General features: G+C 33.2%; 47 protein-coding genes (2 of these 47 running past the window's edge). 29 read left to right on the forward strand and 18 right to left on the reverse strand.

All coding sequences use genetic code 11. The features are described from left to right. Nucleotides 1-2,171: the 3' portion of a SusC/RagA family TonB-linked outer membrane protein gene (locus tag KMW28_RS09690; RefSeq protein ID WP_169665330.1), read on the forward strand. The gene continues 901 nt to the left of window position 1, outside the view; the window shows 2,171 of its 3,072 coding nt (coding positions 902-3,072); the start codon falls outside the window, past its left edge; its stop codon occupies nucleotides 2,169-2,171. A gap of 30 nt (nucleotides 2,172-2,201) precedes the next feature. Continuing rightward, nucleotides 2,202-3,938: a SusD/RagB family nutrient-binding outer membrane lipoprotein gene (locus KMW28_RS09695; protein ID WP_169665329.1), complete on the forward strand. Its 1,737-nt coding sequence runs from the start codon at nucleotides 2,202-2,204 to the stop codon at nucleotides 3,936-3,938. A gap of 157 nt (nucleotides 3,939-4,095) precedes the next feature. On the opposite strand, the gene KMW28_RS09700 is transcribed toward KMW28_RS09695, so the two are convergent. Then, nucleotides 4,096-6,123: an alpha-amylase family glycosyl hydrolase gene (locus tag KMW28_RS09700; RefSeq protein WP_169665328.1), complete on the reverse strand. Its 2,028-nt coding sequence runs from the start codon at nucleotides 6,121-6,123 to the stop codon at nucleotides 4,096-4,098. 293 nt (nucleotides 6,124-6,416) lie between these two features. Between KMW28_RS09700 and rpe the strand changes: the two genes are divergently transcribed. The 3 genes from rpe to KMW28_RS09715 all read left to right on the forward strand — a co-directional run bounded on the left by rpe (nucleotide 6,417) and on the right by KMW28_RS09715 (nucleotide 9,091). After that, a complete protein-coding gene (gene rpe / locus KMW28_RS09705) occupies nucleotides 6,417-7,064 on the forward strand; it encodes a ribulose-phosphate 3-epimerase (RefSeq protein ID WP_066207848.1) in 648 nt (215 codons plus the stop codon). Nucleotides 7,065-7,274: 210 nt separating this feature from the next. Further along, nucleotides 7,275-8,543, forward strand: a complete 1,269-nt coding sequence (locus KMW28_RS09710; protein ID WP_169665327.1) for an aspartate kinase — start codon at nucleotides 7,275-7,277, stop codon at nucleotides 8,541-8,543. A 128-nt stretch (nucleotides 8,544-8,671) separates the two neighbouring features. Continuing rightward, nucleotides 8,672-9,091 (forward strand): hypothetical protein, encoded by a 420-nt coding sequence (locus KMW28_RS09715; protein WP_169665326.1) that lies wholly within the window; start codon nucleotides 8,672-8,674, stop codon nucleotides 9,089-9,091. 176 nt (nucleotides 9,092-9,267) lie between these two features. Here KMW28_RS09715 and KMW28_RS09720 read toward each other — a convergent pair whose 3' ends face one another. Then, on the reverse strand, nucleotides 9,268-10,884 hold the full coding sequence (locus KMW28_RS09720; RefSeq protein WP_169665325.1) for an alpha/beta hydrolase family protein: 1,617 nt from the start codon (nucleotides 10,882-10,884) through the stop codon (nucleotides 9,268-9,270). Nucleotides 10,885-11,174: 290 nt separating this feature from the next. On the opposite strand from KMW28_RS09720, the gene KMW28_RS09725 reads away from it, so the two are divergent. Both KMW28_RS09725 and KMW28_RS09730 read left to right on the forward strand, forming a co-directional pair. Continuing rightward, nucleotides 11,175-13,364 carry a caspase family protein gene (locus KMW28_RS09725; protein WP_169665324.1) on the forward strand — a complete coding sequence of 730 codons (2,190 nt, stop codon included), beginning with the start codon at nucleotides 11,175-11,177 and terminating at the stop codon, nucleotides 13,362-13,364. Nucleotides 13,365-13,412: 48 nt separating this feature from the next. Beyond that, nucleotides 13,413-13,823: a hypothetical protein gene (locus KMW28_RS09730; protein WP_169665323.1), complete on the forward strand. Its 411-nt coding sequence runs from the start codon at nucleotides 13,413-13,415 to the stop codon at nucleotides 13,821-13,823. Between the two features lie 72 nt (nucleotides 13,824-13,895). On the opposite strand, the gene KMW28_RS09735 is transcribed toward KMW28_RS09730, so the two are convergent. Together KMW28_RS09735 and KMW28_RS09740 are read right to left on the reverse strand one after the other, a co-directional pair. Further along, complete coding sequence (locus tag KMW28_RS09735; RefSeq protein ID WP_205958213.1) at nucleotides 13,896-14,600, reverse strand: LrgB family protein; 705 nt, start codon at nucleotides 14,598-14,600, stop codon at nucleotides 13,896-13,898. Further along, complete coding sequence (locus KMW28_RS09740) at nucleotides 14,600-14,944, reverse strand: CidA/LrgA family protein (protein WP_066207836.1); 345 nt, start codon at nucleotides 14,942-14,944, stop codon at nucleotides 14,600-14,602. The genes KMW28_RS09735 and KMW28_RS09740 overlap by 1 nt, the downstream gene beginning before the upstream one ends. Before the next feature lie 251 nt (nucleotides 14,945-15,195). On the opposite strand from KMW28_RS09740, the gene KMW28_RS09745 reads away from it, so the two are divergent. Continuing rightward, nucleotides 15,196-15,783, forward strand: a complete 588-nt coding sequence (locus tag KMW28_RS09745; protein WP_169665322.1) for a hypothetical protein — start codon at nucleotides 15,196-15,198, stop codon at nucleotides 15,781-15,783. Nucleotides 15,784-15,786: 3 nt separating this feature from the next. Here the strand turns inward: KMW28_RS09745 and KMW28_RS09750 are convergent, their stop codons facing one another. Then, nucleotides 15,787-17,763, reverse strand: a complete 1,977-nt coding sequence (locus tag KMW28_RS09750; RefSeq protein WP_169665321.1) for an OmpA family protein — start codon at nucleotides 17,761-17,763, stop codon at nucleotides 15,787-15,789. 219 nt (nucleotides 17,764-17,982) lie between these two features. Between KMW28_RS09750 and KMW28_RS28660 the strand changes: the two genes are divergently transcribed. Both KMW28_RS28660 and KMW28_RS09760 read left to right on the forward strand, forming a co-directional pair. After that, nucleotides 17,983-20,049: a DEAD/DEAH box helicase gene (locus KMW28_RS28660; protein WP_317171280.1), complete on the forward strand. Its 2,067-nt coding sequence runs from the start codon at nucleotides 17,983-17,985 to the stop codon at nucleotides 20,047-20,049. A 257-nt stretch (nucleotides 20,050-20,306) separates the two neighbouring features. After that, nucleotides 20,307-22,643 carry a TonB-dependent receptor gene (locus KMW28_RS09760; RefSeq protein WP_169665320.1) on the forward strand — a complete coding sequence of 779 codons (2,337 nt, stop codon included), beginning with the start codon at nucleotides 20,307-20,309 and terminating at the stop codon, nucleotides 22,641-22,643. On the opposite strand, the gene KMW28_RS09765 is transcribed toward KMW28_RS09760, so the two are convergent. The 9 genes from KMW28_RS09765 to KMW28_RS09805 form a co-directional block, all read right to left on the reverse strand. Then, entirely contained in the window at nucleotides 22,640-24,145 is a 1,506-nt protein-coding gene (locus KMW28_RS09765) for a cryptochrome/photolyase family protein (protein ID WP_169665319.1), read from the reverse strand. The genes KMW28_RS09760 and KMW28_RS09765 overlap by 4 nt on opposite strands. Continuing rightward, nucleotides 24,146-25,618, reverse strand: coding sequence for a cryptochrome/deoxyribodipyrimidine photo-lyase family protein (locus KMW28_RS09770; RefSeq protein WP_169665318.1), 1,473 nt, complete (start codon nucleotides 25,616-25,618; stop codon nucleotides 24,146-24,148). A gap of 13 nt (nucleotides 25,619-25,631) precedes the next feature. Next, nucleotides 25,632-25,913 (reverse strand): TIGR03643 family protein, encoded by a 282-nt coding sequence (locus KMW28_RS09775; protein WP_169665317.1) that lies wholly within the window; start codon nucleotides 25,911-25,913, stop codon nucleotides 25,632-25,634. A 139-nt stretch (nucleotides 25,914-26,052) separates the two neighbouring features. Next, nucleotides 26,053-27,261, reverse strand: coding sequence for an acetate/propionate family kinase (locus tag KMW28_RS09780; protein WP_169665316.1), 1,209 nt, complete (start codon nucleotides 27,259-27,261; stop codon nucleotides 26,053-26,055). A 120-nt stretch (nucleotides 27,262-27,381) separates the two neighbouring features. After that, on the reverse strand, nucleotides 27,382-29,475 hold the full coding sequence (gene pta, locus KMW28_RS09785; RefSeq protein WP_169665315.1) for a phosphate acetyltransferase: 2,094 nt from the start codon (nucleotides 29,473-29,475) through the stop codon (nucleotides 27,382-27,384). Nucleotides 29,476-29,526: 51 nt separating this feature from the next. After that, nucleotides 29,527-29,907 (reverse strand): RidA family protein, encoded by a 381-nt coding sequence (locus KMW28_RS09790; protein ID WP_066207820.1) that lies wholly within the window; start codon nucleotides 29,905-29,907, stop codon nucleotides 29,527-29,529. An 86-nt stretch (nucleotides 29,908-29,993) separates the two neighbouring features. Continuing rightward, complete coding sequence (locus KMW28_RS09795; protein WP_169665314.1) at nucleotides 29,994-30,356, reverse strand: Hpt domain-containing protein; 363 nt, start codon at nucleotides 30,354-30,356, stop codon at nucleotides 29,994-29,996. Between the two features lie 21 nt (nucleotides 30,357-30,377). Continuing rightward, nucleotides 30,378-31,655 carry a sigma-54 interaction domain-containing protein gene (locus KMW28_RS09800; protein ID WP_215585827.1) on the reverse strand — a complete coding sequence of 426 codons (1,278 nt, stop codon included), beginning with the start codon at nucleotides 31,653-31,655 and terminating at the stop codon, nucleotides 30,378-30,380. A 59-nt stretch (nucleotides 31,656-31,714) separates the two neighbouring features. Next, nucleotides 31,715-32,503 (reverse strand): carbonic anhydrase family protein, encoded by a 789-nt coding sequence (locus KMW28_RS09805; RefSeq protein ID WP_169665312.1) that lies wholly within the window; start codon nucleotides 32,501-32,503, stop codon nucleotides 31,715-31,717. A gap of 269 nt (nucleotides 32,504-32,772) precedes the next feature. On the opposite strand from KMW28_RS09805, the gene KMW28_RS09810 reads away from it, so the two are divergent. From KMW28_RS09810 to KMW28_RS09825, 4 genes are all read left to right on the forward strand, one after another. Then, nucleotides 32,773-34,098 (forward strand): aspartate kinase, encoded by a 1,326-nt coding sequence (locus KMW28_RS09810; protein ID WP_169665311.1) that lies wholly within the window; start codon nucleotides 32,773-32,775, stop codon nucleotides 34,096-34,098. 276 nt (nucleotides 34,099-34,374) lie between these two features. Next, on the forward strand, nucleotides 34,375-35,673 hold the full coding sequence (locus KMW28_RS09815) for an N-acetylmuramoyl-L-alanine amidase (RefSeq protein WP_066207810.1): 1,299 nt from the start codon (nucleotides 34,375-34,377) through the stop codon (nucleotides 35,671-35,673). A gap of 159 nt (nucleotides 35,674-35,832) precedes the next feature. Beyond that, nucleotides 35,833-36,309 (forward strand): Lrp/AsnC family transcriptional regulator, encoded by a 477-nt coding sequence (locus KMW28_RS09820; protein ID WP_066207808.1) that lies wholly within the window; start codon nucleotides 35,833-35,835, stop codon nucleotides 36,307-36,309. Nucleotides 36,310-36,373: 64 nt separating this feature from the next. Then, nucleotides 36,374-37,954, forward strand: a complete 1,581-nt coding sequence (locus KMW28_RS09825; protein ID WP_066207806.1) for a M28 family peptidase — start codon at nucleotides 36,374-36,376, stop codon at nucleotides 37,952-37,954. Between the two features lie 90 nt (nucleotides 37,955-38,044). Here KMW28_RS09825 and KMW28_RS09830 read toward each other — a convergent pair whose 3' ends face one another. Beyond that, nucleotides 38,045-39,772 (reverse strand): OstA-like protein, encoded by a 1,728-nt coding sequence (locus KMW28_RS09830; RefSeq protein ID WP_169665310.1) that lies wholly within the window; start codon nucleotides 39,770-39,772, stop codon nucleotides 38,045-38,047. A gap of 166 nt (nucleotides 39,773-39,938) precedes the next feature. On the opposite strand from KMW28_RS09830, the gene tilS reads away from it, so the two are divergent. The 11 genes from tilS to KMW28_RS09885 all read left to right on the forward strand — a co-directional run bounded on the left by tilS (nucleotide 39,939) and on the right by KMW28_RS09885 (nucleotide 51,209). Further along, nucleotides 39,939-41,285 carry a tRNA lysidine(34) synthetase TilS gene (gene tilS, locus KMW28_RS09835; RefSeq protein ID WP_169665309.1) on the forward strand — a complete coding sequence of 449 codons (1,347 nt, stop codon included), beginning with the start codon at nucleotides 39,939-39,941 and terminating at the stop codon, nucleotides 41,283-41,285. Nucleotides 41,286-41,299: 14 nt separating this feature from the next. After that, nucleotides 41,300-41,821, forward strand: a complete 522-nt coding sequence (locus KMW28_RS09840; RefSeq protein WP_066207801.1) for a Crp/Fnr family transcriptional regulator — start codon at nucleotides 41,300-41,302, stop codon at nucleotides 41,819-41,821. 134 nt (nucleotides 41,822-41,955) lie between these two features. Continuing rightward, the gene (locus KMW28_RS09845; RefSeq protein WP_066207799.1) at nucleotides 41,956-42,978 is read left to right on the forward strand and encodes a COX15/CtaA family protein; all 1,023 of its coding nucleotides are present in this window, start codon (nucleotides 41,956-41,958) and stop codon (nucleotides 42,976-42,978) included. A gap of 1 nt (nucleotide 42,979) precedes the next feature. Beyond that, nucleotides 42,980-43,879: a heme o synthase gene (cyoE, locus tag KMW28_RS09850; RefSeq protein WP_169665308.1), complete on the forward strand. Its 900-nt coding sequence runs from the start codon at nucleotides 42,980-42,982 to the stop codon at nucleotides 43,877-43,879. Then, nucleotides 43,879-44,469: a cytochrome c oxidase subunit 3 gene (locus KMW28_RS09855; RefSeq protein WP_169665307.1), complete on the forward strand. Its 591-nt coding sequence runs from the start codon at nucleotides 43,879-43,881 to the stop codon at nucleotides 44,467-44,469. The genes cyoE and KMW28_RS09855 overlap by 1 nt, the downstream gene beginning before the upstream one ends. 125 nt (nucleotides 44,470-44,594) lie before the next feature. Next, nucleotides 44,595-45,350, forward strand: coding sequence for a cytochrome c oxidase subunit 3 (locus KMW28_RS09860; protein ID WP_066207792.1), 756 nt, complete (start codon nucleotides 44,595-44,597; stop codon nucleotides 45,348-45,350). A 37-nt stretch (nucleotides 45,351-45,387) separates the two neighbouring features. After that, nucleotides 45,388-45,726 (forward strand): cytochrome C oxidase subunit IV family protein, encoded by a 339-nt coding sequence (locus tag KMW28_RS09865; protein WP_169665306.1) that lies wholly within the window; start codon nucleotides 45,388-45,390, stop codon nucleotides 45,724-45,726. An 86-nt stretch (nucleotides 45,727-45,812) separates the two neighbouring features. After that, on the forward strand, nucleotides 45,813-46,514 hold the full coding sequence (locus tag KMW28_RS09870) for an SCO family protein (RefSeq protein WP_066207790.1): 702 nt from the start codon (nucleotides 45,813-45,815) through the stop codon (nucleotides 46,512-46,514). After that, nucleotides 46,486-47,070 carry a DUF420 domain-containing protein gene (locus KMW28_RS09875; RefSeq protein WP_169665305.1) on the forward strand — a complete coding sequence of 195 codons (585 nt, stop codon included), beginning with the start codon at nucleotides 46,486-46,488 and terminating at the stop codon, nucleotides 47,068-47,070. Before KMW28_RS09870 ends, KMW28_RS09875 begins: the two co-directional genes overlap by 29 nt. 3 nt (nucleotides 47,071-47,073) lie before the next feature. Further along, nucleotides 47,074-47,319 (forward strand): hypothetical protein, encoded by a 246-nt coding sequence (locus KMW28_RS09880; RefSeq protein WP_066207787.1) that lies wholly within the window; start codon nucleotides 47,074-47,076, stop codon nucleotides 47,317-47,319. Nucleotides 47,320-47,462: 143 nt separating this feature from the next. Next, nucleotides 47,463-51,209, forward strand: coding sequence for a sensor histidine kinase (locus KMW28_RS09885; protein ID WP_169665304.1), 3,747 nt, complete (start codon nucleotides 47,463-47,465; stop codon nucleotides 51,207-51,209). Nucleotides 51,210-51,330: 121 nt separating this feature from the next. On the opposite strand, the gene purB is transcribed toward KMW28_RS09885, so the two are convergent. Beyond that, nucleotides 51,331-52,674 carry an adenylosuccinate lyase gene (purB, locus tag KMW28_RS09890; protein WP_169665303.1) on the reverse strand — a complete coding sequence of 448 codons (1,344 nt, stop codon included), beginning with the start codon at nucleotides 52,672-52,674 and terminating at the stop codon, nucleotides 51,331-51,333. A 210-nt stretch (nucleotides 52,675-52,884) separates the two neighbouring features. Here purB and KMW28_RS09895 point away from each other — a divergent pair, with 210 nt between their 5' ends. The 4 genes from KMW28_RS09895 (at nucleotide 52,885) to KMW28_RS09910 (ending at nucleotide 56,511) form a co-directional block, all read left to right on the forward strand. Further along, nucleotides 52,885-53,916 (forward strand): hypothetical protein, encoded by a 1,032-nt coding sequence (locus tag KMW28_RS09895; RefSeq protein WP_169665302.1) that lies wholly within the window; start codon nucleotides 52,885-52,887, stop codon nucleotides 53,914-53,916. A gap of 61 nt (nucleotides 53,917-53,977) precedes the next feature. Next, the gene (locus KMW28_RS09900) at nucleotides 53,978-54,337 is read left to right on the forward strand and encodes a hypothetical protein (protein WP_169665301.1); all 360 of its coding nucleotides are present in this window, start codon (nucleotides 53,978-53,980) and stop codon (nucleotides 54,335-54,337) included. A gap of 82 nt (nucleotides 54,338-54,419) precedes the next feature. Then, complete coding sequence (locus KMW28_RS09905) at nucleotides 54,420-55,610, forward strand: TlpA family protein disulfide reductase (protein WP_169665300.1); 1,191 nt, start codon at nucleotides 54,420-54,422, stop codon at nucleotides 55,608-55,610. 175 nt (nucleotides 55,611-55,785) lie between these two features. Continuing rightward, nucleotides 55,786-56,511, forward strand: coding sequence for an SDR family oxidoreductase (locus KMW28_RS09910; RefSeq protein WP_169665299.1), 726 nt, complete (start codon nucleotides 55,786-55,788; stop codon nucleotides 56,509-56,511). A 25-nt stretch (nucleotides 56,512-56,536) separates the two neighbouring features. On the opposite strand, the gene KMW28_RS09915 is transcribed toward KMW28_RS09910, so the two are convergent. Beyond that, complete coding sequence (locus KMW28_RS09915) at nucleotides 56,537-56,953, reverse strand: hypothetical protein (RefSeq protein WP_066207769.1); 417 nt, start codon at nucleotides 56,951-56,953, stop codon at nucleotides 56,537-56,539. Further along, nucleotides 56,953-57,671, reverse strand: partial view of a penicillin acylase family protein gene (locus tag KMW28_RS09920; RefSeq protein ID WP_169665298.1) — the end only. The gene runs 1,720 nt beyond the window's last position; only the last 719 of its 2,439 coding nucleotides appear in the window; its start codon lies off the right edge, out of view; the stop codon is at nucleotides 56,953-56,955. Before KMW28_RS09920 ends, KMW28_RS09915 begins: the two co-directional genes overlap by 1 nt.

The following is a 57,671-nucleotide window of genomic DNA, read 5'->3' on the forward strand; positions in this document are numbered from 1 at the left end:
GGGGTCCTAAATTGGATGCTGGATTAATGATTCCACAATTCTTCTCGAATGGAGAAGCAGTGCCGTGGGTTTCTAATCCTAACAACGTAGAAGATTTCTTTGAAACAGGTCATGTTTCTACGACGAACTTATCGATTCAAAATGCGACAGAATTATCTCATGTGCGTTTCTCGATGATGTATTCTGATCAGAAAGGTATGGTACCAAATACTGGTTTGGAGAACTATTCTGCTTCTTTGAACTTTGGTCATAAAATCCATGAAAACCTACAATTTGATTCAAAAGTGACTTATTCAAGACGTTCATCAGACAACCTTCCATCTCAAGGATATGGCGAGAATAACGTGATGCAACAGTTCGTTTGGTTTGGACGTCAGGTAGATACTAACATGTTGAAGGATTATAAAAATCCTGATGGAACTCCTTACAATTGGAACTACAGTTACCACGATAACCCGTATTGGATTCTGCACGAAAACACCAACTCTCAGCTGAGAGATAGAATAAATGGTTACGCGTCATTGAAATGGAACATTACTGATTACCTGAACTTTAAAGTTAAAGGTGGTACTGATTTATACAATGAAAATCGTTTGTCTAAATCGGCGATGTATTCCATCAACGATCCTGATGGTGGGTTTACGGAATCAAATTACTTTGTGAACGAAACCAACTTCGATTTCTTGTTCTCATTCTCTAAAGATTTTGGTGCGGATTGGAATGTGAATGCCAACTTTGGTGGTAATAACATGTACAAAGTATATTCTTCAAACTCGATGACAGCCTTTGGTTTAGCATCACCAGGTGTGTATACTCCAGCCAATGCAACTGGACAAGTAGAGTCTACCACTTACTTTGAAGAGCAAATTATCAACTCTTTATATGGAACAGCATCAGTAGGTTATAAAGATTTCTTGTTTGCCGATATTTCAGTAAGAAATGACTGGTCATCGACATTACCTAAGGCAAATAATTCGTTTTTATATCCATCGGTTAACCTTTCATATGTATTCTCTGAACATTTAGAATTACCAAATTGGATATCAAATGGTAAGTTGAGAGGTGGATGGGCCGAAGTAGGCAATGGAGCTACTCCATACTCAACATCGAACGTTTATGTATCGGGATTACCGTATAATGGTTATCCAATGTTTAAATACGAGACAACTCAAGCTAACCCTGATTTAAAACCAGAAACTACTCAATCTTGGGAGGTTGGTTTAGATATGGGATTCTTCAATAACCGTTTAGGATTTGAAGCAGCATATTATGAGAAATCGACGTATGATCAAATTGTTCCTGCCGATGTTTCTGCTGCATCAGGTTATAGATATTCGTATATCAATGCCGGTCAAATTGATAACAGAGGTGTAGAATTAATGGTGTTTGCTACTCCTGTTCAAACCAAAGATGTGACTTGGGATGTGTCATTCAACTTTTCAAAAAACAAAAACGAAGTAGTTTCTTTAGCAGAAGGAGTTGATTCATTTGTGCTAGGTTCTTATTGGGGATTAACTACTGAAGCTAGACCAGGAGAGGAGTTAGGTACTTTCTATGGATATGCTTACCAAAGAGACGATCAAGGAAATGTGATGGTTGATGAAAATGGTTATGCCATGAAAACAGATGAAAAAGTGAAGTTAGGTTCGATTAACCCAGATTGGAGAGGTGGTATCCGTAACTCGATAACTTACAAAAACTTCACATTATCAGCTTTAATTGATATTTCTGTAGGTGGTGACATTTTCTCTGTAACGAATATGTTTGGTGAATATGCCGGTGTTCTTGATGTAACTGCAATGAATCGTGAAGCAGGTAGAGTAACGCCTGGTGTTTCTCCTGACGGATCTACAAACGACAAAGTAGTACCTACTCAAGATTACTATCAATCGCTTTATGGTATTCATGAAGAGTACATTTATGATGCTACTTACATCAAGTTAGCTGAATTATCGATAGCCTATAATATTCCATCAACGTTTACGAAGAAGTACGGAATTAAAGGAATGAGTGTAGCATTTGTAGGAAATAACTTATTTATGATCCACAAAAATGCACCAAATATTGATCCTCAAGCAGCCTTTGGTGCTGGTTTAGACGGTCAAGGTTTCGAATTTGGTCAGTTACCATCTCCTCAAAGTTTTGGTTTCAATATCAAAATGAACTTCTAAAGAAAACACTAACGATAGATTTAAATAGTGATGAAAAAATCAATAATATATATCGCAAGTATCATCTTTACTTTAAGCATGAGTTCATGTTTTAAAGATTTCGATGAGATGCAAACCAATCCCAACTATCCAACTGATGTGAACCCAGGGAATCTTTTTGCCAATGCTACATTTTCAAGAATTGGAGGTATTTATGGTTTCCAAGCGGAAGATTTTAACTTAACGGCATCAGGGTTATGGTCGCAGCATTTTGCTAAGATTCAATATATCGATGAGGATTGGTACGAGTACCGTTCAAATGCTATTGATGGATATTGGAAATATGCTATGTCGGGATCAAGTGCTAACGGTTCAGCATCTATGTACGATTTGGAATTGGCTTTACATAAAGTGAGAGAGACAAAGAATGCATTATTGGAAAGTCCTGCCGGTAACGAAAAGCAGATTGCTAATTACGAAGCAATGGAAGGAGCTATTCTAGTAATGAGGACTTATTTCTTCTCGATTATGACCGATGTTTGGGGTGATGTACCATACAGTGAAGCTTTCAAAACAGTGGCATTAGGGTACGAACGTACCATTACTCAACCTAAATATGATGCTCAAAAAGATATCTATACAGATTTCTTTAAGCAGTTAGAATTGGCAAACGATCTATTATCAAATGGTGGGGTGGTTGAACCACAATCTGATATGATTTATGGTGGAGATGCTTCAAAGTGGAGAAAGTTAGCCAACTCATTATCTGCTAGATTATATATCCATATTTCTAAAATTGATCAAGCGATTGCACAGGAAGGATTAACCAGAATCTTTAGTGATCCAGGAACCTATCCAGTATTTTCATCTATCGAAGATGATGCAATGTTGACTTATGCAGGTACTCAACCCTATGAACACCCGTTTTTCGAGAATTATGTACGTGATGGTCGTGATGATTTCTCATCTTCAAAGACTATGATTGATATGTTGAAAGAGAGGAAAGATACACGTATGTATATTTTCGCCACTCCAACACCTAATTCAATCGCATTATTTGATTCTACAAAGAATTACGAAGATATTGAATACACTGGTCAAGAAAACGGTGTGCCTAAGGGTGAAGCTTTTGCCATCGCAGACAGATCAAGAATTGGTGTTTTATACCGTTCAACACCTAATGGTGTATCTCATGTGATGTCGTATTCTGAATTGGAGTTCATCAAAGCTGAAGCAGCGGCTGTATTGGGAGTAGGAGCTGCAGGAACACCTCAAACAGCTTATGAAAATGGTATCAAAGCTTCTTTTGAAAGACAGTACAAATTGGCTGATCAATACGGTATTAAAACGGCTTCTTTCGGTGATATTAAAGGTCAGATTACGTTTGCAGAAGATACTGTGATTGAAGCGGATGGTTACGAGGTAGTCATTTCTATGTCGAACCTTTCAGACCATATTGATAGAACATTGGCTCAAGCATCTGTGGCTTGGGATATGTCTAAAGCAGAACAATTAATTGCTGAGCAAAAGTTTATATCTATCTACACAAATGGTCCTGAGTCATTTGTAGAAGTAAGAAGAACAAATTATCCTCAACTTACTTTTGTAAGAGGAGGTACCCAATATAAAGGACTTGGTTTACCATATCGTTTCCCTTATGCTATTTCTGAACAGACTACTAATGCTGCAAACTGGGCTGCAGCAGCGGAAAGCATCACAAATACGATGTATGGTAAAACAGTATGGTGGAACCACAAAGCATTTGATAACTATAGAATTGTTGAGTAACATCTAGTATCAAATATTAATCGCCAAAGTAAAGCCTGAATCATTAAGTTGGTTCGGGCTTTATTGTAACTCAATTAATAAAAAAGTTGATATTAAAAAAGAGGCTGCTTCATACAAATGAAACAGCCTCTTGATTTATCAAATAATATTATATCAATTAATCTACTATTTTAAACACCATCGCAGAACGGTTAGTGTTATAAATAGAGATACTCTTATCGTCGTCTGTGAAATATTCTCCACCTCTTTCGTTACGACCAAATCCACCGAATTGTTTTTCATCTGTAGATAGGATCATTTCGTATTTCCCTTCTTGACCAACAAAGAATTTGTAATCAGGAAGTGAGTTAGTAGGAGAGAAGTTGAAAACAAATACAAGATCTCCTTTACGGAAACAGATAGTTTTGTTTTCAGTATCCATGTTTAATAAGTCTACAGGAGTATTAGGCTCTAATGTGTGATGTTCACGTACAAGGTGAACCATAGCCCCATCAAAATTATTCATTTTTTGATAACGCAAGAAACCATTTTCTACCAATGACCATTGTCTTCTAGCATATTGATGTGACCAACCGTTACCTTCTCTTGGGAAATCAATCCATTCTGGGTGACCAAATTCGTTACCCATAAAGTTCAAGTAACCTTCACCACCTAATACACAAGTTAGGAAACGGATCATTTTATGAAGAGCAACACCACGATCTACCACCATGCTACCACTTTCATTGTCCATGCCTGTGTACATTTCAGCATCCATTAGCCACATAGCGATCGTTTTATCGCCTACTAATGCTTGGTCATGTGATTCTGAATAAGCAATTGCTTTCTCGTTTGCTCTTTTGTTTAGCATTACCGACCAGAAGTCCCATAGGTTCCATTGCTCATCCGATTGTTCTTCAAGAACTTTGATCCAGAAATCAGGAATACCCATCGATAAACGGTAATCGAAACCAACACCACCTTCTTGGATACCACGGCTAAGTCCTGGCATACCAGAAACGTCTTCAGCAATACTGATAACATCAGGTTTTACTTCATGTGCAATTTCATTAGCCAATTGAAGATATCGAACAGCATCTACATCAACGCCCATATTGAAATAGTCGTCATAGCTACCAAAACCAGCGTGACCATGGTGATGATACATCATTGAAGTAACACCATCAAAACGGAATCCATCAAAATGATACTCGTCCAACCAATACTTCACGTTTGATCCTAGGAATTGAATTACTTCCCATTTGCTGTAATCAAACAATTTAGAATCCCAATCAGGGTGATTACCTCTATCTCCAGAGTGGAAATATTGATAAACTGTACCATCGAATTCGTTAATTCCCTCATTATGGTTTTTAACGGCATGCGAATGTACAATATCCATAATCACAGCAATTCCCATGCTGTGAGCAGTTTTAATCAGATGTTTTAATTCTTCTGGCGTACCAAATTTAGAAGTAGCTGCATAAAAGTTACTTACGTGGTAACCAAAAGAACCATAATAAGGGTGTTCTTGCACGGCCATCAACTGAATACAGTTGTAACCTAAAGCTTTAACTCTTGGAAGAATGTTCTCAGTGAACTCGTTGTAAGTTCCCATTTTCTCTTCTTCTTGAGACATACCTACGTGTGCTTCGTAGATAATTGGAGCCTTGATTGATGAAGTTTTAAAGTCATCTCCTGACCAATCAAAATTAGTCTCTTCAGAGAACCAAAGTTGACCAACAAAGTTTGGAGTTCCTTCTTCTTGTACTACTCTTTCGATGTAGGCAGGGATTCTTTCGTGATCACCAGCTTGAGAAACAACTCTTACTTTAATAAAACTTCCGTGTACAAAAGTGTCTTTGTAGTCTGCTTTTGAAAGAAAAATCTCCCATACACCATTCCATTCATTAGATCCTTCAATTCTTCTTAAAGGATGCGAATCTCTGTTCCAATTATTAAAATCACCCTCTAAATATAAAGCATGAGCAGCAGGCGCCCATTCTCTATACCACCAACCTTCATTGACGGGATCATAGTTTACCCCTAAGAACTTATAAGCACTCGCAAAATTCTGTAATGAACCATACTTGTTTTGCAAGTTAGTTTTTAGATCATTATATGAATTTATACGAGCATTAATTTGTTCCGTTTGTGGCTCTAACCACATGTCATCTTTAACTAATTGAGGTAATTGTTTACTCATATTGTATTACTTAAAACAGGATAGTTATATAGTTTCATTAGGCAAACTAACTAATTCTTTTCTATTTACAATTTAAGTGTATACTGTACACATAGATAATATTTGTTTTTTTTCAAAGAAAATGTCCTAGAAACCGATTTAAATGATTGAATAATTGATAATTATATTTTGTGAAAATGTTCACAAATGTTAGTTAGACCTTTATTATCATTTCATATTTTGAGAGTAGAATTAATTAAATTACATTTGCAACGAATTTTTAACACTATACACTTACACTGTAAAATAGTACAATGAAGACAATTATCGCACCTAGCGTTTTAGCAGCAGATTTTGCTAATCTTCAAAGAGATTGTGAACTAATCAATGAGAGTAAAGCAGATTGGTTCCACATTGATATCATGGACGGTATGTTTGTACCGAACATTTCTTTTGGTTTGCCAGTGTGTGCAGCTATTAAAAAGCATGCAAAGAAACCAATGGATGTTCATTTGATGATTGAGCAACCTGACCGTTATTTAGAGGCTTTCAAGAAAGCTGGTGCGGATATGATTTCTGTTCATGCAGAAGCTTGTCCTCATTTGCATAGGTCTATCCAGAACATCAAGGAGTTGGGTTTAAAAGCAGGTGTTGCTTTAAATCCTCATACATCTTTAGACTGTTTAGAATTCTTGTTACATGATATCGATTACGTTTGTATCATGTCTGTAAATCCAGGTTTTGGCGGACAAAAGTTTATCCCATCAACTTACGATAAAGTAAGAAAGTTGAAAGCAATGATCGATGCAGCAGGAGCTGATGTGTTGATTCAAATTGATGGTGGAGTGGATAGCTCAAATGCTGAGAAACTAGCTGAAGCAGGAGCGACAGTTTTAGTAGCAGGTAGCTATGTATTTGGTGCTGAAGATCCAAAATCGGCAATCGAAAAAATCAAATTTTAATTATTTGATATCAAAATAACATCACCTATTATATAGGAATGGAAAAATCTAGTCTGATAATCATTGGACTAGATTTTTTTATGTTTAATAGGAGTGAGATCATATGTTTTCTATCTTCATTTTTATATTTTTATACTACAAAACCTAAATTATTCCAATAGTAAATTTTGGGATAGACTATTTGATAACCATAAACAATAAACCATACCTATGAAAGTTTTTAAATTCGGAGGAGCTTCCGTAAAAGATGCTGAATCGGTTCAGAATGTAAAAAATATCATCAAGGAGTTTAGTGATCAAAAACAGTTGGTTGTGGTGGTTTCCGCAATGGGCAAGACCACTAATCTAATTGAAAACATAGTGGTGAAGTTTATCAAAGGAGATGATTATCAGCAAGAGTTAGATAAGCTAAAATCTTTTCATTTAGATATTGCTCACGAGTTATTTAAAAATCAGGAAGCAAGCATATTTAATCAAATAGAGAAGATTATCTATGATCTTGAAGTGCATTTAAAACTAAGATATTTCTCAAATGATGAACTGTATGATCAGGTAGTATGCTATGGGGAGTTATTATCGACACACATTATTTCTGCTTATCTAAATCAAGAAGAAGTAGAAACCAAATTTCTTGATGCTAGAATTTATATTCAAACAGATGAATACTGGAGAGAGGCCTCAGTCGACTGGAATTGGACCACTAAAATGATAAAAGCTGATTTGCCTGATTATTTGCAAAATGGTATTGTGGTAACACAGGGTTTTATTGGTGGAACAGTCAATAATAAAACGACCACTTTAGGTAGGGAAGGATCTGATTATACAGCTGCTATTTTTGCCTACTGTTTGGATGCAGAAACAGTTTGTGTCTGGAAAGATGTTCCAGGTATTATGAGTTCCGATCCAAGAAGGATCAAAGAGGTAGAAAAGTTTGATGAATTGCCTTATAAATATGCAGCAGAGTTAACGTATTTTGGAGCATCGGTAATACATCCTAAAACCATTCGACCATTAGCACTTAAAAATATACCTCTATTTGTCAACTCATTTGTTGATCCTGCAGCAAAGGGAACTGCTATCGGTAACTTTACCGATTTTCCTAGTACAGCTTCAGTTATCTTTAAAGGAAAACAATCTTTAATTCGTTTCGAAGAAAAAGATTATCTGAATGTATCAAAAGGTGATTTAGGTGTGATATTTACTGAGTGTGCTCGATTGAATCTGAAAGTCAATATGATCAAAAACTCAGCATTATCCCTTTCTATTTGTGTTAACCACCGTCAAGATAAAATAGATAAACTGATGAACCTTTTTGAAGATCGTTTCAAGATAGAAATGATCAAAGATTTAGAATTAGTCACCATCAAAAATTATAAGGAAGATACTATTAATCAGCTCGATTTGTCTTTAAACGATGTGTATATGCGTCAATATTCTAAAGACACATTACAAATTGTTGTGAATGAAGGGAGCTTATAAGTAGTTGTATTAAACTAAACTTCTTTATATTTAAACCTAAATTTATTTTGTTTGCTCAAAACGAATTTAGATATTCAATATTTGAAAATTATATATAACCAAAGCATTTAGTTGCTAATAAAATAATTATGGATACTACTGCAATTGACAAAGCACTTATTGCTATCGTAGAAAAGCGTCAACAATTAAACGCACTAACTTATGAAGACGAATCATATGATGATATCGAAGATGAGTTACACGATTTAGAAGATGACTTTATCGATGAGCATGGGGAGACTTTAGAGGATATCATTGGTGATGTTCACGAAGAGTACAAAGTAGATACGGAAGTGCTTTCTCCTTTAAGTTATATCGCTCAAGAATACGTTGAAACTGGCGCCAACGATTTGGGAAAACAATTCGACTGTAACCACGCTCAAGGCGTACCGGTAGAAGTTGACGAGTTAGAAAACAAACCAACAAGATTGGTTATCATTCCAAATCCACTAAGAATTATCTTAAATGTGGATGCTAAGAATAGAAAGATCGTTTGGCAAAACGCATAAAAACCAAAAAGAGGTGATTCATTCGGATCACCTCTTTTTGGTTTAAAATTTAAAGTTAAAAATGAAAAATTAAAAACGTGAAATGTTGCTCTAACGCTCCTCATTTATTTGAGATATACGTTTTGAACTTGCGTTAGTTTTACTAACTACGTTTTTCATTTTTAACTTTTCATTTTTCATTTCAACATCCCCATTTTCTCCCCAATCCACTCATTCAACGTCTTGAACAAGAATGGGTGATATCCTTCAATTTCAGTTAACTGAACATCTCCACGTTTACCACCAATGAGGAGTAAGTGGTTTGACTTTTCTAATACTTTAGTAGTAAATAGTGAATGATTATTGAAAGTTTCGATTCTGTCTAAGTTTGATTGTGGATCTAATAGATTGTCTTTTTCACCATAAATAGAGAGTACAGGACAATTGATTTTTTCCCAAGAAGCTTTAGCATCGAATTTATAATACCTTTTCCACCAATCAATATATTCTTGTTGATCTAATGTAGTGATATATTCTATCATTGGTGTTAAGATGATCTTGTTGTAGACTTCCATCAGTTCAGGTGTCTTTTGATCATCTTCTAAGAATTTCATGAATAGTTTTTGATATTTTAGAGTCAGTTCAATGTCCTCATCAGTGAACTGATCTGCAGTTAACCTTTTCTGTAATGCTTGTAGTTCTTGATCTGCAAAAGGAGTTACTGCTCCAGAAAGGTTAACGATGAATTGAATGTCGTCTCTTTCTTGAAGTGCTAGCGGCATCACATAGCCTGCCTGATCAAAACCGACAATGCCAATTCTATTTTCATCAATATGTTTTGCTTTCTTTAATTTCTTGATAACAGCTTCCAAATCACTTGCAAAATCATCGAAATTGGCAGACTTTCGATCTCCTGTCGATAAACCACAACCTCTTTTGTCGTACACATAAGTGGCTACACCATAATATGGAAGTGTTCTGATGTATTCATCAAATAAATTTCCTCTGAATTGAGGTCCTGCACCTGGAACAAAAATCACTAATGGGTGTTTGTTGGTATCAATATTAGGGTAGGTTAAAGTACCTTCAATCTGGACATCATCATTTTTTACAATGATTTCTTTTGTATTCGCCAACTCTTGTAATCTTTTACCTTCTTTTAAGGAAGTGCCCTCTACAAAAGAATCATATTGTAAACGAAGAGCTTCACCGGCATCATTCCTAAATAAAGTGATGGTGAAGTCAGTTGGATAGGAGGTAGCCATTTTTGGTCCTGCCGCAAAAGTCACCTTGTTTTTATCTTTGTAAGTGGGATATAAAATACGTTGTTTACCGTTGTAATAATCGAGTATTCTTAATGGGTGAGTAGTACCATCAATGTAGAATGGTTCGATTTGAATCACCCGACCATCTTCAAAACTAAAGTAACCTAACAAACTGCCCATGTCATCAATATTGATCGCAGCAATTCTAATTAAATTACAATCAATGGTTTTAAAACCAACTTCTAATTTACCCATGATTGTACTATCATTAATGATTTCTCCTTTATAGGTAGCCGCCATAGATGGGGTGTCAATCTGGAAAGTTAAAGAATCGGAAGTTTCTTTATAGTTTTCTACTTTTTCAGTTTCTTCTTGATGATAGAACAACTTTACTTTAATGACAGAATCTATATTTACGAAAACCAAGTCGGGGTATAGTTCAAAATCAATAGTGCCTATCCATTTTCCCTCTAGGTTTTCATTCATCCATTGTGCTTTGGATGTTTGTACAGAAAAAATTATCAGTAGTAGTACAAAAAAGTGTTTCATAATTCGATTTGATTCCGTTAAATCATGTTCAATGTAAAGTACAATTTTTAGGATCAAGAATTATTCCTTAATTTCTAAATGATATAGTATTTATTATTTGTTGGCTTATTCTTTTAGATATGTAATATAAATATAGCTTTTACATTCAAATTCGAAGATTATTTAAATTCTTCAACATATATATCGGAAGAAAAATTGTATCTTAGATATTGAAATAATCCTTTATCAATAATTTGATAAAAATCTTAGAATATAAAAGAAAGTCCTATCAACAGTTAATATAAATTTTGATGAAAAGCCTATACTGCTCAATAATCCTATTTCTTTTTTCTTTCTCGTTGTTTGCTAAAGAAAAACATGCTTTAATTATTGGTATCGATAAATATACTAATTCAAAAAAAGCTCGATATGCAGAATGGCAAGATTTAGATGGTGCAGTGAACGATGCGACATCTATTTACGACTTATTGAAGTTTAAGTATGGGTTTAATACAAAAAACATGTCCTTACTAACTTCCGAAAAGCAAACAACGAAAAAGAATATCATCAAAAATTTTGAAGAACTGATTAAAGTAGTGAATAAAGGTGATGATGTTTTTATTTACTATGCGGGTCATGGAGCACAAATCAAAAACTCAAAATTTTATGAGGCTGACAAAAAGCATGAGGCTTTGGTACCTTCTGATGTTTTAAAAACAGGGGATTATTTATTAGATGTTGAAATCAATACTTACTTCTCAAGAATATTAGGCAAAGGAGGTGAGTTGGTAGTTGTATTTGATAATTGCTTTTCGGGTTCATCATCTAGAGGTAAAATTGATTTAGAACAACTAAGATCAAGATATGTACCTGTAGATGATATTGACTTAAATAGAAGTTACCCTAAAAGTAAAAATCTAGTTGAAAAAGGAGCTTTAATCGTTTCAGCTGCTCAAGATTATCAGTTAGCCAAAGAATATAAAGACGATAGAGGTCAATCTCATGGCGTTTTTACTTATGCTTTGATGAAATCACTGCAGATGGGAAGTGTACATGAGTCTTCAGAGGATATATTCAAAAGAGTAAATTCTATCATTTTATACAACTCTGTTCCTCGTCAAGATCCTGTGGTCGAAGCGACAAAAGAACGTTTAGGAAAGCCTTTATTTGGAGAAGTTTCGGATAGTTATCAAGGGGTTAGAGTAGCTGTAATAGATGCAGAAAATAAATATAAGATACACATCGATGGCGGTAATGCCATTGGGTTGGTTGAAGGTGCAGAGTTAATCAATCAAGATAAAGACATTACTTTAGAAGTTACTGAATTATCGGGTATTAATACTTGTTTTGCTAAACTGGTAAAGGGTGATGATAATTTAAGTGAAGGGGATTTACTTACCGTAAGCAAATGGGCTCCATTTAGTCCCGATCGATTAAAAGTCAAGGTGATGAAAATGGGAGTCACTGATATTGATTTAGAAGCTATCAAATCATTATCTCAGACTTTGAACGAGGCAGGGTTATTGGCATATTCTCCCTTAGATGAGGATGTAAGTCTAAAAGTATATTTAACTAATAAAGGTTGGATGGGTTCTGACATAAAAAATGAAGAATATGACTTTGGGAAGAAGTTGCCGAAATCATCCAAACTAGTTGATATACTCCATAAGAAAGTGGAAGGGAAAAAGATTTTTATTGAAGTGCCACCATCAACTAAGGTAGCCCAAAGCATGTATTCTGATTTAAACGGTCAGCCCAAAGTAGAAATTGTCGCCTCTGATAAAGACTACGATTATCGTTTAATTGGTCGATTTAATGAAAACAATAATTTAGAATATGCTTGGCTAAGGGCTCATGCGCACAACAATAGCAATGAGAATCCTTTCCCAGATGAAACGGATTGGAAAACAGATCAAAAAATATATGTTCTCACTGATTATGCCAAAAGGCTAGGAAACGTAAAAGGTTGGTTGGTGACAAAAGTGCCAAATAATACTGTCAACTTCCCTTACAAATTAGGTTTACAAAGAGAATCAGATCAAAAAATTATAACAGAAGGCGCCTTAACAGAAGGAGAAAAATATGGTTTGGTTTTATATAATGATCCAAACTTATACTTGAATTGGAAATCTCCAGATAGATATATATATGTTTTCTTATTAGAAAGTAATGGAGAAATGACGCTTCTATTTCCTCAAAATCATGGAGCAGTGGAGAACTTCACTGAGCAAATTTGTAAAGACGATAATGGGGATTATTTATCAAAGGTAATGTTAAGCGATCCTGATTTGTTATACATAGAACCACCTTTTTCGACGGACAATATTTTAATGTTATCCACAGAAAAGATTATTACAGATACTTCAATTTTTGAACAAAAGGGTGTGCAAACAAGGGGAGCTGACGACTCCTTTGATGATTTTATGGAAGGGGATAATGAGGATGAACCTGCTAATTGGTATTTAGAAAGACACACTTTCTTTGGAGAGAGTATAAAATAATATTCGTGTTAATTATTATATTAGTAATTCATAATCAAAAACTTAACTATGGATTTACTAATTGGATTTCAACTGCCTTTATTTGTTATAACCATTGCAATACTGTATGCAGTAAAACACTTTACTAAAGATTCGGGTGCTTTAACGGCAAAGTTTAAAACAAGTAAAACCCTAGATGGGTCAATAGAAGAGAATATTTCAAAAATTTCTTATGCACTTAATAATGCAGGTTTTCATAAAGTAGGGAATGACAAAGAAAGTCTTAGAGTATATGCCTACACAGGTTTTAGTTTTTCATCTTTTTCTGAATATATAGAAGTGAAGCTTTTACCTAACGAAAATTCATCTTCCATTATCTATTTTAAATCAATTTGTGCCTTACCTACACAAATGATTGATTGGGGGAAGAATAGGAGGAATTATAAACGGTTTTTAAAGGAGCTAGAGAAGATTTCTTAAAATTAATTATAAAAAAAGCTCAAGATCCAACATCTTGAGCTTTTCTATATATCGAGTATTTGATACCAAATTCTAGAAAAATATATCTAACAATATTGGAGTAGTTAGTGCAGTGAATATACCCATTAAACCAATAGATAAACCACTAATTGCACCTTCAATCATACCAATTTGTATTGCAGCAGCAGTGCCAATACCGTGAGCACAAGATCCCATGGCTAAACCTTTTGCCAATGGCTTTTTAATACCCACTTTTTCTAATACTAATGGCCCAACAGAAGCACCTAGAATTCCCACAATAATTACAAATACGGCAGTCATAGAAGGTATACCACCATTTTGAGCCGATACACCCATGGCGATAGGGGTTGTGACTGATTTAGGAGCCATAGATACGATTAATTCGTAATCTGCTCCAAACAGTTTGGCAATCAAAATAACACTAACCACACCTGCTACACTTCCTAAGAAAGTAGCTGTTAAAATGGCAATGGCATTTTTCCCAATAGTATGTAATTGCTCATACAATAAAACTCCTAATGCGACTACAGATGGTCCCAACATAAAGTGAATCATATGAGTATTTTTTTTGAATGTCGTATACGGTACATCCACAAATATAAGAACCACAATTAAAGTAATGATGGTCAGTAATACAGGATTCAATAATGGCGTTTTTAATTTCTGATATACTTGTTCGAATATCAAAAATAATCCAAGCGTTGCCGCCAAGGCAAAGGTTTCGCTCTCGAATAAATGTTTGATGATTTCTACCATTACTTCTGATCTTTTTTACCTAAAAATTGACCTGTCCACCCTGCAGTTAGTAGTACAGCAAACATACTCCCAACAATAGTTACAGAGATCATCATTACATTATCTTTAAGTAAGTCTAAATATTCCATCATACCTACTCCAGCAGGAATGAAAAATAAAGACATTCTCTTTGTTAATGATGCAGCGGCATCTTTGACCCAATCATAAGGGATAATTTTAAATTGTAAGCATAAAAATAAAATGATCATGCCTATTACATTACCCGGTATGGGGAGATCAGTTAGTTCATTTATTAGCGTTCCAATTGACAACATGGCCAATATCAACATAAATCCTCGAATCATATCGAATTAATTTTCAGTTTCTTTCGCAACACGATTGTTATATATTAGTAAATATACAATGCTTTTATGATTATTTACTTATCTGATTATGAGATATAAGAATTATTAAAAAGGTGATTATTTACACTTTATTTCTCATAACAAACTACGGTATTTATTTTTAATTGTATATTTGATAACTGCATTCAATAGCGGTTATTTATTGATTAGCAGATTTTTATTGATGTACGAAACTACCCAATAACATAAAAATGGAATACGTTGATTTATTATTACTGTATCAAAATAAAGACTATTTGACGATCATCGAGACTTTATCCAAAAAACTAGATGATTTTAATAAAGTATCACAAAAAGAATTTGAGCTTTGGGCAGATTGTTATATTGACATGGGGAAATTAGATAGTGCTCAATCCATTTTAAGTATTGCTGTTATTGAGGAAGAAATATTTGAATTGGAAGAAAAGCTAGTTGAAGTTAACTTTTTAATCAAACAATTAAAGTTGGGCTTTTATGACCTCAAAATAGGAAAATTGGATACAAACTTTGTTAAGGCAATACATATTCAATTGAAAAAACTTCTTGAAAATAATCATTTAGAAGAAGCTTTATTACTGATGGAGGATATTCTAAATCATACAGGGGAGAAACAAATCCCTGAATTATGGTTTGGTAAATTAGCCGATCAACTATTTAAAGTAAATGAAAGATTAATTATCTACAGTAAATATAAAAACATACTACTTGATGCTATTATCTATTATTACATTAATACATCAAAAGTATATACTGAAAACCTATCTTATATTCAGAAAAAGAGAATGAGTACTTTTAAGTAACCATTAATTGATTTTATCCATTTCCAATATAGAGAAGTCAACTCTTCTATTCTTTTTTCGGCCCTCTACACTATTGTTATCAGCAACTGCATCTTCTTCACCTTTACCAAGAGCTTTTAAACGATTAGCGTCTATGCCTTTTTTAATCAAATAATTTCTTACCGAATTGGCCCTTTTTTCTGATAGCCATTTGTTGTATTTATCATCACCTTGGTTATCTGTATATCCACAAATTTCAACCTTTTTAATACTTGGTTCCTCTTTCAGAAGTTTTATAATTCTATTTAATTCATCAAACGATTCTTTGCTTAAATAGCTAGAATTATGATCAAAGAAAATATTGTTTAAGGTAAGGTGAGCCTCTTTTTCGATAGGAATGAGATAAAGTTGTTGCTCAGCATTTACTTCTTTTTCTTCTAAGGTTAAATCAATATGTTCGGATTGGGAAAGATATCCATTAGCTTGAGCTAAGAAGGCATATTTTTTTCCTAATGGCAAAGTGATATAATATTTTCCGTCTTTTGAACTTGAATATACAGTACCTACTTCTTTTTGATTCTCAATATCCGTATAAATTATTCTACTTCTGATGGGCTGATTCGATTTTTTATCAAATACTTTTCCCGAAACAATAGCTACCGGTTCTGGAGGTAACAAAATAGGTAATTTTACACTGTAAATATCTGTTTGATTTTGATGATCAGATCTGACAAAATACCCCATATCACCCGAAATAGGAAGGAATAAGTCTTTTTCATCATAGGAAGTATTGATCGTCGTTCCTAAATTCTCTGGAGCAGACCATTCAGTCCATGAATCATTTAACCTTTTAGAAACAAATAAATCAGTCCCCCCAAATCCCTGATGACCATCCGAAGCAAAATATAAAGTGGTTTCATCCGCTGACAAAAATGGAGTGATTTCTTTACTGACAGTATTAACAGTATTTCCTAAGTTTAAAGGTGTTGACCAATTTCCATTGTCATTTTTAAAGCTCACATAGATATCTGTTCTTTTTTCATCTCTATGATCAGTAAGTGACATCAGCATCACTTTTCGACTATTGGATAGGAAGAAATCAGACTTTTGTTTTAGAAGTTCAACATTAGGAATAATAATCTGTTCTTGATCCATTCCAATACTATCACTTAGCTCGAAAGTAGACAATTGAAACTCAGTGCCAGAAGCATCGATAACTGATAATGCCGTTAGACCATCTGGACTGATAGCTGTGATGTATTTATCTTGAATATTTGAATTTGAATCCAACATCACCTCGGTCACCTTCCATACATTATCATTTTGAACGGCATCAAAGAGATGAGGAGTATTTTCTGATGATCTTGAAAAAAGTAATCTTTCACCACTGATATCCAACACAGGTTTATGTTCATTATCAGAAGAGTTAATAGGGGAAGGCAGTTTTTCCACCTTAACATCTGATACCAATTGCTCACTCACCTGAGGTAGAATACTTATTGCCTTTGTTGAAGAACTTAGACCAATAGCATCAATACCAGTCATTCTAGTAGATGATAATGCATTTAATATCAGTCTTACACCTTCAATGGGGTGTTCAGGAGTCTTAAAAAAGAAATTACTGATGAGGCTACCATACTCTAATTTCCCCGGAAGCTGACTATATACCTCAATTTCTTCATATTGAGTAGTGATGATATATACCTTCTGAACGGCATTATGGTAAAAGGACTCAGCGATAATGAGCTGATGTATATTATTTAAAGGGAATGAAAAACCTACGGTGATTTCACTTAAGCTATCTTCAGAAGACAGCCATGCATGAGGATGTTCCTGTCTATTTCTAGGTACATTTGGTCTACCTAAAACCTGATCAGCATTATTTCTTACAGTAGATATTTCTGAACTATAAGAAATAACAGTATCTGCCCAAAATATAGTTTGAGCATGAATAGGCAAACAAAGTAATGCTAGTAATAGTGAGACGATAATGTTTTTCAAAGCAAAGGGGAATTAGTTATACCTAACAATAATAACTCTTTTCAATTAAAATAGCCAAAAATAAAAATCGAAATTAATAATGATCTTTTCTTCGCTAACTATTGTATTAAGTATTATCCAATGATAACTTCACTCTTCACTTTCTTCTTAATTCTCCCCAATACTTTACCTTATTCTCAAAGAAGCCATTAACTTTGTGTAAAATTTATAAAAGAATTTATGCATCAGCCTAAAAGAATATACTTAGTTCGTCACGGACAAACCGCTTATAATACAAAAAGAATAGTTCAAGGAAGAAAAATCAATGCTGACTTAAATGAGAATGGTCAAAAGCAAGCGTCTCTATTATTTGATGCTTACAAAGACTTTCCATTTGATAAATTGTATGTGACTTCGTTAAAAAGAACACATCAAACGGCACAAGGCTTCATCGATAAGGGATTGCCTTACGAAATTATGCCTGAATTTGATGAAATGGATTATGGTGAGTATGAAGGGAATTCTATTGATGACTGTGTGATTGATGGAATGACTGTACAGGGTATTTCTGATGAATGGGAAAAAGGGAACTTTGATGCATTTCCAAAAGGAGGAGAACATTTAATGGATGTGCTTCGTCGTGAAGCTGAAGGATTAGAGAAAATCATGACCAACGAAAATGAGCGTAACGTGATGATTTGTATGCACTCAAGATCCATCAGAATTTTCCTGTGTTTATTGTTAGATATGGACTTTGATCAAATGAAAAATTATGCTCCTAAGAATACGGGTGTAACAACGATCGAATTCAACGAATATTCAGGAGAGTTTAAATTAATCGAATTTAATAATATAGATCATTTAGGTGATGATCCACAGCTTACTTTCTTACCTAAAAAGAAAGGGGACACTCCAGAGACAGTTGCCGAAGAAAAAGCTTTAGAACAAAGCACAGAAGGTTTCAGAAAGTTTAAACTTAACAAACAATTATATCAAGTTTGTGAGGAAATGGGGTATGATCAACCAACACCTATTCAAGACAAGGCAATTCCATTAGTACTTGCAGGTCATGATTTATTTGGTATCGCTCAAACAGGTACAGGTAAAACGGCTGCTTATTTATTACCTCTTTTGTTTAAAGCTAAATATGCTCAGGGTAACGATCCAAGAGTGCTTATTTTAGTTCCAACAAGAGAGTTAGCCATTCAAGTAGGAAAAGAAGTTGAAAAGTTAGGTAAATATACCGGACTTCGTCATGCCGTAGTGTATGGTGGTATTGGACCAAAAACTCAGATCGAAGAAATTGAAAAAGGAATTGATATTCTAGTCGGAACTCCTGGTAGAGTAATGGATATTTACTCTAGAGGTAAGCTGAAGACGAAGTCAATCAAATATATGGTATTGGACGAAGCGGATAGAATCATGGACATGGGATTCATGCCTCAAATTCGTCAGATGCTAGAGATAATTCCTAGGAAACGTCAGAACTTATTATTCTCGGCAACAATGCCTGATATTGTTGTTCGATTAAGTGAAGAATTTTTGGAATATCCTCAAAGAGTGGAGATTACCCCTCAAGCTACTACTGCTGAAATGGTAGATCAATATTTATATTATCTACCCAACTTCAAGACAAAGCTTAACTTTTTAGAGTACTTATTAAATGAAGAAGACAGTGAGCTTAGTAGAGTCATTGTGTTTGTGAAAAAGAAAGACCACGCAAATGGTATTTTCAGGTATCTAGAAAGAAAGATAGAAGGAGAAGTAAAAGTAATTCATGCCAATAAAGGTCAAAATGCTAGAATTAATAGCATTCAAGCCTTCAAGGAAGGTGGAGTAAGAGTGTTAGTAGCCACTGATGTCGCTGCTCGTGGTATTGATGTGAGTATGGTGTCTCATGTAGTCAACTTTGATGTTCCTGTAATGTATGACGATTATGTGCACCGTGTAGGTAGAACAGGTCGTGCTAACAATACAGGGGTAGCGATCACTTTCTGTAACGATGCTGAGAAATACCATTTGAAAAAGGTACAGAAATTAATCAATAAAGAGATTGATGTACTGGACTTGCCACTTGATTTAGAATTCGAAGAAACACCAAAAGACGAACGTCAAGATATGGCAAGAGAGATCGATCGTCAGAAAAAGATCGAAGATCCGAATTATCAAGGTGCCTTCCATGAGAAAAAGAAGAACAAAGATAAAGTTGATAAAAATCGACGTCTCAAGAATAAATCCTCTATGGAAAAACAACGTGCAAGTGGAAAAATTTCTGCTTACATGGGATCTGGGAAAAAGAAAAAATAGTGCTTAACAGCTTTAATATAAGCCCATTACTTATTTATTTATAAGTGATGGGCTTATTATTATGATAATATATTTTATATTTTTTTAAGAAATCATCAGAGAAATAATTATACCCATAGATTTCTTTATACATTTGTAAAAATTCATCCTTTATTTACTTAATTAACACTCGCTTTATCAAAAACATTAGCATTTTCTTCCATAAAGTTTTCAGAAAAAATATCAATCATCTAACAAATTATGTTACTTTTGCGATTATGTCGCAAAAACAGGTATTTTTAAGTGTATTATTTTTTATCTCATTTATTACACTTTCAGAAGCTCAAGAAACAAACTTTAGGGGTTCTGTCTTAGACGAATCAACAGAACAACCTTTAGAAGGTGTTGAGGTATTTTATAAAAATAAAATGGTGGTGACTGATAAACGAGGTCGCTTTGCATTTTATTCTGATTCTTCACAGCTTCAAGTAAAATTTCATTTCTTAGGTTTTAAAGATAACTTGATAACACTCAAAGCTAATAGATCTAAAAGAGTGTTTATGGAGGAATCATTTCAAGAATTAGAAGAGGTTGAAATCCATGAACATGGGCACGAAGAACTCTCACTATCAAGTATGAATGTTACTTCACTGAATCAATACACTCTTGATGCTGAGAAAGGAACTACAATTTCAGAAACATTATCGAAAACACCTGGTGTATCATTTATTTCAACAGGAGTTGGAATTTCTAAACCTACCGTTCGTGGTATGGCAGGTTCCAGGGTAATTGTAAGTGTTGATGGTATTAAGTTAGAGGATCAACAATGGGGAATGGATCATGGTTTATCGGTTGGCCAACCAAATGTTGACGAAGTAGAGATAGCTAAAGGAGCAGCAACGATTAAATATGGTTCTGATGGACTTGGAGGCGTTATTAAGATGAAGTCACCGCAACCATTAGGGCATGATGGTGTTGAAGGAAAATTTGGACTAAATTATAAGAATAATAATCAATATTTTAGTGGTGATGCCAAGATAAACGGGCAAAAGGGTAAAGTGTTTTATCAATTATCTGGTGGGTACGAAGATTTTGGTAATTATCGAGTACCTGCTGATCAGTTTACGTATTTAGGCAATATCTACCAGTTAAAAGATGGTTTATTAGTGAATACTGGAGGGGATATTTCTTCTTTTAAAGCGGCAATAGGTTACGAAGGGAGTCATTGGGTGCATAGTTTATCAGTAAGTAATTTCACAGAAAATGTTGGTCTTTTTCCTGGTGCGACAGGTATTCCGACCAATAATTGGTTAGCAAGTTTTGAGGACAACCGTAAGCCTGAAGTACCAAAGCAAGAAATACAACATAATATGATTACCTACAATTCTCATGTAGACGTTTGGGGTGGCAACATATGGTTTGATATTGCACACCAGAATAATGAAAGAAAAGAGTTGTCAGATCCTAGAAGACATGGTAGACCATTAAATGAACAGGGATTTTTAGCCAACTATTTGATGCTTAAAACAACTTCTGCAAATGTACATTTTGATAAAGAAGGAAAGGTAATGCATTGGGAAGTAGGAGCGAACTATGAATTTCAGAGGAATATAAGGGATGGTTTTGATTTTTTAATTCCAAATTATGACCAAAGTACTTTTGGAGGATATGCAATGTTTGGATTACCATTGAATGAAAGGGTAAAGATATTAGGTGGTTTACGTTTTGATTATATCACTTTCAACTCAAAAGAATATAAAGATCCTTATTTTGAAGAACCACCAAATTCTGGAAATCCATGGCAAAGAGTGGATGATATCAATAATCAATATGAAAACTTATCGGCTTCGTTTGGGGTTCAGTTTGACTTGTTTAACTTGATAGGTGCAACTACAAACATAGCTAGAACTTTTAGGGCACCACGTGCCAATGAATTAGCATCAAACGGTGTGCATCATGGTACATTTAGACATGAACAAGGTAACCCTGACTTAAATCCTGAACAAGGTTACCAATGGGATTTGAATTTGTCATATGCAAAGAAAAAATTTGATGTACAATTCAATCCTTATTTCAATTACTATACAAACTATATTTATTTATCGGCTTTTCCAGAACCATCTCCATTACCAGATGCGGGACAGATTTATAAATATACTGAGGCACAAGGTTATTTTGTTGGATATGAGTTTGCACTCAATTGGGAAATGACTAGAAATATGAAGTTACATAACTCTGTAGAATATGTCTATTCTCAAAATACAGAAAGGAATAGATCATTTTCTTTTGTTCCACCTTTGTCGTCAAATACAGAACTTACTTATACTCATACAGTGTTGAGTAACTTCTTCTCAAAACCATTTGCAAGTGCTAATTTACAATTAACAGGAGACCAAAATAGAGTGGATATTAACGAACCAACGACTCCAGGTTATGCTGTTGTTGGTTTAAAATTCGGTACAGCATTTAATATGAAAAGAGTGTATGGTAATTTGATATTCAGAGTAGATAACCTTTTTGATACCTATTATATGCGTCACTTATCAAGATATAGAATATTAAACTTACCTGAACCAGGTAGAAACTTCTCTATTAACCTAACTGCATGGTTCTAATTAAATAGAGCTTTTTGAGGAAGCTGATGTGTCAAAAGAAATTGTTCTGCATGATTCATCAGCTTTTCTTTTTTATCAGGATCCATTTTATCATAATTCTTAATTAACATACTCAATCGAGGATTTTTCATGAGGAAGTCACGATGTTTATCCATAAATCGCCAAAACAAACCATCCCAAACCAATTGCCATTCGCCTTTCTTGTAATTACTCATCTTTATGATATAATTACTGCTCGAGATATAGGGTTTACTCGCCATCAATCCTCCATCCGCAAACTGACTCATACCATAAATGTTAGTGACCATTACCCAGTCATAGGCATCGATAAATAATTCCATAAACCATTGATACACTTCATCAGGGTCGATCTCGCATAGTAACATAAAGTTTCCTAGAATCATTAATCTTTCAATATGATGACAATAAGCGGTTTCTTTTATCTTTTTTATGGTCTGATCAATAGGTGGGAGACCTGTAGTTCCATGATATAAACTGTCGGGCATCTTTTTATCGAATTTCCAAAAATTGGTAGAACGTTCTTTTCTGCCATTGGCCTCATATATCCCTCTAATAAATTCTCTCCATCCTATTATTTGTCGAATAAATCCTTCATAAGAATTCAATGGAATATCATCTACTTCGAATTTATATTTAGCCTTTGCTAGTATTTCATGAGGTGTAAGTAGCCCAATGTTTAGCATAGGTGTTAAAACACTATGATTTAAAAAGGATTCAGAAGCGACAATCGCATCTTCATATATACCAAATTCCGAGAATCGGACATTTAGAAAATCATCTAACCAAACGTCACTATCATTAAATGTAATGGGGTAGATAGGTTGCTTTTCTATTTCTCCAAAATTGTCTTTAAACTGTTTTTCTACATAATTATAGGCCTCTTCCCAATAAGTATTCTTAGGTACAGGTTTAATACTTGGTGGTGCCTTTTTAGCAGGATATTTTTTTCTGTTTTCAGTGTCAAATGACCACTGTCCACCCACCGGATTATTGTTTTCATCAACCAAAATACCTAGCTGAGTACGTTGTTGTTTGTAAAATTGAGAATGATAGTATTTTTTTTTATTTGCTTTAAAGTACGTTTCATTATCAAGTTTTGAATTGATATGAAGGAGTGAATTCATCCATTCCAGTTGTAATGTATTAGTATCACAACCTTTTATTATCTTTTGAGATAACCAATCATCAGCCACATCCAAACATACCACTTGATGGTAACCCTCGGATTGAAGAATTTTAAATACATCATATTTAATTAAAAAGGTATAATCAAGATAGGTTACTTTGTAGTTTTTACTCTTTAAATAGTCTTCATAAAATTTCATTGTTGCTCTGTGATAGGCAATTTTTTGTTTATGAAAGTTATACTGACCAAAGAATAAAGGTTCTTCAATAATAAAAAAGCACTCCACTTCTTTTTCAAAAAGTGGAGAATGCTTGAACAGTTGGTGAGGGTAGATTAAAGCTGCTGATTTACTCATCTAAATTGCTTTTGAGGTGTTCTTACGGATAGTGTGTAAAACTAAAATACGGTTTTTATCATTTATGACTGCATCCGTTTTACGATGAGAATAGATTTTCAATCGAGCAGCTTTTCCTCTCTCCTCTAAATTGATAATTGGGTTGGGGTACATTGGTTCCTCTATGTTGTTAAAGGCAAAATCCAATTTGGTCATTTTCCATGGTTCATGAATATACCTTTCTGGTATATCTTTTAATTCAGGAACCCATTTTTTAATGAAAACTCCCTTAGGATCGTGATCGTACGACTGTTTAACAGGATTATATATTCTTACTGTATTTACTCCGGTGGTGCCCGCTTGCATCTGAAATTGTGTGAAATGTATGCCAGGTTCATAATCAAGGAATAAATTAGCTAAGTGGAATACTCCTCTACGCCAATCTTGGTCGAGATGGTGACATAAGAAACTCACAAGCATGGCTCTCATTCTAAAATTTATCCATCCAGTTTGAATCAAACAACGCATTGTCGCATCTATAAGAGGAAAACCTGTATTACCTATTTTCCATGCATTTAATAGTTTATTATTGTTTTCATGTGTGAGTGTTTCAAATCCTCTATTAACACAGATGTATTCATATTCACATTCCGTTTCAAACTTTTGAATAAAATGACAATGCCATTTCAATCGAGTTAATATCCCATGAAATGCTCTACCATATATTTTCTTATTCGGATGCTTGTATAAATACTGATAGGATTGACGAATAGATAAATTTCCCCAAGCTAAATAGGGTGAAATCCTACCACAACTCTTTCTGCTCTCTGTAGGTTTAGATATGTGTTTATGATAGTTTTTTCCTCTATCAGCTGCAAAAGAGGCTAAATATTTCCAGGCATTAGTTTCACCTGCTGGTTGAAAATTTTTATTATACTTTTTAAGTGAATTGATAACTGAAGCAGGAGGGGTAAAAGGGTGTTCAAATTGAAATGATTTACTTGGGTCAAATTCATTTTTAATTACTGCTGAAGTCATCGTTTTTTTCCAAGACTCATCCCATCCTAATCTATTATTAATACCTCTTATTACCCCATCTTTTTGATATTCATTCCATTTTATCGAGTATTGATTAAATACGTTTTTGAGCTTTATATCTCTTGTGAACGTAATTTCAATTCCACTTTCTTGATAGGAAAAGATCTCTTTAATTTCAAAACGGTCATTTAAATAAGAGAATACATCCAATGCCTCACCGTATAGTAGTTCTACTTTATGATTAAAAGCCTTAAGATAGTTATTCATACTTACCACAGAATGATAAATAAATTGTAAATGCCTTTGTGATGTATCTTTAAATGAAGTAACTGATGGTTCTAGAATGTAAATTATTAAATAAGGAAGCGTGCTTTCTTCAGCCTTTTTTAAGGGTAAATGATCTTGAGTTCTTAAATCTCTTTTTAACCATACGATATTTAGTTTCGTTTTTTTCATAATAAGCCATGAGTTATCGTTTACTTATCTTATTTAGTGTTATTATTCTCTGATGGTTCGATTTAAATTTATTCATTTCAGAGGACCGTTTCATTTCATGCTTACTACTTTTTCCAGAGTTTACTCTCTTCCGCCAAAGAACATAGCTTTTATATCTAAGTTCTTTCTTCATCAACTTCTTTACATCAGATTCAGAAAGTCCAAATTGATGTTTAATTGCAGAGAAAGGTGTCTTATCTTCCCATGCCATTTGTATTACTCTATCAATATCATCAGTAGTAAACATTGTTTTCATATTAGACTAACTGATGATAAAGCATTTTGTTTAATATTTATGTAAAAAAGTTAAACAAAAAAAGAGGAAACGTTCGAAAACATTCCCTCTATATATTTTTACAATCACAAAAGTGATCAAATAATCTAATTCATTAGAATTAGTTTAAAACTGCCAAAGTTTGTTGAGCAATTTCTAATTCCTCATTAGTAGGTACGATAAGTACTTTAACTTTTGAGCTTGGAGTAGAAATTTCTTCAATATCAGAAGCTCTTAAGTTTTTGTTCTTTTCAGCGTCTAATTCGATTCCTAAACCTTCTAACTCGATTGATGAATAGTGACGAATACCGTGGTCGTTTTCACCAACACCTGCTGTGAAACAGATAGCATCAGCACCGTTCAAGGCAGCCATGTAAGCACCAATATATTTTTTGATTCTGTAAGTGTACATATGAGTAGCAAGGATTGCCACTTCATCACCTGCAGCGAAACGATCTTCGATATCTCTCATATCTGAATCACCTGTTACACCTAACATACCCGATTTTTTGTTCAATAAGTCGTAAACCTCTTCAGATTTCATATTTAATTTATCCATTAAATAGAAAACAACTGCAGGGTCAATATCACCAGAACGAGTACCCATCATTAAACCATCAAGAGGAGAGAAGCCCATAGAAGTATCAATACACTCACCATTACGAACAGCTGACATTGAACAACCGTTACCTAAATGAACTGTAATGATTTTAGAATCCTTACCGGCTAAACCTAAGTGGTCGATAGCGGCTTTAGATACGTATTTATGAGAAGTACCGTGCATACCATAAACACGAACACCATGCTTTTCATATAATTCAGTAGGTACAGCATAACGGAATGCTTTACCTGGCATTGTTTGGTGGAATGCAGTATCAAATACAGCTACTTGAGTTGCTTTTGTAAAGATTGCTTTACAATCCTCAATACCTTGTAAGTTGGCAGGGTTATGCAAAGGAGCCAACTGGAAACACTCTTTAATTTTAGCTTCCACTTCTTCAGTGATTACCATTGTTTCGCTAAAGAATTCACCTCCGTGTACAACACGGTGACCAACAGCTTGAATGTCATCAGTATTTTGGATAACACCGTTGTCAGCATCAGTTAATAAACCTACAACTTCAGTTAAACCAACGTTATGGTTGGGAATTGGTAATTCTTTTTTTGTTTTAGTAGCATTACCTTCAGCATCGAAAGTTTTATGAGTGATAATTCCATTTTCAAGACCGATTCTTTCTACGATACCTGAACACAACACTTGTGTACCGTCCATCTCAAATAATTGATATTTTAGCGATGAACTACCTGCATTAATAACAAGGATTTTCATATATATAAGGATAGTTACGTGATATTTTGACAAAAATAAAAAGATTACCTCTCACTAGGTAAGAGGTAATCTTAATATGTTTAAAGTAAATCTAGGATTTACTATTTAATCATGAAATAATTATGCTTGGTTACCTTGGATGGCAGTAATAATTACTGTGTTCAAGATATCCTCCACTAAACAACCTCTTGATAAATCGTTCACAGGCTTGTTTAAACCTTGAAGAACTGGACCAATTGCAATTGCACCTGTCTCTCTTTGAACGGCTTTATAAGTGTTGTTACCAGTGTTTAGGTCTGGGAATACCAATACGTTGGCTTGACCAGCAACTTCGGAACCAGGCATTTTTTGAGCACCAACTGTTGGATCTACAGCTGCATCGTACTGGATAGGACCTTCAATCTTAAGATCAGGACGTTTCTCCTTAGCGATTTCTGTAGCTGCTCTTACTTTTTCTACTTGCTCACCAGATCCTGATGAACCAGAAGAGTAAGACAACATTGCAATCTTAGGCTCAATACCAAAGGCAATAGCTGTCTCTGCAGAAGAAATTGCAATTTCAGCTAACTGCTCTGAGTTCGGGTTAGGGTTCACTGCACAGTCACCATAAACTAATACACGATCAGGTAAACTCATAAAGAATACTGAAGATACTACAGAAGTACCTGGCTTAGTTTTGATTACTTGAAGTGCTGGACGGATTGTTGCAGCAGTTGTATGAACAGCTCCTGATACCATACCATTCGCATCACCCATTTGTACCATCATTGTACCGAAGTAAGATACATCAGACATAGCATCTGTAGCCATATCTAAGTTCATGCCTTTATGTTTTCTTAATTCATATAGAGTATTTACATACTCATTGAATTTCACATATTCGACAGGGTTGATGATCTCAATTTTATCAAAATCGATAGTGATAGCATTTTTTCTAGCTACATCTACGATTTCTTCTTTTTTACCTAACAAGATGATGTCCACAATATCTTGAGAAGCTAAGATAGCTGAAGCCTCAAGAACTCTGTGATCATTACCCTCAGGTAATACGATTCTTGCCTTTTTCTGACGAGCTCTTTCTGTAAGCGTGTATTGGAACATCTTAGGAGTCATTCCTTTTACTTTTACAGTCGCTAATAATTCAGAAAGAATCTTAGAATCAACGTGTTTATCAAATAATTCTTTAGCATAAGAGATTCTTGACAAATCGTTTGCTCTCATAGAAGCGTGAACTTCGTTTGCAAAGTTAGCTGTCAAGTAAGTATTTTCAGGAACTGAAAGAATTGGGAACATATCTTTCATACCGTCGATTACTTGCTTAATAGAATCGTCTGGCTCTAAACCGGTAGTTAATAACATACCTGATACGTTTGGATAAGATTGTGCTCTATGAGCAGAGATTGTACCCAAAAGAATATCACTTCTATCGCCAGGAGTGATTACTAAAGAATTCTCTTTAATCTTAGGTAAGAAGTTTTGCATTTGCATGGCAGCAATAGTGATGTTATCCACTAGAACGTCCAAGTTTTTCTCACCATAAAGGACTTTTGCATTTGTATGTTCAACGATATCTCTTACTGTTGGGCTAGACATTCTGTCGTCTGCAGGAACAGTAGATAATAACATTTTGTTACCCTTAAATTGCTTGGCTAACTCAGTATTTAAATCGTTGATGATATCTGTGTTTACACGGTTAACAATAGAACCGATTACTTCACAATCATTAGAAGCGAAATCATCAATTGCTACTCTTAATGCATCAATACAATCGTCAATTGATTTGTTATGAGCATTAGTTAAAACTAAAACTGGTGAAGCTAAGTTTTTAGCGAACTCAATGTTTAAACTATGTTCTAAAGTAATAGAGTTTTTGTAATCAGAACTTTCGATAAGGATAAAATCGAATCTCTCCTCAAGTTTCTTGTACTTAGAGATGACGATCTCTAACATTTCGTCTTTTTTACCTTGAGAAATAAGTTCGTTTGCTCTTTTTAGTGTAAGACCATACGCTTCTTCGTAGTTAAGATCTAAACCGAAATGGTCAATCACCAAAGAAATGTGTTCGTCTTCTTTTCCAGAATTGTAATCGCCAATCACAGGTTTAAAGAAACCTACTTTTGAACTTTTACGGAGGGAATTTTCTAAAATTCCCAATGCTACCAACGCCTTTCCGCTATTAGGCTCGGCAGTACTAATGTAAATCGAATTCGTCATCTTATTTATTACGAGATTGTTGTTTGTATATGTGGTAGTATGCGGTTAATATTACTTAATCGCGATACAAGATATTTCAATACCCACGTCTTTCGGTAATCTAGCTACTTGTACGGTTTCTCTTGCAGGAGCTGTAGCTTCGTCAAAATACGTGGCATATACATTGTTAATCTGAACGAAGTCGTTCATATCTCGAACAAAAATGCTGCATTTTACAACGTTACTATAATTCATTCCTGCTGCTTCAAGAACATATCCCAGGTTCTTCATTACTTGATGGGTTTCATTTTCAATACCATCAGAGACAAAATTGCCTGTAGACTGATCAATTGCAATTTGACCAGAAACATAAAGAGTATCGTTGTTTAGGATAGCTTGTGAGTATGGTCCAAGAGGACTTGGAGCCTTCTCACTAAAGATTACTTGTTTCATGAGAGTTGTTGATAATAATCAGATATAATTCACACAAAAATATATACTATAATCAGCTCTCATAGTGACGTATGTCAGTTTTTACATTAATTATGTAAAAATTGTTGAATTTGTCCTTTAAGTACTCCGCTACTGCTTACAAATTTTTTAATGATTTCATTGTAACTATTTTCATCAAAGTTGTCATTTAGATAATCTTTCTCTAGATGTAAGATAACTTCAGATAAAGAATTAACGCCTAAAATTTGAAACGATGGTTTAAGACGGTGTGCAACTTTAGCGATAGTCGCCCAATCATTATAAGAAACAGCTTCATTGATCTCTTCAATACCTTCATTTAAGTTAGTAAGAAACGAATCAATCATCTTGGTAACAAAACTATCGTCGCCTCTGGATAATGCTTGTAACTGGGTTAAGTCGTACATTTTACTATTTTGGATAGTACTCATGGATTATTATTTATAGAAATATCATCGGGTTATTTTATCATCCTTAATCAATTGGTAAATCTTTGACTTACTTATTTTTAGGACATCTCTTACATAATTTACTTTACCTTTATATTTTTTCAAAAAATATTCGATGATTTCGATGTTATATTCTTCCAGAGTTCGTTCTTTTTCGAGAAGATCTTTCTTAATTTCAACTTTTTCTAACAATAAATCAACATCAGATATTTGATTACCTTCCGATAAAGTGGTGGCCAACTCGATAACTGCTCTTAATTGTCTTATATTTCCGGGGAAATAATAATTCATAAGTTTCAACTTAGAAGCTTCACTAAGTTGTTTTAACTTTACTGAAGGGTTCTTATTAGAATAATCCTCTAAAAAATAATTGGAAAGAGGTATAATATCTTCTTTTCTTTCTCTAAGAGGAGGGAGCTCAATAGTTAAACCTAAAAGTCTATAATATAGATCTTCTCTGAATCTTCCATTGTTTACTTCATTTAATAAGTTCTTATGGGTAGCTGTTATAATACGAAGATCTAAGGATACAACTTCATTTCCACCAATTCTACTAACTTCTCTTTCTTGTAATACTCTTAATAGTTTTGTTTGAAGTTCCAGTGGTAATTCACCAATTTCGTCTAAAAATATAGATCCATAATTAGCTTCTTCAAATTTTCCTTTCCGTGCTGTTGAAGCACCTGTAAAAGCCCCTTCTTCATAACCAAAAAGCTCACTTTCTATCAATTCTTTAGGAATTGAAGCAACATTAATTGCCACAAAGTTCTGATGTTTGCGAGAAGAATTTTGATGTACCGCCTGAGCAATTAATTCTTTACCAGTTCCAGTTTCCCCAACAATATTTACATTAATATTCGAAGAAGTTGCCTTTTCTAAAACCGTAAATACTTTTTGAATGGCTTTAGATTTGCCTTTGATTAGATAAGAGAAATCACTCTCAGGATTTTCTACCGGCTTTACATTAAATTGATTGATTACTTTTAAGAGTTCATTTTCTAGTTGATCGGATTTTAAAATAAAACCTAAGTATCCAGCTTTTTTTGCTTTAATAAAATAAGAATATAGATCTTGATCTGTGATCAAATAGTTTTTTGAGGTTGATTTAACATCTTGATATTCTATTAATTGATCATCTACAAATAATACATCAATTTCTTGAGTGTTATTGATGTACTTTTCTTCACTATCAAAATGAATTAAGTGATGATTTGAAAGAATTTCAGGTTGAATAAAACTACCTAATATTTGATCATTATTTGTGATAATACCAATTCTCATAAACATAAAAAAAAGGAGTACATCAAATGTACTCCTTTCTTTAATGACTTAAAAACGGTTTAGAATTTTTTAGAAGTCACCATTAAATCTTCTTTTTCAACATGACGTCCTTTCAATGCTTGAATATGTCTTGCATTGTTTCCTTCAATCTTATTTAATATTTGAATTTGTTCCGCAGAAGCTTCAAATATTATTTGATTGATATGCCATGATACTGTTTCTGTGTAAGGAGCTGTTGTTAATGAACCACTATAATGATAATAATGTTTCATTTCTTCACAACCATATTTGCCGAATAAATCTTCAAGATTTACTTCTGTGTCATGTACTGATGCAATTCCATGAGCATCTTTAGGAATTCTATTGATAAATTCATTAATAAATGGGTTTTCTTTACCCATTTTAAACAAAATTCCAATTACCAAATAATGTGGTTTGTCTGACTCATCATTAGCCAAAACATTTACCATGTGCATCTCCATTGGATAAGTAATACCATCGATCTGATGTTCAGAAGGAGTATGGAAATGTAATTGTTTGAAATTATATGTAACATCATCAAATACTAATTGAGATGTTGAATCAAAATCTAATTGCACAGTATGCCCTTTATTTTCAACAGCATTACAATGTGCATCAATATTTAATTTTGATTTAACTACCCCGTCAACTTTTTCAGTTAAAATATTAATGGGAGATTGGATATCACCAAACTCAGAATCAGGGATCGTGTACTCATGTTTTAGTTCATGAGCAACATGTTCATTATTTACATTGCTTGATTCAGGACTGCATGCACACATAATTAGTCCAAAGAAGCAAAGCTTGAAATAGGAAAGTTTTACCATAACGAGAGGATAATTGTAACCTTGTTAATTTTACTTTGCAAGGTTGTTATTTATAAATAGTCATCAAGTGATTGTTAATACGCAAATTTAGTAATTTTCATCACCAAATACATTTAAAGGAGGATAATGTCTTTTAATGGTGTTATATATATAACACCATGTGTTATTTAGGTATTTATTGTTTGAATTTTTCTTAACAAAATCATCGATTATCATCTTTGTACCGTTATAAATTTAAACACACAGAATAATAACAAAAAGTTAGTGCGATGTTAGTATATAAATTTGGAGGAACTTCAGTTGGTTCAGCAGAAAGAATGATGCAAGTAAGTGATATCATTACTGGTGGCGAGCAAAAGATCGTTGTTTTATCTGCTGTATCAGGTACAACAAACTCTCTAGTAACTATTTGCGATGCTTATTATGCAAAAGATAAGACATTGGCAGATAAGTTAGTTGAAGACTTCCGTCCAAAATACGATAAACATATTTATGATTTATTGCATGATGAAGCTTCAAGAGTAGAAGCCAATGCTTTAATGGAGGAGAAATATGCTTTATTAAAATCTTATGACATTAATGATTTCTCTGAAGTTCAAGAAAGAGAAATTCACGCACAGGGAGAGTTGATCTCTACGAAATTAATGCATCTTTATCTTCAAGAAAAAGGAGTAAATTCTGCATTAATTCCGGCTTTAGATTTCATGCGTACAGAAAATGGAGAACCTTTGTATGATGAGATTGAAAAAAGATTATCTGCTACTTTAGCTCAGCATCCAAATGTTGATCTATTTATTACTCAAGGATACATTTGTACAAATGAGTTTGAACAAGTAGATAACCTTAAGAGAGGTGGATCTGATTATACTGCTTCTATTATTGGAGCATGTGCAAATGCAAAAGAAGTTCAGATTTGGACAGATATTGATGGTATGCACAACAACGATCCTCGTTTTGTAGAAGGGACAAAAGCAGTAGAATGTTTAACATATGATGAAGCTGCCGAATTAGCTTATTTCGGAGCTAAAATCCTTCACCCATTAACTGTCTTACCTGCGAAAAAGAAAGATATTCCAGTTCGCTTAAAAAATACAATGGTTCCTGAAGCATTTGGTACTGTTATCGGACCAACTTGTGATGAATCAATTCCTGTAAAATCCATTGCAGCAAAAAATGGTATTGTAGCCATCAAAATCAGATCATCTAGAATGTTGATGGCTTACGGATTTTTAAAGAATGTATTCCAAATCTTTGAAGATTATAAAACGCCTATCGATATGATTACCACCTCAGAAGTGGCAGTATCTCTAACAGTGGATAAAACAGATGCTCTTCCTCAAATTATAGAGGATCTTGAGAAATTAGGATGTGTTGAGGTAGACGATAACCAATCTATCGTATGTGTAGTTGGACAAAATCTAATTGAAGATGCATCAGTTGTTTCTGGGGTTGTTAAAGCATTAGAAAGCCTAAAGGTAAGAATGATTTCTTATGGAGGTAGTGCAAATAATATATCTATTTTAATACCAACAGAAAACAAAAACGAAGCTTTAAATCTATTACACAGTGCTTTATATAATGAAAGCCTAGTATAGAAATAACAATATAAACTGTCTTTAACTGAATACTCCAACATTTTTGTTGGAGTATTTTTTTGTTTAAATAGTTAATAAGTAGCCTATTTTAATGTATATTAAGCTGATAACAGATATTTATTGGTAATATATTCTCATTTCGTGTAGATTCTTTACAACCTGAGGTAAGGTTTTTGTAATTTCACCGTTTATTATTCGTAGGCATAAACCTTTCCTTAACAAATACTACTTTTTATTGTTCAAATGATTCGGCGTTTTTGTAAATATTCCAAACTTATGCTATTCACAAGCTTTTTGATGATTGTGAGTATGGAATCTTACGCTCAAATCAATTTGAAACTTGCACAATATTATAAAAGAAGAGCCAATAAGTATTTAGTGAAGAGTCCACATTTACATGAGTATTTTTCTATTGATGAAAGTGGCATTACGATGTACCCAACACCACTTCATCGTAAACAAAATAAAGCCGAATTTTATGTTAGTTGGGATGAACTATCTGTTTTAAAGGATGTGTTTGAATTTTCCGATCGTTCTTATCAATATCAAGTCTATTGTACTAAAGGAGTCCGACCTTTTAATCCCGATACCAGAATGTCTATCAATATATTAAAAGGTATGACAAGTATTCCTCCTACTTCAGTAATGAAACCATTATCAGGTATTCGAGTGGCAATTGATCCTGGACATATCGCAGCAGATATGAAAATGGCTAAAATCGAAGGAAGGTTTGTGGATATGAAACTAAAAGATGGGACTCATATTCAATTAAGAGAAGGGGATTTAACTTTAACAACAGCTTATATATTAAAAGATAGCCTAGAAAAGTATGGAGCAGAGGTGTACATGACACGTCAAGGATTAAAAAATGCAGGGGCCTCAAAAGAATCATATCATTCTTGGAAGAAAAATAATTTACAAAGTAAGCTTCACGGTAAAAAACTAACAAAAAAACAGATGTTACATGTTTTGTATCATTCTCCAGAATCTCGAATTTATAGACAATATTATTTACAAGACGATTTAGAAATAAGAGCGGATTCTATAAATTATTTTAAACCGGATGTAACAGTTGTTTTGCACTATAATGCAGATGAACTAAATCACGGATGGAAAAAACCATCTCAAAGAAATTTTAGTATGGCATTTGTTCCAGGCTCTTTTATGTCCAAAGAACTAAAAACAAAAAGAGATCGATACGATTTCTTAAGAATCTTAGTGAGTGATTACACTAAAGATTCCTATTACCTAAGCAAGTTCATTATGAAAGAGTTTGAAGAGACTTTACATGTTCCAGCAGTTGGACCACATAACGAACCTAAGTATTTAAAATCTGTAGCCATGTCTTTAGGAAATGGTATATATGCCCGTAATCTAAGATTATGTAGATTATTAAATAGCCCTATTTGTTATGGAGAACCCTTACTTCAAGATAATATTAATGAGCTTAAAGCACTGAATAATAACGATTTCAAAACAAAAAAAATATCACCAAGAGTAATAGAAGTAGCAAATAGTTACTTTAAAGGGATATTGAACTATGTGAGTTACAGACAGTCACAAAATACACCGTAAGCTAATTTAATTGTCTATTTCGAAATTTAAATTGGTGAAATTGGTTTTTCACAAAATAAAATAATAAATTGTCCTTTAATATTTTAAGGAGCAAACACATTTTTCACCTCCTTCTTAATAGGTAAATGAATTAAACACTTTTCTAAAAAACTCAATTGAATGAAAAAAGCTGCATTGAGATTAGACCATACTGACCGTAGAATTCTTGATATACTACAAAAACAAGCAAAAATCACGAACGCGCAGTTATCAAAAGAAATTGATTTATCTCCAGCCCCAACACTAGAACGTGTAAAAAAACTTGAGAATTCTGGAATTATCGAAAGTTATCATGCAAAGTTGAACACTAAAGCATTGGGACTTGGTGTAACTACTTTTGTGAATGTAAAAATCGAAAAACACAATCAAGAAAACCATACTTCATTTTTGAAACAAGTAGATCAAATACCTGAAGTAATCGAATGTCATCATGTTACTGGAAACAGTCATTACTTACTAAAAGTAATCACAACAGATATTGAAGAATATCAAAGAGTATTATTAAATAAACTAAGTGAAATTAAAGAAGTAGACGATTTACAATCAATGATTGTATTATCTTCTCCAAAAGATGCACATACTATTCCAGTGCCTTAAACATTATCATCAAAAAAATATTTAATTCTATACACATTCAATTTTCCAACGAAACACTTTTTTAATGAAAAAAGCAACAATTCTTAGTGCTGCTTTATCACTGTGTCTTAGTGCTGCAAGTGCACAAGGGATTCAGCTTGAATCGAATCCTGAACTGGTGAATAAGTACATGTCTACCATCACACCAAATGAACTGAAAGAACACCTTACTATTATTGCCTCCGATGAATACGAAGGAAGGGAAACAGGTGAGAGAGGACAAAAAATGGCTGCAGATTACATCGCCAAGTATTTTATGTCGGAAGGTTTAGTGGGTCCAGTAAAAGACAATCCTAATCCATACTTCCAACAGTTTGATCTTTATTCTTCAAAATATACAAGTTTTGAAATCACTAGTGGAGGACATAAAGCAGAATTATTTGAAGACATTTTTCCATATGGTAATTTTTCTTTGAATAAGGAAACTGATCTTATTTTTATTGGTTTTGGAGATACATCAAAAGATTTTGATGATTATGCAAATGCTGATATAAAAGGTAAAGGTGTAGTATTTTTTCAGAATTCTCCCGAAGAATACAAAGGTGAAAGTGGTGACAAAAATGGACTTCGTCAGAAAGCTAGAATGGCTGCTGAAAAAGGAGCCGCTTTTGCAATCATATTAGCTGATACTGATGAAGAGTTTACTACACAAACAAAAAGATATGCTTCGTACCTTAAGAAAGGTAAATTATCTTTTGAAAAGCCAAATTCAGAACAAGCAGCCAGTAGTTTTGGGGTGATCCTAGCTAAACCATCTTCATTTATGGCGATCATGGGTAAAGATCAGAGTAAATTCCAGAAAACAATTCAGAAGAACTTGAAAAAAGGAAAAGCTCCAGCTCATGAATCATTTAAAATTTCAATTAATGCAAAATATGAAACTCGTAGAGTACCTACAGAAAATGTATTGGGCTTTATGGAGGGAACAGATTTAAAAGATGAAATTTTAGTGGTGACTGCACACTATGATCACGTTGGTATCATTGATGGAAAAATCCATAATGGTGCGGATGATGATGGTTCTGGTACTACAGGTCTTTTAGAAGTAGTAAACGCTTTTTCTCAAGCTAAAAAAGAAGGAAATGGTCCAAGAAGATCTATTCTTTTTATGACTGTTACAGGTGAAGAAAAAGGTTTATTAGGTTCTGAGTATTATTCATCTCATCCGATTTTCCCAATGGAAAATACAATTGCTGACCTTAATATAGATATGATTGGTAGAGGTGATGCTGAACATAAAGATCAACCTAATTTTGTGTACACTATTGGTTCTGATATGTTGTCTTCGGATCTTCATAATATTCATTTAGAAGTATCAAAGACATTCAAGCCAGACTTACTAATTGATTATACTTACAATGATAAGGACGATCCGAATAGATATTATTACCGTTCAGATCATTATAATTTTGCTAAACATAATGTACCTGTAATATTCTATTTCAATGGTACTCATGAGGATTATCATCAACCAACTGATACAGTAGATAAGATTCAGTTTAACGAAATGGCGAATAGAGCACAGTTAGTATTTGCAACAGCATGGGAGCTAGCAAATAGAGAGAAAGCACCAGTGGTTGATAAAAAAGATGAAAGTCAGAAATAGAATTTATTCTGAATGATTCTGTTTTAATCATAACATAAAAAAACACCTTGATATTGACTTCAAGGTGTTTTTTTATATCCAATCAAATATTTAGTTATTTGATTCTATTTTTAATTCTTGTTTTTGTTGTTTCTCACGAGCTTTTTGTTCTCGCATCATCTTCAATCTTTCGATATAAAGTGGTTCGCCATTGTAGTTTTTGTTTAAAACTTGAGAACCATCCCAAAGAATTTTTATTTCATCCTTTCCAATTGATGGATCACGAGGCATACTATCAGTAAGGTCATTCCTAACACGAACCCTTTTTAATAATTCTTCCCTTTCCGGTTTTTCATCAAATCTATTTTTGAAACCAGGAAGGTATTTGTCAGGACCTTGGATTTTACTAGGAGGTAATACAGTACTATTAGATTTAGCATTGTATTTTATGTTTTCTACTTCATTACCTTCAGTAAAATAGATGGTCATCGAAGGACAGGAGGCCTTATTTAAAGCATAAATATTCTTTTTATCATCGGTTAATTGGAAGAAACGAGTCATACCATTACCCTTAACATCAACCTTGTCTAACTGATTTTCTTCGAAATGAGCAATTATCTTTTTACCTTTTACTTGGTTGAAATTAGCAATTGTATCTTCCGAAATAATAAAACCGTTTTTATTTAAATATAATCTTTCAACACCTTTTGATGTAATGTCAGTTCTGATGACTTCACCAGTCATTTGAGATTTTTGAGCCCAAATTCGTGGATCATTATAGAAATAGATCATGGAATCATTGTAGTAGTAAATCAATGAATCACATCTTGATTGCATATCTTTATTCCACATCGAAACCTTGTAGTGTGCATATAATGTATTTTCTTTTGTAGTAGTATCATTAATTGAGTGTAGAGTATCTGCAGCTAGATAGTACATATCCATCCAATTACCCTTAATTGGTTTACTCATCAATGCATTACCATAGGCAAAAGTAGAACTGTCTTCTCTTACTACAACATCTGCATAAATCATTGCAGTATCTTGCTTAGAGAAAAAGATAACATTACCCACAGCTTCTGAATTACCAGTATTTTTATCTGTATCAATCTTATCACCGATAAGAATATACTTATCATTTTCTACAACTGCAGAACCTTCAAAGTGTACTTTACCTGATTCAGTATTATAAGTACCGGCATTTGCTTCTACATCACCGTCTTTACTTTCGATTTTTGTACGAGTTTCAAAGACAGCATCTTTGGTTTCACGATCATAAATTAGCTTTTCAGTTTCTAAGTGTTGTACTTTTACTGAGTCGTCCATGACCACATCTTTAATAAAGATCAATTCCTTTTTCTTAAGGTAACCTTCTATAGATGTTAAAACCATAGTTTCCTGAAGTACCTTACCACCAGTAAGGTATTTAGCATCCTTAGTATCTGTATAATAATATAGTTTGTCAGTAATCAATGTTACGTCATCATCAATAAGTTTTACTTCCTTACCAGTGATGATTACCAAACCATTATTTTTATCATAATCCAAGCGGTCACCAGTAATAGTGGTTTTTTTATCAATCACTTTTACACGTCCCGTGGCAATAACTTTTTCTGTTTTTATTTCTTGTCTAGCCTCATTACAGTAAATTGTGGTAGATTTCTGAACCATTTTTACTCTTTGAGTGGGAGAACTATAAAACACTCTCCATCCTGAAACACCTTTTGTACGTGCCGCTGATATGATTACTCTATCACCTTTAGGTTTTTGAGCATGCACATTCAACGTAAGTAAAATGGATAAAACTAGAGATATGTTGAAAAAAATATTTTTCTTCATAATTAAATTTCTTCTTAATAGATCGAGCAAATTTTTATTTTTGCAAGCCTGCAAATTTATCCTTGTTTCATCAAAAAACCATAAATATTGCATTATTTGTAGTTGCGATTAATGATTTAATATGAGAATCAAGGGAAAATATTACTAATTAAAAAACCTGACACATATGTTAGACATACAAAATCAATTTGTTGACCAATTTTTAACTTTTATTAATCATAAAGGTATTAGCAAAAAAGATAATATTTTATTGGCTTTTAGTGGTGGAGTAGACTCTGTAGCATTGGCATTATTACTAAAAGCAGCAGGTTATCAATTTTCATTAGCCCATATGAATTTTCAACTTAGAGGGGAGGAAAGTAACGAAGATGAAGCATTTGCTAGATCTTTTGCTGAGAAGCATGGTATCTCAATTTTTGTTGAAGTGGTGGATACAATCAGCATAAAAGATATTACTGGGCAATCGACACAGGTATTGGCAAGGGAACTTCGCTACAATTGGTTTGATGGACTAGTGAAACAACATCAATTTGATTTTATTGCAACGGCCCATCATCAATCGGATAGTGTGGAAACGGTTTTGTATAATTTGATAAAAGGGACAGGTATTGAAGGTTTGCATGGGATTCGTTTCCAAAGGGACAATATTGTCAGACCTTTGTTATTTACTGATAAAGAAACGATAAGAGAGTTCGTGAAAAGTTGTAATGAAGAATGGAGGGAAGATTCGTCAAATCAGAGTAATAAATATGCAAGAAATCTAATTCGAAATGAGGTCATTCCTTTGTTAAAGCGGATTAACCCAAAAGCAGAAGAATCGATAGCAGAAACATCAAGAAAAATTAGATTTATCGAGCCTGTCTTTTTTAATGAAGTAGAGGAATTTAAGAAAAATACTTGGAGAAGGATTGATAAAGGGTATATCATCAAAAGTAAACCATACAAAGACGAAAGTTACTTTTTAATTTATCTGTATTATCATTTAAAACCCTTTAATTTTGATTTTACGAGTATAGAAAAATTATATAATCAGTTAGATCAAACTGCTTTGACTTTCTATTCAACAGATCATAAATATGTAGTATATACTTTGCAGGATTTTACTTTTCATTTAATAGAAAACGAAGAGCCAAATCATACTACAGAAAAGCTATTAGTAGAAAAAGAAGGGGAATACCAACTGAATGATACTTACATTAAAATTGAAAAAGTAGAGGTAAAAGGTTTAAGTGAGTTGGACAAGCAATTGACTTATGTACAACAAAAACATTTTCCTTTTAGAATTCGAAGTATTGAAAACGGAGATAAAATTAAGCCATTTGGTATGAAAGGTAAATCAAAAAAAGTATTTGATTTACTTCAGGACGAAGGAATTCCTTTTTATCTTAGAAATAATGCTTTAGTAATAGAAGATACTAACCAAGAAATTTTATCAGTGATTGCAGTTAGGAACTCCGAATTACTCAGAATTGAAGAATTTCCTGTAAGCCTATTTCAAATTACTGTAAAATAAATGTAAGTTTGGATATGATTAATATTTTCAAGAAGACATATAATGCTGACGAAAGGACTTTATTTGATTTTATGAGAAGAGGAATTCTCTTTTCTAAATTATCGGATGAAGAGTTGGCTAAATTTGCACCACATCTACATTTAAGACATTATACAAAAGGGGAGGTGATTTTCTTTAGAGAAGATCCAAGTCAAGCCTTGTATCTTATTAATAGTGGAATTGTCACCTTAAATATTGATATCGAAGATAAATTCGAAGATTTGGTTCATTTAAAGGCTACAGAGACTTTTGGTGATAACGCAATTCTCGAAGGAACGAATAGACCTTATAATGCCGTTTGTTTTTCTGATCATGCCGACGTTTATGTCATACCAAGTGCAGTTATTCACGATATTTTTTCAGAAAACATTAAAATACAAGCTAAAATGATGATGAGTATGGCTGAGATATACGACCGATTTACAGGTCATTTATTCAGGGCATATAAAGAATCATTTGGATTTTTTGATCTTGGTAGAGCGTTTATGCCTTTTTAAATGATATTTTAAGAAATAAAACATGACAAATGTCATGTAAATTAGATGTTTTTTGTATTTTTGCCCTTAACAAACCTGTTTGATATTTGTTGATTAAATAATAAAAGTTAACATTCGGGTTTAAGATTATACTTATGAAGAGCAACGATACTACAAACAAAGGCATTTTTTATAGACGATTCGGAGTAGTTACCGTTTTTGCGGTATTCTTTTTAATACTAGTCGGAGGAATCGTTCGAAGTACAGGGTCTGGCATGGGTTGCCCAGATTGGCCATTATGTTTTGGGCAATATATACCACCTACAGATATTAGTCAGTTACCAGATGACTATAAAACAATATACGCAGTTGCCGGTAAAGAGATTGCGGATTTCTCTGCATTTAAAACTTGGGTAGAGTACGTTAACCGCTTAGTTGGTGTGGCTATTGGTCTATTGGTATTTTTTACTTTAGTATTCTCTTTTTCATACTTGAAGAAAGATCCACAGGTGACTGTTTTTTCTTTCATCGCATTTGTATTAGTAGGTGTTGAAGGATGGTTAGGTTCTAAAGTAGTGGCAACAGACTTAAATCCCTTCATGATTACTCTTCACATGTTGTTGGCCTTAGTTATAGTAGGTGTGCTTATTTACGCTGTGGCCCGATCTAAAAAACAAGAATTAAGCTATTCTGATCCTCATAATTTGAAAAAGGTAAATAAATGGTTAATGATCATTTTATCTATGTCTGTATTTCAGATTATTATGGGTACACAAGTAAGAGAAAGCATTGATGAAATCGCAATTGCTATGGGAGAGGCCCAAAGACATTTGTGGATTGATCAATTAGATGAAGCTTTTTATTTTCATAGATCTTTCTCAATTGTAGTCGGAATTTTAAACATCATCTTTATAAAAAATGTTTTTATAGGTACAGAAGAAAAGCATCCAGCAAGATTCTGGTCGTTAGTATTATTCGGTTTATTAACTACAGTAGTACTTTCGGGAGCAATCATGGGGCATTTCGGAATACCAGCATTTTTACAACCAATTCACCTATTACTTGGATCACTAATCGTTGGTTGTCAATTTTACATCGCATTATTAGTCAACCATTCAAGAATTCTTGGGAATGTGAGAAAGGTTGAGGAAAAACACTCAAAAAACGCAATAGCATAAAATGATTGTCGCAGAAACAGGTTCAGCTACTTCCACCCAAACTTCAAAAAACACTAGAATTAAAGACTTCTATGATCTGTTGAAAGTTCGTTTAACAGGTGTAGTCGTTTTCTCTGGAGTTTTTGGCTACTTATTGGGGATGGAATCCTTCTCCTATATTAAAGTATTAGCTTTAGCATTTGGTAGTTTTATGATTACCGGTTCAGCAAATACTATTAATCAAATTATTGAAAGAGATTATGACAAAATGATGAAAAGGACACAAAATCGTCCTTTACCATTAGGTATAATTTCTAGAAAGGAAGCGGCAATATATGCTGGAATACTTGCAGTAGTAGGTTTTGGCTTAATGGCTGCGTTTGTAAATCTATATTCTGCTTTATTATCCATTGCTTCATTGGTATTGTATGCCTTCATTTACACACCAATGAAGAGAATAACACCATTATCTGTTTTAGTAGGGGCTTTTCCGGGTGCATTCCCTCCAATGATTGGTTGGGTGGCCGCTACAGGAAGTATTGGTGTTGAAGGAATGGCACTCTTTGCTTTACAATTTATGTGGCAGTTCCCACATTTCTGGGCAATAGCATGGGTAGCTGATAGTGATTATAAAAAGGCTGGATTTAAAATGTTACCATTTAATGGAAACAAAGACGTTAATACAGCTGTTCAAATATCAATTTATACTATGTTTCTCTTACCGATAGGTTTTCTGCCTACACAATTAGGGATTACAGGTATATTCTCTGGAGTTTTAGCTGCTTTGGCAGGGGCCGCATTTTTATATCAAACATTCGGTTTGATCAAAGAAAAAACAGATAAAGCTGCATTAAAAATAATGTTTACATCCTTTATTTATTTACCTATTGTTCAAATAGTTTACCTTATCGATAAGATATAATGAAAACAGACATCTCAGTTTCTAATACGCCAAATCAACCAGTGAAAATTCATCCAAAGAAATTTGCGATGTGGTTATTCATCGTAAGTGTAATGATGATTTTCGCAGCACTAATCAGTGCATATATTGTAAGGCAAGCAGAGGGCAATTGGGTATTATTCGATTTGCCTAACATTATGTACGTGAGTACAGCAGTAATTCTTTTGAGCTCAGCCACAATGCATTGGGCTTACACTAATACTAAAGTTGATAACCTTAAGAATTTAAAAATTGGTATATCTTTAACAGCACTTTTAGGGTCTGCCTTTTTAGTATTACAATTCTTAGGATGGAGTCATTTAGTGGATATGGAAATCTTCTTTGGAGGTAAAGATTCTAATCCTTCAGGTTCTTTTGTCTATGTTTTTACAGGTTTGCATGGGTTGCACATTGTGAGTGCTGTGATCTATCTGTTTGTGATTTTAATTGAATCATTCAGAGGTAAAATCCACAAAGGAACAATCGTGAGAATGGAAATGTGTGCAACTTATTGGCACTTCTTAGATGCTTTATGGGTTTGTATATTGATATTCTTACTGTTATATAGATAATAGTGACAAATGTCATTAAAAATTATCACAAAAGTCATCAAATAGTTGTTTTTATAAAGAAACTCATTTTTATTTGTAAGCAGATAATTTTTTAAAGACATTATAATATTTAACATCCAATCTTTATGTCGTCATCTACAACTTTGACAACACCCGAAATAACAAAATGGGATGGAGGGGAAAGACCAATGAAAGCAACCTATGGTAAGCTTATGATGTGGTTTTTCTTAGTTTCAGATGCTTTTACTTTCGCATCATTACTTATCGCCTATGGGGTAGTTCGCTATATGCATCCTGCATGGGAGAAACCATTCTCGGAATTCGAATTCGCTACAAGTTCAGACGACTTGTACTGGCCAATTCCTGAGAAAGTTTTTAATGCTTTCCCGGGCTTACATGGTATGGATATACCACTTGGTTTTGTAGGATTGATGACTTTTATTCTAATCCTATCTTCTGTGACTATGGTATTAGCAGTAGAAGCAGGAGAAAGAAAATCTCAAAAAGAGGTTGAAAAATGGATGTTATGGACAATCGTTGGTGGCGTTTTATTCTTAGGTTGTCAAGCTTGGGAATGGTCACACTTTATCCATGGTTCTGCAAATGGAGTAGTTAGAGATGGTGTTCAAATCTTTGGAGCAAACCTTCATGTAAATGAGTATGGTCCTCAGTTATTTGCCAACTTCTTCTTCTTCATTACTGGATTCCACGGTATTCACGTAACATCAGGTGTAATCATTAACATTGTCATTTTCTATAATGTGGTAATGGGAACTTATGAGAAAAGAGGTTCTTATGAAATGATTGAAAAAGGTGGTCTTTACTGGCACTTTGTCGATTTAGTATGGGTATTCGTATTTACCTTCTTCTACTTAATCTGATTTAATTTTATCATTCAAACCAAAAAACATTACTACTATGGCACATTTTGATGCATCAATGACTCCTGAGGAGATTAAAGCAGCTAAAATGAAAACAGTTATTAAAGTAACTGCAATTTTAGCAGCTATTACAATACTTGAATTTATTTTAGCTATTGTATGGCCTGACGGTTTTTCAAGAACAATGTTATACATTTTGTTCTTGGGAATGACGTTCATAAAAGCAGGTTTTATTATCATGGAATTCATGCACTTAGGTCATGAGACTTCTTTATTGAAATTCGTGATTTTATTCCCAATGTTGTTTTTAGTTTGGCTATGTGTAGCACTATTTGTTGAAGGTCAAGCCATTATTGATGCTTTCCTTAACTGGTAGTTTCAATAATTAAAAATAAAGAGAACATCTTTAATATGGTTTGATTTTCAATTTGTTGAGATCAAACCATATTTTTTTAAAATAAAATGAATAAACCTAATCAAAAGAAATGGGTATTCTTATTCCTGTTAATTGGAATACCTTTAGTCATCTTAGTTTTTCTGAAAAGCTTCGGTAAGAACGAATATCGTTTGGAACCTGCAGAAAGCCTTCAGATTTATAACCTAAAATCAGTAAACTGTACGCCAAACGAGATTGATGGTGTACACAGGATACCTGAATTTGAATTTTTAAATCAGGATAGTACGAAATTTTCAAACAAAAACTTAGAAGGTTCTATCTATGTAGCTGACTTTTTCTTTACATCTTGTCCCGACATTTGTAAAGCAATGACGTCAAGCATGCTTAGAGTTCAAGAACGTTTCAAAAACGAAAAGGAATTACAGTTAGTTTCTTTTAGTATAGACCCTAGTTATGATACTCCTAAAGTATTGTCATCTTATGCAGAAAGACATGGGATTGATACAAATCGTTGGAATTTACTTACCGGTGATAAACAGACGATTATGGATTTAGGGCAATGTGGTTTTTATATCACTGCTAAAGAAGTTATGACTGGGAAATCTGCATCATTATCACACAGTGATAAATTAATCCTTGTAGATAAACAAAAACGTATTAGAGGGATTTATAGTGGTACAGATCAAGATGATGTAAAACGACTACTTACAGAAATATCATTATTATTGTTAGAAGACAATGGAAACATTAAATCAGAAACTAAATAGAGGTCCACTAATTACAATTGGAATTTTATCAATTGCTATTCCTGTTGTAGTGGCTATATTACTTTTTATACCTCAAACAGGTAAACTTGGAGACTTAGACGTTTCTTTCTTGCCACACCTAAATGCAATTATAAATGGAACATGTGCTCTTACTTTGTTCTTAGGTTTTTACTTCATTAAGAAAGGGAATCAAGAATTACATCGATTAATGATGTTTATTTCTTTTGCATTAGGTGCTATCTTCTTAGTTTCTTATGTAGTTTACCATTTTCAAGGTGGTCATACCGTTTTTGGAGATTTAAATGCTGACGGTATACTTTCTGACTCTGAAAAAGCAACAGCAGGTACTTCAAGAATTATATATCTAGTATTGCTGTTAAGTCATATTGTACTATCGGCAGCAGTGGTACCTCTTGTATTATTATCCATTTATTTTGCTATTACAAAGAGGTTGACACTTCATAAGAAAATTGTGAAATGGGCATATCCAATTTGGGAATATGTTGCCGTTTCAGGTGTATTGGTTTATTTAATGATCAGCCCTTATTACGCTTAGATTATGAAAAAGAGTTTAATACTAATGATTGGTTTTTTACTGATCAACTTTCAGAATATTTATGCACAATGTGCGATGTGTAGAGCAACAGTAGAGAACAATATCTCTGATGGTGCGAGTCAGGTAGGAGCAGGATTAAATGCAGGAATATTATTCTTGATGTCCATGCCTTATATCCTCATTGCAAGTATTGCATTTGTTGTGTACAAGAAAGTACAACAAAACAAATTGAATACTTCAATTGGGTAAATAATATTCTACTCTCTAACATTTTAGAGATTTAACAATATACCATAAACGATAACTCCAATATGTTACCATCATATTGGAGTTTTTTTGTAATTTGATCTTTTTATAATCACTTCCACTTTTATCTGTTAAGTATTGCCTTTATGCAAGCTAAGATTTTTTTAAAACAACTAATTAACAGTAAGAGCAAAGCCGTTTTAGGTCTTTTCTTTTCCCTGATTTCCATCCTCATTTTTTTAATAAATGTAGAATACTATGATGTAGACGAATACGATAAGTTTGTACAAGATAGAATTCAACAATTATCAAAAAACGCAGATGATGTTATTTATGATATTAAAAATAATATTAAAGAGGTAAGTGAGGAAGAGCCAGATTTTAAAACCTTATTATCTTTAAGTGCCCAGCCAGTTTATATTTATGAAAAAGGAGTTTTAAAATTTTGGTCAGATGATAAACTGAAACTGAAATATATTGAAGATAAATTATTTACCTATTTCGTAGAAGATGTGATTAAAAAAGGGAATTCCTTCTATTACGTTAGGAAGTCCAACATCATGTTGTACAATCAAGATTATGAAATCTTTGTTATCGTTCCATTATTGGAGTTAAGAGATAGCCCGACGACTATCATGACACATTATGTAAACGATTTCATTTTTGGTACAAAAGATCTACCCAAAATAGATAAGTATAAAGTAAATGAGAACTTTAAACCTATCTATACCAAACAAAACAATTATCTATTCTCTTTAGACACCTCAAAAAAAGTATCTATTGAATTATTTCCATGGCATAGCTTTATTTTTTGTGTATTGGTGGCAACATTTTGTTTGCTTTCTGCACTAAGTACTTATATCACAGATTCTATCCATAAAGGGAGTTCAATTTATATAATGCTAAGTGTTTTTATAATAGGAGTGCTTGCTTTACATGAGGTAGTATTTTCTATTGTAAATAATCCAATCATAAAAAACGAATACGAAATCTTATCCTCCTTAAGCAATCCACCTTTTCCAGCATGGGATTCGATGGGGGTGATTTTTATAGATTTAATATTTATACTTTCAGTTTTTCGTTGGGTGACGAATAACTTTAAGGATCTGTTTTCGGTAACCTCAATGAAGAAGTTACCATTGAGGGTCAGAATAACCCTATCTTCTATAATGATAATTCTTCTTTTCATTATTGTAATGCTATTGGAGAATGTCTACTTGAAAGTCCTAGAATATTCCTTAAGTTTAAATCCACAATTTAGTGTTTTCGAAATAAGTATTCCTTACGTTGTTTCACAAATGATTGTGCTTTTAGGTTTCCTAATTGCAGGTTCATATGCACATGTAAGTTTCAGGATTATTAGCTGGTGGTTAGATTTTTATGGAAAAGCAACTGTAATGCTTATAAGTATAATCGTTGTCTTTAGTATTCAATTTTTTGATAATAGCTTTGACCTAGTCGTTATTAATGTGTTAGCCATTTTTACAGGCATCACCTTAATGTTTGATACGACAAAGTTCTTAAATAGTGGGAAGTTCAAAGCAATTATGTATTTGATGTCTCATATTATTCTATTTTCATTATTAGCTGCTGTAGTGGTAGAGAAAAGTGATACAAAGAAAGATGAGGAGTTTAAGCAAAAGTTTGCCTACTATAAACTGATAACAAATGATGCTACACTAAACGCCTTTCTTGAAGAAACAATTAACGATGTTCAGGATGATGATAGAGTAATAGATGCAGTAGCTTTTCTCAATAAACCTCATGCAGTAGAAGTATCTAAGCTGATAAAAGCTGATATCATGGGTTGGTTTGGACAGCGATACGATATTAGTGTGTATATGGCATTTGATAATGGAGATGTTGTAAACAGTGAATATTCATATAATCAATTAATAGAAAATTTCTTCGATGGTAAGAAGAATGTTCCTAAAGATATTTCCGGTTTAAATAATAAAATGGACCTTCAGAAGGGTACGTTTAGCTATCTCTGTAATATTCCTATTATTGATCGTTTTACCAATACCGATACAATAGGGTATTGCTTGATTGAGTTGAATAAAAAATCCTTAGAAGGAAACTACTTACAGGCCTCAATTCTTGATGAAAACTACAATATCAACTATAAACAAGAAGATTACTCATACGCTATTTTCTTTAAAAAAGAATTGATATTCAGTTCGGGTGATTATAATTATACCAACGACTTCCTAAAAGAAATTGATTTAAATGAAGAATCGAATTTAGCATCAAACTTTGAATTCAATGGCTATGAACACTTGATGTTACCCAATGCCAATCGTATTGTAGTTATCTCTTCTAAAGAATTTAACATCATTGATTTTATAAGATCATTTTCGACCTATTTTACCATTATAGTTTTCTTTGTTTTCTCCTTTTATAATTTCAAAAATTACATTGCCGACCCAAAGGAATACAACAGATCATTCTCTGCTAAAGTACAAGCCTATCTTAACGTGGCGATATTCTTACCTATTTTTACTTTGGCAATTGTAATGGGGTCAGTAATGGTAAAGTCATCAAGAAATGATATTCAAAGACAATATTTAGAAAAAGCACAAACGGTAGCCATGAACCTTTTTCAGAACACTGATCTTAATGCCGATTGGAATCCTGAAAATGATTTAGTCCTTGATAATTTTATCAATGAACTATCGAACATTATGCAGGCTGATATCCGTTTTTACAATAAGAAAGGTTTCTTAAAAAGTGCCAGTGATGATGAATTGTTCGAAGCAGGTATACTAAGCGAACAGCTTAATCCGGAAGCATATATTGGGATTATGCAGGATAAGAAAACACGTCTCGTAGTAAAAGAAAAGATAGGTAATCTAGAATACAATACTTCTTACATCGGTGTGAAAGCATTTAATACAGGAGATGTGATGGGAGTGGTAAGTATTCCATTCTTTAAATCACTTCACCGTTTTGACGATAGAACAGTTGATGTAATTTCTACTATCATGATCATTTTCACGGTATTGTTCATCACATTATTACCAATTGTACACTATGCTGCCTTATCACTTCTCAATCCAATTAAGTTGATTATTCCAGAGTTGAATCGCATCACACTTAGTAAGAAAAACGCTCCAATTAAATATCATTCTAATGATGAGTTTGGTCGTTTGGTAGGAGAGTACAATAAAATGCTTTCAAAATTGGAAGAAAGTAAAAAGGAGTTGGAAAGAAGTCAATTAGAATCTGCTTGGAAAGACGTTGCAAAACAAGTAGCTCATGAAATTAAAAACCCTCTAACTCCAATGAAACTTTATTTACAACAGTTAGAGCGTGTCGCTACATCAGATGATAATCCTAAATTACTAAGGGCTACAAAAATGCTGATTAGTCAAGTGGATACATTAAGTGGTATTGTTACCTCATTCTCATCTTTCGCGCAAATGCCTGTTCCGAAAAGGGAAGTATTTAACCTTTCAAAGGTGATAAAAGATACAGTAATGCTTCACTCAAGTAAAGCAAAGATTCAATTCTCTAATACACAATTAGGTCATGATGTATTTGTGGATGGTGATGAGAAATTGACTACTAGAATATTAGCCAACTTAATTCTTAATGGTATTCAAGCTGCAAAAGAAGATGTGAGCTCGAATATTATTATCGATTTATACGAGAACGGTGAGAAAGCAATTGTTACTGTTATTGATAATGGTAAAGGTATTCCCGAAGAGTTCCAGAACAAGGTTTTCGTTCCTAACTTTACTACGAAAGAGACGGGTTCTGGTATTGGATTGGCTGTAGCCAAAAGAGGAATCGAACAGATGGGAGGTAGTATTTGGTTTGAAACTAAGGAGAATGAAGGGACACAATTCTTTGTTGAATTTGTGATGACTCAACCAGAAGAGGAGGCTTAAAAAACAACTTTGATATGACAAAAAACGGCTACCTTATGGATTTAAGGTAGCCGTTTTTACATCAGCATTTTGATAATTGATTGTGGGATTTATTATCAATTACTTTTTTATGAAATAGAAATTATACCCCTGTGTAGTTGTAAGGAGTAATAACTTTCAACTCTTCTTTAATTTGATCAGACACTGATAAACCATCAATAAATACTTGAATTGAGTCTTCAGTAATCTTTTCATTTTTACGAGTTAAATCTTTCAACATTTCGTATGGATTAGGAATACCCTCTCTTCTTAGAACTGTTTGAATTGCTTCTGCAACTACTGCCCAGTTATCTTCTAGGTCTAATTTAAGTTGATCAGCATTTAACTCTAATTTATTTAAACCTTTTTTCAAAGATTGTAAAGCAATAACGATGTGTCCTAATGGTACACCAACGTTTCTCAATACAGTAGAGTCAGTTAAGTCTCTTTGTAATCTTGAAATAGGTAATTTAGCTGATAAGTGCTCCAATACTGCATTAGCAATACCCAAGTTACCTTCAGCGTTTTCAAAGTCGATTGGATTTACCTTATGAGGCATAGCAGAAGATCCCACTTCGTTTTTGTTGATCTTTTGCTTGAAGTACTTCATTGATACATATTGCCAGATATCACGAGACATATCGATCAAGATAGTATCAATACGCTTGTATGCATCGAACATTGCTGCAAGGTTGTCGTAGTTTTCAATTTGAGTTGTAAACTGAGAACGATCTAAACCTAAAACATTGTTCACGAAATCGTTACCGAATTCTACCCAATTAATACTTGGGTAAGCAACGTTATGTGCATTGAAGTTACCTGTAGCACCACCAAATTTAGCCGAGTAAGGAACCGCTTTTAAAGTCTCCAATTGTTTTTTCAAACGGTAAGTGAATACTTTAAATTCTTTTCCTAAACGAGATGGTGAAGCTGGCTGACCGTGAGTTAAGGCAAGAATTGGTTGATCGGCCCAAGCATCAGCTAATGAGTCAATCAATGCAATTACTTCTTCCAACATAGGGATCATTACTTCTTCATTAGCCACTTTAAGTGATAATGGAATAGAAGTATTGTTTACATCTTGAGAAGTTAAACCAAAATGAACAAATTCTTTTTGTTCTTTAATTCCCAATGCCTCGAATTTCTCTTTGATGAAATACTCAACAGATTTCACATCGTGATTCGTCACGCTTTCAAATTCCTTTACCTTTAAAGCATCCTCCATTGAGAACTCTTCGTAGATTTTTCTCATTGCAGGAAATAAAGAAGAATCAAAATCTTTAAGTTGTGGAAGTGGCTTCTCGCACAATGCAATAAAGTATTCGATTTCTACCCATACTCTATAACGAATCAACGCGAATTCAGAAAAATAATTAGATAAGGATTCCGCTTTACTTCTATAGCGACCATCGATAGGAGATACCGCTGTGAGTTGATTAAGCTCCATTTTTATGTAGGAATTTGGTGATAAAAATAATCAAGTCGCAAATATAAGCTGAACCGACTTATAAAAAAATATTTATGTATTGTTTAGTTGGTTCATCAAATGATTATTTGATAATAAAGATTAAAAAAGTTTTTAGTTGTTAATTACTTTATTTTGTATGTTTAAATAAATATCATGCTCTTTTTAAATACTCATATATTGAAATTTACAATGACAAAAATTCAAATTAAACTATACTTTTTCATCACACTATCAATCATTTCTTTTGGGTGTCAAAATGAAATCCATCAAAAAGAAGAGAAACAATCAAATCCATCTGATCATCAGATTAATGAAATAATTGAGGCTGAAGTTAAAATTGAGGAGAAGAACAATTCAATTGTAATAAAAAAAGAAGTTGAACCAATAGTGGATAGATATGAATATTGTGATTCACTTTGGAAGGAGTTAAGAAAAAATTTTGATGCTAAAGACTCGATTATTAATCAATTAATTGCTGAATATCCAGATGCTCCAATCAACAATGTTAGTTTTTTAAAAGGTATCGTAAACAATAATGATTCTACATTAGCCATACATCAACCTTTTGCTTCCGTTTTTGAAGGGTTAGATACACTTCCTTTTATTTTTTCTAAATACATTATGCTAGAAATCGAAAAAAATGGGCAACAAAGTTATGAAGATTGGTTTCCTGAAAATAGTATTCTTCAACAACATGATACAATACCTTTAAACCCAGAAGATGATCCAGAAAAATACTCAGAAATTTGGAAAACCAAATTACTTTTTCCAAATGCTATAAATGATATAGAAGAGCAAAATAGAGAAGTTTACATATATACCGAAAATGAAAAGTATAAAGCAGTGATAACTTCCTTAGGCAAACAAAATTCTGAATGTGATGAAGGTTATGTTTTTTACAATTTTTCACCCATAAAAAGTAAATTACTATTTTCCAGTCCATATGATATTGAATTAGAATATGGTAATTGGAATAATATTGATTCTTTAATACATAATGATCCATTAAACGATTGTGCAGATTGTCCTCATTCTGCAAATGAACATCATACTTTTGCTAAACTTAAGGGGTTTGATAATTTATTTTTTTCTTCAGCAGGTAATTCTTTAAATATTGATACTCTTGATTATCCGGGTCGTGAATTGTTGTTATTAAGGGATGGAAAATTGTTACCTCTATGGACTTCTAATATAGATAGATTTGGATGTTCTTGTTTATGATAAATGGTTGTCAAACCAAAAGGTTAATGTTCTAAATCTCACAATTTGACTTTTAATTAATATGAGAATTTCTATCATTGCTATCGTGATAACTTTAGGATTAATATCTTGTTCAAGAAAAAACTTTAATCAGACAAACACTGGTTCAGATAGATTTACTCAATTTATAGAGAAAACCGATTTTCATCAATTGGTAGGTGATGTACCTAATATTTATTTAGTATTAAATATAGATTCTAGTGGTTTATTAAGCCTTTCTGATGTGAAAGGGGTAATTCCACCAAATAGTTTAGATAGTTCATATTTAGAAAAAACTAAATTGAGACTATCTGAACAGCAAATCTATGTTGGTGATACTAAACTATTGAACGATACTATCTCAAATACAAAAATTTCATTGCCAATTAAAACAAGTTATTGAATACATTATCAATCGATTAGGGGTTGAGCTAATATTTGGTGTATTGCTATATGAACAAACATAAAAACAAATGGAATTTAAAATGAAACGAATTACTTTTTTAATTATTCTTGCTTTTCTTTCTTCTTGTTCAACTAAACCAACAACTAAAGACTTTTTGAGTGAGGTTTTGACAAACTTGGAGGGTATTGAGAGCGTAAGCTATATATCTAAAGAGGAAGGCTGGCTACCCAGTGATACTGTTCCTTCTATTACATTTTCTCAATATACAGAGTCCTATCGAAACCCCTCTGATTCAACAATTGGATCTAAATTTTTGAAATTTGACACAAAAGATAAAAAACATCTTAAAGTCGGTTATGATGGAGAAATGCAGGTATCAATTAATGATGAATCAAAATTTGTTGTCCAGGATAAATTTGATAATAAGAAGATGACTTTTAGAGTCGTAATAGCCCCTTTTTATAATTATAATGAGAGTATTATAAGATATATTTTGAATAATAATGATTCGACAAGTCTTATCAAAGAAGATTTAGATGATGAAATACATATCAAATTAACTATAAACGAAGATAACTTTGTTGAATTTTTCGGTAAACCTGAATACCTTCCTCCTTACTCAGAGTTAGATGATCCAACGTCTATATATGAAATATGGATTGATAAGAAAACGAAATTACCTACTAAAGTAAGAAGAGAAATGTCTCATGATATTACTGTAAGTAAAATACTTGATTATGATATTAATAAACTTGATAAAGATAAATTTAACATGACTAATCATTACCCAAATGATTATGCGGTATTTGAGTTAAATCAATTAAAAAATTTTAAAGATCCACAAGTATTATTAGGCAAAAAAGCTCCTGATTGGATTTTAGAAAATGATAAAAAACAATCTGTTTCTTTATCTGAGTTAAATAGTAAGGTTGTATTACTTCAATTTACTAGTGTAACATGTGCTCCTTGTAAAAAATCAATTCCATATTTAGAAAAACTATCGAAAGATTACCCTAAAAATGATTTTGACTTGGTGGCAATTGAATGTTCAAGCGATAACTTAAGAGTTATTGATAATTATATTCACAAAAACAATTTCAATTATAAGTTTCTGATGTCATCAAAAGATATCATGAAGGATTATTCCGTTTCGATGTTTCCGGTTTTCTTTATTCTTGATGAAAATAAAACCGTAAAAAAAGTTATTAGAGGTTTTGGAGGAAAAATTACTGATCAAGAAATAAGAAACGAGATTGAAAATATGATATAAAGCTATTTATCACGTTTTATCTTTTTGAAAAATTGTTTAAATCTTTTTTGCCACCTTCACAGTTAATCTTCGTACAATTATTGCTCTAGAAGTCAACTACTATTTGAAGTACTCATTATGCTTGATTATAGATCAATATCTAATTATATGATATACTTCAATAAATAATATGAACATGAAAAATTTAAAAGGAAAAACAGCAATCATCACAGGTGGTGGTACAGGGGTAGGTAGAGCTATTGCTACAACATTAGTTGAAGAAGGGGTAAACGTTTTGTTAGCTTCCAGAACTAAGGATCATTTGATAGATACAGCAAATCAACTGAATAAGATAGGTAAAGGAAAGGCTATTACTGCTTCTTTAGATGTTCGTGATAAAGAAAATTGTATTAAAGTTGCCCAATTAGCGGTAAAGGAATTTGGATCAATTGATTTTTTGGTAAATAATGCGGGCCTTGGTGTTGGTAGTCTAGTGAAAGATACTACCGAAGCAGATTGGGATAAAGTGATTGATACAAATTTAAAGGGAACTTTTTTCATGATGCAATCAGTTTTGCCGACAATGATTGATCAAGAATCTGGATTTATTTTGAATATTGCATCGCAGGCCGCTAAAAGAGGCTATGCACAAGCAGGTCCTTATTGTGCTTCAAAATTTGGTGTTGTTGGTTTAGGGGATGCTTTGCAAGAAGAAGTGTATGAGCATGGAATCACTGTTCATAGTTTATGTCCTGCATTAATTCAAACTCCAGCACCAACTTCAGAAGAAGATAGAGATTATAATGTTTTACAAGTTGAAGATTTGGCTGAAACAGTAGCTTATTTATTTAAAATGCCTGAAAGAGTAAAGATAGATGATATTGGTTTGTATGCTCGCCCAAAGAGCAGAACAAGAGTATAAAATATATAAGAACAAGATTTTGATGTTAAGAATCTTCCTCATCATCAAAATCTTGTTCTGTATTTGCCACTTTTACAGGCTTTAAATCTACCAACGACCATTTTACTAATGCACCACATAAAGCTGTCAAGCCAGCAGTTAAACCTCCAATAAGTCCTGTTATAATACCAATGAAGTCATTTGATGGGACTTGGAACATCACTGAGATACGTCTGCTTAGTTCAGAACCTGTGTACAACTGAATAAATGCTGCATAGATTCCCCATAACAAACCAATAGAGGCAAAGGCAATAAGGAATGTTTTGAAAAAGCTGGATTTTTCATTTAAAACTCCATATATAAAACATGGGAAAGCAATTATCCACCAAGGAAAATACACTTGTAAAAGTGCACAAATAAAAAATATAGTGGCACCGTAAATTAAATCGTTATTTTTTATCATTACTTTTTAAGAATTTCTGATTTGTATAAACCTTCAGGTGTATTGCCAATAAATTGATCTTTGGAATAAAAGTTTATTTTATACATTTCACCTTTTTCAAATTTCTCAATTTGATCATCATAATAGGGGCTGCCAGCATTTCCAGATTGACCGCCAGGCACGACTTGATACACTTCTGGGCCATTTGCCGTCATCTCTACTATCATTCGATAACTAGGGCCATGTCCTTCTTTTGTAGCATTAATAATTCCTTTATAGCCTCCATTGTTAATTTCCAATGCATGAAAACCAGGTAATAGTCCCATGTGTTTAATATTGGTTTTTTTATATTTCGACCATTCTAATTTCTCATTATCATTTTCTCTTTTCCAATCCTCAACATGTTCAACAGCTTCGTGGAAAGATTGATTAATGATATCGGTTATATTTTCAATTTTTGAAGTTTCTAATTCATCAAAGAAATATAAAGAAGAATCATGTTGTAATAGGTAGAATGTAGTCTCACGAGTCGGCATTCTGTAATCTTTCGTTGGGTGATTATGAAACTCATCCCATACATCTTCCATCAGTGCATTCACCCATTCTTCAAAATAAATTGGAGAATAAGCATCTTTGTCATAACGGTAATTCCAATTTCTTAATGAATCAAACGCTTCTTTTTCAGTAGGATTAAATTGAAGCTGATCTATATGATTTAATAGGAAAGGAAGGTTCTCTT

Source organism: Flammeovirga yaeyamensis, assembly GCF_018736045.1.
In the GTDB taxonomy this organism is placed as follows: domain Bacteria; phylum Bacteroidota; class Bacteroidia; order Cytophagales; family Flammeovirgaceae; genus Flammeovirga; species Flammeovirga yaeyamensis.

What these genes read in the sequence shown, in the direction of transcription:
- cyoE (WP_169665308.1), top strand. Translation starts at nt 42,980, where the DNA reads ATGATTGTCGCAGAAACAGGTTCAGCTACTTCCACCCAAACTTCAAAA.
- KMW28_RS09810 (WP_169665311.1), top strand. Translation starts at nt 32,773, where the DNA reads ATGTTAGTATATAAATTTGGAGGAACTTCAGTTGGTTCAGCAGAAAGA.
- KMW28_RS09820 (WP_066207808.1), top strand. Translation starts at nt 35,833, where the DNA reads ATGAAAAAAGCTGCATTGAGATTAGACCATACTGACCGTAGAATTCTT.
- KMW28_RS28660 (WP_317171280.1), top strand. Translation starts at nt 17,983, where the DNA reads ATGCATCAGCCTAAAAGAATATACTTAGTTCGTCACGGACAAACCGCT.
- KMW28_RS09845 (WP_066207799.1), top strand. Translation starts at nt 41,956, where the DNA reads ATGAAGAGCAACGATACTACAAACAAAGGCATTTTTTATAGACGATTC.
- KMW28_RS09780 (WP_169665316.1), bottom strand. Translation starts at nt 27,261, where the DNA reads ATGAAAATCCTTGTTATTAATGCAGGTAGTTCATCGCTAAAATATCAA.
- KMW28_RS09715 (WP_169665326.1), top strand. Translation starts at nt 8,672, where the DNA reads ATGGATACTACTGCAATTGACAAAGCACTTATTGCTATCGTAGAAAAG.
- KMW28_RS09710 (WP_169665327.1), top strand. Translation starts at nt 7,275, where the DNA reads ATGAAAGTTTTTAAATTCGGAGGAGCTTCCGTAAAAGATGCTGAATCG.
- KMW28_RS09730 (WP_169665323.1), top strand. Translation starts at nt 13,413, where the DNA reads ATGGATTTACTAATTGGATTTCAACTGCCTTTATTTGTTATAACCATT.
- KMW28_RS09720 (WP_169665325.1), bottom strand. Translation starts at nt 10,884, where the DNA reads ATGAAACACTTTTTTGTACTACTACTGATAATTTTTTCTGTACAAACA.
- purB (WP_169665303.1), bottom strand. Translation starts at nt 52,674, where the DNA reads ATGGAGCTTAATCAACTCACAGCGGTATCTCCTATCGATGGTCGCTAT.
- tilS (WP_169665309.1), top strand. Translation starts at nt 39,939, where the DNA reads ATGTTAGACATACAAAATCAATTTGTTGACCAATTTTTAACTTTTATT.
- pta (WP_169665315.1), bottom strand. Translation starts at nt 29,475, where the DNA reads ATGACGAATTCGATTTACATTAGTACTGCCGAGCCTAATAGCGGAAAG.
- KMW28_RS09895 (WP_169665302.1), top strand. Translation starts at nt 52,885, where the DNA reads ATGACAAAAATTCAAATTAAACTATACTTTTTCATCACACTATCAATC.
- KMW28_RS09915 (WP_066207769.1), bottom strand. Translation starts at nt 56,953, where the DNA reads ATGATAAAAAATAACGATTTAATTTACGGTGCCACTATATTTTTTATT.
- KMW28_RS09700 (WP_169665328.1), bottom strand. Translation starts at nt 6,123, where the DNA reads ATGAGTAAACAATTACCTCAATTAGTTAAAGATGACATGTGGTTAGAG.
- KMW28_RS09880 (WP_066207787.1), top strand. Translation starts at nt 47,074, where the DNA reads ATGAAAAAGAGTTTAATACTAATGATTGGTTTTTTACTGATCAACTTT.
- KMW28_RS09875 (WP_169665305.1), top strand. Translation starts at nt 46,486, where the DNA reads ATGGAAACATTAAATCAGAAACTAAATAGAGGTCCACTAATTACAATT.
- KMW28_RS09860 (WP_066207792.1), top strand. Translation starts at nt 44,595, where the DNA reads ATGTCGTCATCTACAACTTTGACAACACCCGAAATAACAAAATGGGAT.
- KMW28_RS09865 (WP_169665306.1), top strand. Translation starts at nt 45,388, where the DNA reads ATGGCACATTTTGATGCATCAATGACTCCTGAGGAGATTAAAGCAGCT.
- rpe (WP_066207848.1), top strand. Translation starts at nt 6,417, where the DNA reads ATGAAGACAATTATCGCACCTAGCGTTTTAGCAGCAGATTTTGCTAAT.
- KMW28_RS09900 (WP_169665301.1), top strand. Translation starts at nt 53,978, where the DNA reads ATGAGAATTTCTATCATTGCTATCGTGATAACTTTAGGATTAATATCT.
- KMW28_RS09870 (WP_066207790.1), top strand. Translation starts at nt 45,813, where the DNA reads ATGAATAAACCTAATCAAAAGAAATGGGTATTCTTATTCCTGTTAATT.
- KMW28_RS09905 (WP_169665300.1), top strand. Translation starts at nt 54,420, where the DNA reads ATGAAACGAATTACTTTTTTAATTATTCTTGCTTTTCTTTCTTCTTGT.
- KMW28_RS09745 (WP_169665322.1), top strand. Translation starts at nt 15,196, where the DNA reads ATGGAATACGTTGATTTATTATTACTGTATCAAAATAAAGACTATTTG.
- KMW28_RS09790 (WP_066207820.1), bottom strand. Translation starts at nt 29,907, where the DNA reads ATGAAACAAGTAATCTTTAGTGAGAAGGCTCCAAGTCCTCTTGGACCA.
- KMW28_RS09760 (WP_169665320.1), top strand. Translation starts at nt 20,307, where the DNA reads ATGTCGCAAAAACAGGTATTTTTAAGTGTATTATTTTTTATCTCATTT.
- KMW28_RS09735 (WP_205958213.1), bottom strand. Translation starts at nt 14,600, where the DNA reads ATGGTAGAAATCATCAAACATTTATTCGAGAGCGAAACCTTTGCCTTG.
- KMW28_RS09885 (WP_169665304.1), top strand. Translation starts at nt 47,463, where the DNA reads ATGCAAGCTAAGATTTTTTTAAAACAACTAATTAACAGTAAGAGCAAA.
- KMW28_RS09725 (WP_169665324.1), top strand. Translation starts at nt 11,175, where the DNA reads ATGAAAAGCCTATACTGCTCAATAATCCTATTTCTTTTTTCTTTCTCG.
- KMW28_RS09855 (WP_169665307.1), top strand. Translation starts at nt 43,879, where the DNA reads ATGAAAACAGACATCTCAGTTTCTAATACGCCAAATCAACCAGTGAAA.
- KMW28_RS09775 (WP_169665317.1), bottom strand. Translation starts at nt 25,913, where the DNA reads ATGAAAACAATGTTTACTACTGATGATATTGATAGAGTAATACAAATG.
- KMW28_RS09815 (WP_066207810.1), top strand. Translation starts at nt 34,375, where the DNA reads ATGCTATTCACAAGCTTTTTGATGATTGTGAGTATGGAATCTTACGCT.
- KMW28_RS09805 (WP_169665312.1), bottom strand. Translation starts at nt 32,503, where the DNA reads ATGGTAAAACTTTCCTATTTCAAGCTTTGCTTCTTTGGACTAATTATG.
- KMW28_RS09830 (WP_169665310.1), bottom strand. Translation starts at nt 39,772, where the DNA reads ATGAAGAAAAATATTTTTTTCAACATATCTCTAGTTTTATCCATTTTA.
- KMW28_RS09910 (WP_169665299.1), top strand. Translation starts at nt 55,786, where the DNA reads ATGAAAAATTTAAAAGGAAAAACAGCAATCATCACAGGTGGTGGTACA.
- KMW28_RS09825 (WP_066207806.1), top strand. Translation starts at nt 36,374, where the DNA reads ATGAAAAAAGCAACAATTCTTAGTGCTGCTTTATCACTGTGTCTTAGT.
- KMW28_RS09740 (WP_066207836.1), bottom strand. Translation starts at nt 14,944, where the DNA reads ATGATTCGAGGATTTATGTTGATATTGGCCATGTTGTCAATTGGAACG.
- KMW28_RS09800 (WP_215585827.1), bottom strand. Translation starts at nt 31,655, where the DNA reads ATGAGAATTGGTATTATCACAAATAATGATCAAATATTAGGTAGTTTT.
- KMW28_RS09840 (WP_066207801.1), top strand. Translation starts at nt 41,300, where the DNA reads ATGATTAATATTTTCAAGAAGACATATAATGCTGACGAAAGGACTTTA.
- KMW28_RS09795 (WP_169665314.1), bottom strand. Translation starts at nt 30,356, where the DNA reads ATGAGTACTATCCAAAATAGTAAAATGTACGACTTAACCCAGTTACAA.
- KMW28_RS09765 (WP_169665319.1), bottom strand. Translation starts at nt 24,145, where the DNA reads ATGAGTAAATCAGCAGCTTTAATCTACCCTCACCAACTGTTCAAGCAT.
- KMW28_RS09695 (WP_169665329.1), top strand. Translation starts at nt 2,202, where the DNA reads ATGAAAAAATCAATAATATATATCGCAAGTATCATCTTTACTTTAAGC.
- KMW28_RS09770 (WP_169665318.1), bottom strand. Translation starts at nt 25,618, where the DNA reads ATGAAAAAAACGAAACTAAATATCGTATGGTTAAAAAGAGATTTAAGA.